The following is a 56,270-nucleotide window of genomic DNA, read 5'->3' as shown; positions in this document are numbered from 1 at the left end:
GCCAGGTAGCTGCCCACCGAGGCGTCGAAGTACTCGCCCTCCAGCGGCACGGTCGACTTGCCCATGAGCGTGCCGTTGGCGTCGTACGAGGGCACGGCCGGCATGGCCAGGTGGTCGAAGAAGCCGTCGTTCTCGTCGAAGGTCACGAACAGCGCGGTCTTGCTCCACACGGCCGGGTTGGACGTGAGCGCGTCCAGCACGTCGGCGATGAAGTCGGCCGCGCCGGCCGTGCCTTCGCTGCTGCCGGGGTGCTCGGCCAGCGCCTGCGTGGGCAGCACCCACGAGACGTCCGGCAATTTGCCCGTCATCACGTCCTGCTTGAGCTGGGCCAGGAAGTTGGTGGCGCCGTCGGCCGTGTCGGGGCCGCCCGTGAGGCCGTGCTCATAGATCGGCGAGCCCGGCTGCGCGGTGCGAAAGCTCTCGAAGGCCAGGCAGCCGTGCATGGCGCCCGTCCAGTTGTTGTTCATGTTCTGGTAGATGTGCCAGCTCACGCCCTTCTTCTGCAGCAGGTCGGGCAGCGTGTCCCACTTGAAGGCGTTGTTGACGTACTTGTAGTTGTAGTCGCCCGTGATCGGGTCTTTCTGGCCGGAGCCGTCGGCCTCCTGCGGGCGGTTCGCCACCCAGTTGGACGGCTTGGGCCAGCAGCGGGAGTTCACGGGTTCGGAGTCGGTGTCGGTGCTGTTGATGCCCTTCTTGCGCAGCTCCGGGTTGAAGTTGGAGCCCGACCAGAACACGATGCGGTTCGGGTCGGTGCCGGTGAGGATGGAGCAGTGGTAGCCGTCGCACACCGTGAAGGCATCGGCCAGCGCGAACTGGAACGGGATGTCTTCGCGCAGGTAGTAGCCCATCGTGGCCTGGTTCTTGAACTGGATCCAGCGGTCCATCTTTCCCTGGTTCCAGGCAGCTTGCTGGTCGGGAAAGTTGTGCGGCGTGCCCGAACCGATCAGCGCGTTGGCAATCGTCGAGTCGCGGCGGAACGGCGGAATCTCCGCGCCGCCCGCGGGGTTCGACTGGAAGTACACCGACTTGCCGTTGGCCAGCGGAATCGGAAAGCGGTCGCCGAAACCGCGCACGCCGCGCAAAGTGCCGAAGTAGTGGTCGAAGCTGCGGTTCTCCTGCATCAGGATCACGACGTGCTTGATGTCCTTGATGGTGCCGGTGTCGACGGCGGCCTCGACGGCGAGCGCCTTGCGGATCGTGGGCGGCAGCAGGGTGAGGGCCGAGGCCGCGCCGACGGCGCCGGCCGACTTGCGGAAGAAATCGCGACGGTTGGAGGGGTTCATGGGGAGTCTTTCAACGCGAGGACAAAAAACAGAAAAAAGGAAGGCGTGTGGATGAAGGCGGCGCGCGGCTCAGGGCGCGCACTTCAGCGCCGGCGTCGGGGCGGGTGGCTCCGGCGTGGTGGTCGGGGGCGTGGGGCCGGTGGGCGGCAGCACCGGCAGGCCGCCGCCACCGCCCCCTCCGCCGCCGCACGCGGCGAGGCTCAGGCACAGGAGAAAGCCCGCCGCAGCGAGGCCATACCGGGAAGAACGTGAGGTCATGAAGGTGTCCTTTTCTGGATCGAAGGGGCGTGGGAAGAAAAGCAGGGCGAAGCCGGGCCGTGCAGGCCTCGAAGGGCTTGCACCGGCACGGGAAGAAACGGGGAGAACTCGGGTGCCCGAAGTGGGCGGATGGGTGGGTGTCAGCGCTCAGGCATAGCGGCTGCGCATCCGGGCTGCGACCCTGTCGAGCACGAGCACCGTGAGGAAGATCGCGATCAGGATCGTTCCGACGTGCGCGTAGTTGTACATGTCGTAGCGGCCCTTCAGCTCCTGGCCGATGCCGCCCGCGCCCACCAGCCCGACCACGGTGGCCATGCGCACGTTGCGGTCGAGGATGTAAAGCGTGTAGGCGATGAACTGCGGCATCACCTGCGGCAGCACCGCGAAGCGCATCACCTTCAACTTGTTCGCGCCGATCGCACGCAGTGCCTCCTGCGGCTTGTCGTCGGCGGTCTCGATGTCTTCGGCGTAGAACTTGCCGAGGAAGCCCGCCGAATGCAGCGCCAATGCGAGCACGCCGGCAATGGGACCGAAGCCATAGGCCAGCACCAGGAACAGCGCACTCACCAGCTCGGGCACCGCGCGGAACATGCCGACCACGCCGCGCGCCAGCGTATAGACGGCGCGGTTCGGCGTGTAGTTCTTCGCGCTGCACCAGGCCAGCGGCGCGCTCAGCACGATGGCCAGCAACGTCGCCCAAATGGCGATCTCGAAGGTCTCCAGCATCTTCACCGCCACGTGCCAGAGGTAGCCGAAGGGCTCGACCAGCACCTCGCGCCGGTCGACCACCTCTTCCATCTGCAACGTCTGCGGATTGAGCTTGGGCTGGCGCGATTCCTCCATCTCGACATGCGAGAACCACGGCAGCCGCTCGCGGTCGAAGCCCTCGATGCGCGACACCTCGGTGCGCTCCGACACCTGCGGCGGAAAGAGCGACCTGGCGATGGTGCCCAGGCCCGACAGCACCTGCGACTGATCGCGCAGGCCGACGGCCGCAAGCACGCCCTCGCCCGTGAGCGACAGCATGCGGCCCATTTCCACGCGCTGGCCGGCGAAGAAGCCGACCACCACCACGAGCAGCAGCACGGCGAGGCTGCGGGCGCCGAAGGGGCGCGGCAGCGCCCAGGCGGATGCGGGGCGGCTCATGGCACCAGCTCCAGCGCGCCGGCATGCAGCGGCAGCGGCGCTTCGGGCGCGGGCCGCGCGGGCGCCGGCGTGCGGCCGTAGACCGCGTCGAACACCTTCGGGTCGAAGGCCGCGGGCGCGCCGTCGAACACCACCGCGCCGTGGCGCAGCGCGACGATGCGATCGGCGAACTCGCTGGCCAGCTCGATCTGGTGCAGGCTGCACAGCACCGTGGTGCCGCGCTCGCGCGCCTGCGTGCGCAGCAGCGACAGCACGTCGTGGCTGGTCTGCGGGTCGAGGCTGGCCACGGGTTCGTCGGCCAGCACCAGCGGCGGCTCCAGCATGAAGGCGCGCGCGATGCCCACGCGCTGCTGCTGGCCGCCCGAGAGCTCGCTCACGCGGCGCAGCAGGTGCTGCTCCTGCAGCCCGACCGATTCGATCAGCGCGCAGGCCTTGGCACGCTGCGCATCGGTGAACAGGCCGAGCAGCGCGCGCCATGTCGGCACCGCGGGCAGCGCGCCGGCCAGCACGTTGTCGGCCACCGTGGAACGCAGCACCAGGTTGAACTGCTGGTGGATCATGCCGATGCGCGGGCGGATGCGGGCCAGCGAGTGGGCGGCAATCTGCACGCCCTCAACCTGCACCGCGCCCTGCGTGGGTTTGACCAGCCCGTTGGCCATGCGCAGCAGCGTCGACTTGCCCGCGCCCGAGGCGCCCAGCACCACGCAGAACTGCCCCGCCGGCACCTGCAGCGACACGCCGTCGAGCGCGCGCGTGCCATCGGCGTAGTGCATGGCGACCGATTCGAAATTCAGCATGGCGACGCTCAACGCTCGGCGGACTTGGCGAGGATGCGGCCCTTGAGCTCGTCGGTCAGCAGGCCGAGCTTTTCGGCGGCGACGTTGAACTCGGCTTCCGAGAACTTGGTGTCGTAGCCGTCGATCTTGCCGCCGCCGTAACCGCGGATCATGTCGGGCGTGACGCCGGGGGCCTTGTTCACGGTCTGGAAGGCGTCTTTCAGCTTCGCCTTCAGCGGCTCGGGCAGCTTCGAGTTGAGTGCCAGCGGCGGGTACGGAATGGGCATGCTGCGTGCCACCACCTTCACCGTCTTCGGGTCGACCACGCCCTGCTTCACGGCCTTCTCGTAGGAGTCGAAAGAGAGCGAAGCCACATCGACCTGGTCTTGCACCAGCGCGGCCAGGCTGCTGGCGTGGCTGCCGGTCATGCGGATGGCGCCGAGGTCCTTGGCCGGGTCCATGCCGGCATCGAGCAGCATCGCGACCTGGAAGGTGAAGCTCGAGGCCGAGTTGACGTCGCCGAAGGCCACGCGCTTGCCCTTGAGGTCCTTGACCGAGGCGATGGGCGCGTTGGCCTTGGCGAACATGCCCGCGTAGTAGACCGAGGCGCCCTTCTCCACGCCCACGGCCAGCAGCTGCGCGCAGCCGCGCTTGTTCGCCTGCACATACGACACGGGGCCGAAGAAGGCGATGTCGGCGAGCTGGTTGCACATGCCCTCGACCACCGCGCCGTACGACTGGCCGACCTTGAGGTCGAAGTTCAGGCCGGTGCTGCGCGTGATGGCGTTGAACACCGGCGCGTAGTCGGCCTTGGTGCCCGACTCGGTGCCGCCGTCGGCCGGGATCAGCAGCACGCGCAGCGGCCGCTCGCGCGAGCCGTCGGCCACCGATTGGGCCTGTGCCGCCAGCGGCAGCGCGGCAGTCAGCGAGAGGGCGGCGGCCGCAAGGGCCAGAAGCTTTTTCATGGTCGGTTCCTTCGTTTGGAAAGCGGTGGGCGTGCGGTTGCAACGCCCCGATGAAGAGAACTTTAGGAGCCGCAGATGACAGGGAAATGAAATAAGCTCATTTCAAAATTCAAATATCACTGAGCAATATTCAATAGAATCCGCCGCCACGGCCGAGCCCCTCAAGACGGCCCCACTCCCGGAGATCCATGAGCACGCATCACACGACAACAGGGACCACGAACGCAGGCGCCGTCCATGCGCTGGCGCAGGCCCGCCACCTGCTGGTCGACCTCGACGGCACGCTGGTGCGCCAGCAGGAAGCCATCGACGGCGCGGCCCGCCTGCTGGCGCACTTCCACGACCGCTACGCCATCGTGTCCAACAACTCCACGCACACGGCGCAGGGCCTGTCGGTGCGGCTGCGCAAGCTGGGCCTGCGCGTGCCGCCCGAACGCATCGTGCTGGCCGGCGAGCTCGCGGTGCGCCAGCTGGCGCAGCAGCATCCGCAGGCGCGCGTGCTGCTGGCCGCCAGCCCTGCCCTGCAGCGCTACGCGCGCGCGCAGGGCTGCCGGCTGGTGTCCGCGGAGGCCGAGGCCGACGTCGTGCTGCTCGCGCTCGACATGCACTTCAGCCACGCGCGCCTGTCGGTCATCGCGAACGCACTGCGCCGCGGCGCCAGGCTGATGGTGACCAACGCCGACGCCACGCACCCGGGCCCGCACGGGCGCGTGGTGCCCGAGACGGGCGCGCTGCTCGCGGCCGTGGTCGCGGCCAGCGGCGTGCAGCCGTGGTGCGTGGTCGGCAAGCCTGCGCCGCTGCTGTTCGAGGAAGGCCTGCGCCGCCTCGGCGCGCACGCCGGGCGCACGGTGGTGGTCGGCGACAACCCATTGACCGACGGCGAAGGCGCCGCGCGGCTCGGCCTGGCCTGCGTGCTGGTGGGTGAATCGCCGGGGGCGGTGGCGCCCACGGTGGCCGGGCTGCTCGTGCCGCCCGTCTCAGAAGCAGTGGAACCCGCGCCTCAGTACCGTTTGAGCGAGAGCACGTCGAAGGTCTGGCGCAGCGTGCGCACCGAGGTGTCGTAGTCCGACAGCGCCAGGCAGGCGATCAGCACGTCGATGATCGCCAGCTGCGCCAGCCGGCTCGTCATCGCCTCGGTGCGGAAGTTGGTTTCGCGCGCCATGGTGAACAGCAGCACGTCGGCAAAGGCCTGGATCGGCGACTTGCCGAAGTTGGTGATGCACACCGTGGCCGCGCCCGCCTCCTTCGCGAGGCGCGTGGCCGTCACCGTCTCGTGCGTGCTGCCCGAATGCGAAATCGTCAGCACCGCCGTCTTCGCATTCGTGAGCGAGGCGCTGATGGCCTGCACGTGCGAATCGACCACCACCTTGGCATTGAGGCCGATGCGCAGCATGCGGTAGTGCGCGTCCTCGGCGATGGTGGCCGAGCTGCCGATGCCGTAGATCTCGATGCGCTCGGCCTTGCGAAACAGCTGCACCGCACGCTCCATCGCTTTCGCGTCGAGCATCGACTGCGTGTCGTGCAGCGTCTGCACGTTGCTCTGGAAGATCTTGCGGATCACCGCGTCGGCCTTGTCCTGCGGGTCGAGGTCTTCGTGGATGAACTGCACCGGCCGCACGATCTCCTGCGCCAGAGCGATCTTGATCTGCTGGAAGCCCGTGGCGCCGAGGTTCTTGCACAGGCCGACGATGCTGCCTTCGCTCGAACCGGTGCGCTCCGCCACCTCGCTCACCGACATGTGGACCACTTCGCGCGGGTTCTTCACGATGAAGTCGGCGATGCGCTGGCCCACGGGCCCCAGCGAGGACCACAGGGTTTCGATGCGCGCCAGCACGGCGGACACCGGAACGTCGGATGCCTCGGCGGCGGGCGCCGCGGCAGCCTTGCCGCCGGTGGACTTGGACGTGCGGGGAGTGCTGTTGCGCTTCATGGGCCGCGAGCTTACCCGCCCTCGATGGCGGTTTCACGCACGCGGCTGGCCAGGCTCATGCGGGGTCTTCTATATTCGGCCGTTCCTCATTCGGAATTGGCTGCCTTGTGGTGACCCCCCGCCCCCTCATCTCTCATGACCACCGCCCTCCCCATCGACCGCCGGCTGCAACTCATCTCCGACACCCAGGTCGAGATCTACTGGTTCGCATCGAACGGATTCCTTCGCGCGGTGCTGGGCACGCACGATGGCCCGCAATGCGCGCCATCGTTTCGCTACCGGGTACTGTCTGGCGACAGCATCGAGCTGATCGGCGCCGACGGCATCATCGACACGTGGACCCGCATCCGCATCGAGGGTGACCTGCTCCATGCCGAATCCGGCGGCAAGCCCAAGGCTTTCCGCATCGCACCCGAAACCGCCGAAGAGAGTTCCAAGCAATGAAAGTCAAACGACTGGTCGCCAACTTCGCGACGCAGGATGTGGCACGCGCACAGGTCTTCTACGCCGACGTGCTCGGCCTCGACCTGCTGATGGACCACGGATGGATACGCACCTACGGTTCACAGGCCGAGATGAGCGTGCAGGTCAGCTTTGCGTCTGAAGGCGGTTCGGGCACACCGGTGCCCGACCTTTCCATCGAAGTCGACGATGTCGACACGGCGCTTGCGCGCATGCGGGCTGCCGGCTTTGCCATCGAATACGGCCCGGTCGACGAACCCTGGGGTGTGCGCCGTTTCTATGTCCGCGATCCGTTCGGGAAGCTCGTCAACGTCCTTGCGCACGCAGCCTGACGCGCGACGTTCCAACGAAAAAACGGGCCCCAAGGGCCCGTTCGTTCTTCAGGCAGCCGATGCAGGCATCGGCTTGCCGCAGCGACCTGGCTTACAGGCCAGCCTGGCGCGTGAACGACACGCTGGGCTTCTTGTAAGCGGCCGGCACTTCGTCGCGGTAGAACGCGCGGCGGTCGAGGCTGGCGAGCGGGTCGTGGGCCTTGGCGACGGCTTCAGCGCGGATCGTCGAGCGGTCGGCGGTCGAGGTGAAGGTCTGTGCGCCGGCGGTGGCGCCGTCGCTGTACTCGTTGCCGGCACGGGCGGCGGCCACGGCTTGCGACGCGACTTCCGAACGCGAGAGGGTCGAGTTCACGGTGTGCACGCCGTCATAGGTTTCGGCGTGGGCACCGGCAACAGCCAGGAGCGAGAGCGCAACGGCGGCGAGGGTCTTCGAGGCATTCATTTCAATCTCCTTCAGGTGGTGTGTCGATGGGATGAAGTTTGAACCTGAAGCGCCCCAAAAAACGGCAGCAAAAGGAATCGCGGCGTTCACGGGATTGAAACAATCGCGCGCCGCCTGCGCATGCGATGCGGCGGCCGGCCCCCTCTCCCCCAGAGGGAACGCACGAAAAAGTTCTCGCTGCCGGCGTTCCTTGCATGCGCCCAACGCATGCAAGGAATGCACGCCGAACCCTCAGTGCGAGATCATCCAGGGCCGCCGCGACGGGGCCGATTTCGCACCGTTCGGCGCGGTCTGCGTGGCACTGCGCCGCGACGATCCCGAGCAGCAACCGCAGCCCGAGGGATGCCGCAGCCGCGCATAGTCGCGCGAGCTCGCGGGCTCATGCCGCGCGCGTTCGTTGGTGGCCATCGCGTGGCGCGTGTCGGCGGCCATCAGCGCCAGGCGCGGCGCGGCCGTGAACACGCGCGGCGAAGCCGTGCCGCAATCGGGGCAGGCGGCGGGCTCGTCGCGCTGGCCCGAAGGCCGCAGCGATTCGAAGCCGCCGCACTGCCCGCAGGCGTAGTCGTAGGTCGGCATGCGTACAGCCTTCTCTTCAGCGCAGGTCGTGCGACAGCGGCATGTCCACGCTGCCGTCGATGAACTTCACCGGCCCCGAGGCGTTCGGGTTGATGTCGAAGTCGAAGATGCCCGTGGGCAGCCACAGCGTGGCGCACGAATTCGGCACGTCGACCACGCCGCTGATGTGGCCCTGCACCGGTGCCGTGCCCAGGATCGAATAGGCCTGCGCGCCCGAGTAGCCGAACTTCTTCAGGTACTCGATGGCGTTCAGGCAGGCCTGGCGGTAGGCCACGTTCACGTCCAGGTAGTGCTGCTTGCCGCTCTCGTCGACCGAGATGCCTTCGAAGATCAGGTAGTCGTTGTACTGCGGCGTGATCGGGCTGGGCTTGAAGATCGGGTTCTTGATGCCGTACTTCGCCATGCCGCCCTTGATGAGCGTGACCTTCATGTGCACCCAGCCGGCCATCTCGATGGCGCCGCAGAAGGTGATCTCGCCGTCGCCCTGGCTGAAGTGCAGGTCGCCCACGCTCAGGCCCGCGCCGTCGACGTACACGGGGAAAAACACCTTCGAGCCGCGCGACAAATCCTTGATGTCGCAGTTGCCGCCGTGCTCGCGCGGCGGCACGGTGCGCGCGCCCTCCGCTGCGGCCTTCGCCCTCGCTTCACCGGTCATCTTGCCCATGTGGGCGGTGCCGGCGAACGGCGGGTTCGCAAGGCCGGGCACGCGGTCCGGGTCGGTGGCGATGAGCTTGCCTTCGCGTTCGTTCCACATGTCGAGCATGGGCTTGTCGGGCAGGCAGCCGATCAGGCCGGGGTGGATGAGGCCCGCGAAGTTCACGCCCGGAATGTGGCGCGAGCTCGTGAACATGCCCTTGAAGTCCCAGATCGATTTCTGCGCCTCGGGAAAGTGATCGGTGAGGAAACCGCCGCCGTTCTTCTTCGAGAAGAAGCCGTTGAAGCCCCACAGGCTGTCCTGCTTGGCGCCGATGTCCAGCAGGTCGACCACCAGCAGGTCGCCGGGCTCGGCGCCCTTCACGCCCACCGGGCCCGAGAGGTAGTGCACCGTGCTCAGGTCGATGTCGCGCACATCGTCGGCGCTGTCGTTGTTCTTGATGAAGCCGCCGGTCCAGTCGAAGGTCTCCAGTATGAAGTCGTCGCCCGGGTTGACCCAGCAGGCCATCGGAATGTCCGGGTGCCAGCGGTTGTGGATGTTCTCGTTCTCGGTGGGCGGCTTGGTCAGGTCGACCTTGATCAGCGTGTCCGTCATGTGCAGTGGCTCCTGGGGTTGTGGTTAGACAGAGAGATAGGCTTTGATGTGTTCCACATCGGTCTTGTCGCGCGCGGTCTCGTGCACGAGCCGGCCGCCTTCGATGACGAACAGCCGGTCGGCCACGTCCATCGCGAAGCTCAGCACCTGCTCGGACACGACGATGGTGATGCCGCGCAGCTTGCGGATCTCGTTGAGCGCCTTGGCGATGTCCTTGATGATCGAAGGCTGGATGCCCTCGGTGGGCTCGTCGAGCAGCAGCACCTTGGGGTCGGTGACGAGCGCGCGCGCAATGGCGAGCTGCTGTTGCTGGCCGCCGGAGAGGTTGCCGCCCTTGCGGCTTTTCATGTCCCACAGCACGGGGAACAGCGCGTAGATTTCCTCGGGGATGCGGCGGGTCTTCGAGTTCTCCAGGCCGGTCTGGATGTTCTCTTCCACCGTCAGCGTCGGGAAGATCATCCGGCCCTGCGGCACGTAGGCGATGCCCTTGGCCACGCGGCGAAAGCTCTCGTCGCGCGACACGTCCTGCCCCGCCACCTCGATGCGCCCGCTCTTGATCGGCAGCACGCCCATGAGGCTCTTGAACAGCGTGGTCTTGCCCATGCCGTTGCGGCCCATGATGGCGATGGTTTCGTTGGCATGGCCCACGAACGAGATGCCGTGCAGCGCCTCGCTCTGGCCGTAGGCGGTGTGCAGGTCGTCGACCTTCAGCATGATGGTGCTCATGGTTCAGTGGCCCAGGTAGACGTCGATGACCTTCGGGTCCGCCTGCACCTTCTCCATCGGCCCTTCGGCGAGGATCTTTCCCTGGTGCATCACGGTGACCTTGTGCGCGATCTGCTTGACGAAAGCCATGTCGTGTTCGATGACGATCACGGCGCGGTTGCGGCAGATGCGCTGCAGCAGGTCGGCCGTGAGCTCGCGCTCGCGCGCACTCATGCCGGCAATGGGCTCGTCGAGCATCAGGAGCTCGGGCTCCTGCATCAACAGCATGCCGATCTCCAGCCACTGCTTCTGGCCGTGGCTCAGGAGGCCGGCTTCTGTGCCGAGCTTGTCGGCCAGGCCGATCTCCGTGGCGATGGCCTGCACCTTGCCCTTGACCTCGTCGTCGCACTGGAAGGCCAGCGCGCCGAACACCGAGCGCCCCTTCGGAAACGACACCTCCAGGTTCTGGAACACGCTGAGGTTCTCGTAGATCGACGGCGTCTGGAACTTGCGGCCGATGCCCAGCCGCACGCGCTTGTGCTCTGCCATCTTCGTGAGTTCGGTGTTCTTGAACTTGATGCTGCCGGCGCTGGCGCGCGTCTTGCCGCAGATCAGATCGAGCAGCGTGGTCTTGCCGGCGCCGTTGGGGCCGATGATCACGCGCAGCTCGTTCTTGTCGATGTACAGCGTCAGGTCGTCGATGGCCTTGAAGCCGTCGAAGGAGACGCTGAGGTCTTCCACGGCGAGGGCGAAGTCGGTGTTGCTCATGGGGTGGGGCTCCGGTGTCGGTCAGGCGCGCTGGCGGCCGATGCCTTCGGGCAGCGCGGGCTCGGCCTGCGGCGCGGCGACAGGTGAAGGGGCCGACACGGCGGCGGGCGGCGGCTTCGTCGCGGCGTCGCGCAGAGCTTGGCGGCGCGAGGCCCACCACGGCTTGATCGTGTCTTCCCACAGGCCGGCCAGGCCCATCGGGAAGGCCATGGTCACGCCGATGAAGAGCGCGGCCATCAGGAACAGCCACAGGTCGGGAAAGCTCTCGGAGAACAGCGTCTTGCCCGCGTTCACCAGCAGCGCGCCGTACACCGCGCCCACCAGGCTCATGCGGCCGCCGACGGCGCAGAAGATCACCATCTCGATCGAGGGCACGATACCCACGAAGCTCGGCGACATGAAGCCCACCTGCAACGCGAACATCGCACCGCCGATGCCCGAGAGCCCGGCCGCCAGGCAGAAGGTGAAGACCTTGAAGTTCGACACGTCGTAGCCCGAGAAGCGCACGCGGTCTTCCTTGTCGCGCATGGCCAGCAGCAGCGTGCCCAGCTTGCTGGTCTGCACCCAGCGGCACAGCACGATGCTGGCCACCAGCAGGCCCACGCAGACGTAGTAGAGGATGTACTTGGCGCTGTCGGTGCGGGTGTCCCAGCCCAGCAGCGTCTTCAGGTCGGTCATGCCGTTCACGCCGCCCGTGTAGCCCTGCTGGCCGATGATGAGCACCGTGCAGATCAGCGCCACCGCCTGCGTGATGATCGCGAAGTACACGCCGCCCACGCGGCGCTTGAACATCGCGAAGCTGATGAGCCAGGCCAGCGCCATCGGCGCCAGCACCACCAGCGCCAGGCTCAGCGGCAGGCTCTTGAACGGCAGCCACAGCGTGGGCAGCTCGGTGATCTGGTTCCAGTCCATGAAGTCCGGGATGCCGGGCGTCGACTGGATCTTGGTGGTGATCGGGTCGGAGGCTTCGAGCTTCAGGAACATCGCCATCGCATAGCCGCCGATGCCGAAGAACACGCCCTGCCCCAGGCTCAACACGCCGCCGTAGCCCCACACCATGACGAGGCCCACGGCCACGAAGGCGTAGCTGAGGTACTTGCCCACGAGGTTGAGGCGGAAGATGTCGAGCGACAGCGGCAGCACCACCGCGAGCAGCAGCACCAGCAGCAGGAGGCTGCCGAGCTGGTAGCGCCGGATCGAGGCCTTGAGGAAATTCATCGGGAGGTTCTCCGGGAAGGAATCGGGTTCAGCGACGGACCTTGACTGCGAACAAGCCCTGGGGGCGCATCATCAGGATCAGGACGATCAGCGACAGCGTCAGCACCTTGGCCATCGAGCCGGTCATGAAGAACTCCGAGATCGACTGCGTCTGCGCAATGCCGAAGGCCGAGACCACCGTGCCCAGCAGGCTGGCCGCGCCGCCGAAGGTGACGACCAGGAAGGCGTCGACGATGTACAGCGACCCCGAGGTCGGCCCGGTCGAGCCGATGGTGGTGAAGGCCGCGCCCGCCACGCCGGCAATGCCGCAGCCGATGGCAAAGGTGAGGCGGTCGGTCTTCTTGGTGTCGATGCCGGTGGCGTTCGCCATGGTGCGGTTGGCCACGGTGGCGCGCACCCGCAGGCCCCAGCGGCTCTTGTGCAAGGCGATGAGCACGCCGCCCGTGACCAGCGCGGTGAGCGCCAGCACGAACAGGCCGTTGATCGGAATGTCCAGGCCTTCATGCGGCGTCCACGAGCCCATGAGCCACTCGGGCAGCGTGGGGCTCACTTCCTTCGGTCCGATGAAGGTGCGGAAGATCTGCTGCAGGCCCAGGCTCACGCCCCAGGTGGCGAGCAGCGTGTCGAGTGGCCGCTTGTACAAGTGGCGGATCAGCGCCCACTCCACGAGCCAGCCTGCGATGAAGGCGAACACGAAGGCCAGCCCGATCGCGATCGGAAAGTAGTACGGCATGAGCGAGGGCGCCATGCGCTCGGTCACCTGCGCGGCCAGGAAGATCGAATAGGCGCCGATGGTCATGAACTCGCCATGCGCCATGTTGATCACGCCCATCTGCCCGAAGATGATCGCGAGCCCGAGGCCCATGAGCAGCAGCACCGCGAAGAGGCTCAGCCCCGCGAAGCCCTGCATCAGGCCGATGTTCATCATGTCCGAGAGGCTCATTGCGCAATATCCGGTAAGGGTCAGGGAACAAGTCGTGAGACACCGCGGAACCGGCTTTGCCGGGCCGCAGGTGTCGCCCCCTTGAGGGGGAGGCGGCTACACGAAGTGAGCCGCTTCGGGGGAGTTACTGATACCCCTTGGGGAACGGATCGGGCTTGATGAGCTCGCCCGATTCGGCAACCACCTTGAAGCTGCCATCCAGCTGCCCCTGCCCGATGCGCGCCTTGCTCCACAAGTGATGGTTCGCATCCAGCTTCACGTAGCCCTCCGGCGCCGTCTTCAGCTCGATGCCCGGCGACGCCGCCACCACCTTGTCGATGTCGAAGCTGCCCGCCTTCTCCACCGCAGCCTTCCACAGCCACGGGCCGAGGTAGCCCGCCTGCGTCACGTCGCCGATCACCGCGTCCTTGCCGTACTTGGCCTTGAAGGCGGCCACGAACTTCTTGTTGTTCTCGTTGTCCAGCGTCTGGAAGTACTTCATCGACGAGTAGAAGCCCGCGAAGTTCTCGCCGCCCACGCCGGTCATCTCGTCTTCGGTCACGGCCAGCGTCAGCAGGAACTGCTTGTCGCCGGTGATGCCCGCGGCCTTGAGCTGCTTGTAGAAGGCCACGTTCGAGCCGCCCACCACCGCCGCGAAGATGCAGTCGGGCTTGGCCACCTTGATCTTGTTGATCAGCGAGTTGAAGTTGGTGTGGCCCAGCGGGTAGTACTCCTCGCCCTTGACCGAACCCTTCTGGAAGTTCTCGATGTGCTTGCGCGCGATCTTCATCGAGGTGCGCGGCCAGATGTAGTCGGAGCCGACCAGGAAGAAGGTCTTGGCCTTCTTCTCCTTCGCGCCCCAGTCCAGGCCCCAGATGATCTGCTGCGTGGCTTCCTGGCCCGTGTAGATCACGTTCTTGCTCTGCTCCAGGCCTTCGTAGAAGGTCGGGTAGTACAAGAGGCCGTTCTCTTTTTCGAACACCGGCAGCACGGCCTTGCGCGAGGCGCTGGTCCAGCAGCCGAACACGGCCGCGACCTTGTCGTTGACCAGCAGCTTCTTCGACTTCTCGGCGAAGGTGGGCCAGTCGGAGGCGCCGTCTTCCTTGATGACCTTGATCTTGCGGCCCAGGATGCCGCCCATCGCGTTGATCTGGTCGATGGCCAGTTGCTCGGCCTGGATGGAACCCGTCTCCGAGATGGCCATCGTGCCGGTGGACGAATGCAGTTGGCCCACCGTGACTTCGGTGTCGGTCACCGCGAGCTTGGTGGTGTTGACCTTGGCCGTGGGGAACTGCCCCTGGCCGAAGCTCAGGCCACTCAGGCCCATCACGGGCAGCGCGGCGGCGCCCTGCAGCAGGCGGCGGCGGCGCAGTGCCATGGCATCGAGGGAAGAAGGATCGGAATCACGCGACATCAGGAACTCCAGGCAGGTTGAAAGAAGAGTGAGCCGCGCACCATCGCAGTGCATCGGACGGTGCTGCGAGCACCATGGCTGGTACTTTAGAAATCACTTGCGTCCTCGCGAATACGTCATTCAACGTAGCGATGCGCCCCTGCCCGGGCCGCAGACTCGCGAGCAGACAAGGCACGAGACAGCAGGGAGCGCTTCTTGCTGTACCTGCCGCATGCCACCGTTGCCGCCGCCGCGAGAACCCGCCATGACATCCGTCTCCGGACAGAAGATCTTTCGCATCCGCCGCGACTACAACGCCTGGGTCGCGAACGAAACGCTGGAGGACTACGCGCTGCGCTACACACCGCGCAGCTTTCGCAAGTGGTCGGAGTTCCGCGTGGCCAACGCGGCCTTCGGCGCCACCTCGTTCCTGGCGCTGGAGGCCATCGGCGGCGCCATCGCGCTGAGCTACGGCTTCTCGAACGCGCTGTGGGCGATCCTGGTGGTGGGGCTCATCACCTTCCTCACGGGCCTGCCCATCTCGTACTACGCCGCGCGCCACGGCGTGGACATGGACCTGCTCACGCGCGGCGCCGGCTTCGGCTACCTGGGCTCCACGCTCACCTCGCTGATCTACGCGAGCTTCACCTTCATCTTCTTCGCGCTCGAGGCGGCCATCCTCGCGCTGGCGCTGCAGATGTACCTCGATTGGCCGCTATGGCTGCTGTACCTCGTGTCGTCGATCGTGATCATTCCGCTGGTGGCGCGCGGCATCACGCTCATCTCGGGGCTGCAGCTGTGGACGCAGCCGATCTGGATCGTGCTGTTCGTCTGCCCCTTCATCGCGGTGATGGTGAAGAAGCCCGAGCTGTATGCCGACTTCACCGGCCTCGTGGGCCGCACCTCGGACAGCAGCGGCTTCGATCCGCTGATGTTCGGCGCGGCGGCCACCGTGGCCTTCTCGCTCGTGGTGCAGATCGGCGAGCAGGTCGACTACCTGCGCTTTTTGCCCGAGAAGACCGCCGCCAACCGCGGCCGCTGGTGGACCGCGGTGCTGGTCGCCGGGCCGGGCTGGATCGTGCCGGGCATGCTGAAGATGATGGGCGGCGCGTTCCTGGCCTTCCTGGCGCTGCAGCACGAGATACCGGCCAACCACGCGATCGAGCCCACGCAGATGTACCTCACGGGCTTCTCGTACGTGCTGCGCGACCCGGCGTGGGTGCTGGGCATCACGGTGCTGTTCGTGGTGGTCTCGCAGATGAAGATCAACCTGACCAACGCCTACGCGGGCTCGCTGGCGTGGTCGAACTTCTTCGCCCGGCTCACGCACAGCCACCCGGGGCGCGTGGTGTGGCTGGTGTTCAACGTGGCCATCGCGATCCTGCTGATGGCGCTGGGCGTGTTCGCCGCGCTGGAGCACGTGCTGGGCTTCTACAGCAACATCGCCATCGCCTGGGTCGGCGCGCTGGTGGCCGACCTGGTCATCAACAAGCCGCTGGGCTGGAGCCCGAAGACCATCGAGTTCAAGCGCGCGCACCTGTACGACATCAACCCCGTGGGCCTGGTCGCGATGCTGGTGGCGGCGGCGCTGGCGATGCTGGCCTACTCGGGCGCGCTGGGCCAGTGGGCGCGGGCCTTCTCGCCCTTCATCGCGCTGGCCACGGCCATGGCCGTGTCGCCGCTGCTGGCGTGGCGAACGCGCGGGCGCTACTACCTGGCGCGCACCGACATCGACCGCTGGACGCCGGGCCAGAGCGTGAAATGCTCGGTGTGCGACAACAGCTTCGAGTCGGAAGACATGGCGCACTGTCCGGCCTACAGCGCACCGATCTGCTCGCTGTGCTGCACGCTCGAATCGCGCTGCCACGACCGCTGCAAGACCGACTCGCGCGCCGCCGAGCAGATGAGCGGCTGGCTGCAGGCGCTGCTGCCGCCCGCGCTGTCGGCGCGGCTCAACTTTCGTGTGGCGCATTACCTGCTGGTCGCCACCTCGCTCATCGCGCTCTTGGCCACGGTGGTGGGCGTGGTCTACGCGCAGGAGGCCATCGCGGGCACCATCGATTCGGCGATGGCGACGGCCTTTCTCAAAGTGTTCGCGCTGCTCTCGGTGATCGCCGCCGTGGCCGCGTGGTGGGTGGTGCTGGGCAGCGAGAGCCGGCAGATGGCGCAGGAAGAGTCGAACCGCCACAACAACCTGCTTGCGCTCGAGATCGAAGCGCACCGCCGCACCGACGCCGCGCTGCAGACCGCCAAGGAAGCCGCCGAAGCCGCCAACCAGGCCAAGACGCGCTACGTGGCGGGCATGACGCACGAGCTGCGCACGCCGCTCAACAGCATCCTGGGGTACTCGCAGATCCTGCTCAAGGGCGGCGACGCGGCCCTGCCGCCGCGCGAGGCGGTGCAGACCATCCACCGCAGCGGCGAGCACATGCTGGGCCTCATCGACGGGCTGCTCGACCTGGCGCGCATCGAGGCCGGCCGGCTGCAGCTGGAGCCCTCGCCGCTGGCGCTGCCGGCCTTTCTCGACCAGGTGGTGCAGATGGTGCGCCCGCAGGCCGAAGCCAAGGGCCTGGCGTTCGTCTACACGCATGCGGGCCGGCTGCCGCCGTGGGTGCATGCCGACGTGAAGTGGCTGCGCCAGATTCTCATCAACCTGCTGACCAACGCCGTGCGCTTCACCGACAGCGGCACCGTCACGCTGCACGTGGACGCGCGGCGCGAGGTGCTGCGCTTCGACGTGGTCGACACCGGCATCGGCGTGGCGCCGCAGGACCGCCAGCGCATCTTTTTGCCCTTCGAGCGCGGCGCCGCGGGCCGCCGGCGCGGCGAGCCGGGGACGGGGCTGGGCCTGACCATCACCGGGCTGCTCACTTCGCTCATGGGCGGCGAGCTCAAGCTGGCGTCGACCTCGTCGGCGGGCAGCACCTTCAGCGTGCGCGTGTACCTGCGTGAGGTCTCCGACCCCGGCCCGCAGGCGGGCTCACGCGAGCCGGTGTCGGGCTACCTTGGCGAGCGCCGCACGCTGCTGGTGGTGGACGACCAGCCGGTGCAGCGCCAGATGCTGGCCGGCATGCTCGCGCCGCTGGGCTTCACAGTGCGCGAGGCGGCCAGCGGCACCGAGTGCCTGGACAGCCTGCGCGAAGAGCTGCCTTCGGCCATCCTGCTGGACCTGACGATGGACGACATGGACGGCTGGCAGACCGCGCGCTCGGTGCGGGCCTCGGGCTTCGCCGAGCTGCCGATCATCATCGTCTCAGCCAACATGTTCGAGAACCAGGCCGACCGGCTGCGCGCCGCGGGCTGCCAGGCCTTCGTGGGCAAGCCGGTGATCGAGTCGGAACTCATCGCCACGCTGGAGCGGCACCTGGGGCTCGAATGGCTGGCCATCGGCGACGCCCTGCCGCCGCCCGCCGACCCCGACCTGGCGCCGCCGCGCCCGCCCCTGCTCGCACTCGGCGAAGACGACCGCGCCGACCTCATGCGCCTGGTGCAGATGGGCCACGTGCGCGGCCTGCACACCGCGCTCGACCGGCTGGCCGCGGCCTCGCCCGCCGCGGCGGCCACCTGCACCTGGCTGCGCGGCATGGTCGCGCGCTTCGAACTCGACAACCTCCGCAACGCACTGGCAGAAGATGCAGACACTCCCCTCGCCCGGTCATGAATCCGAACGCCCCGTCGTGCTGGTGGTGGACGACGCCCCCAGCAGCCTGGGCATGCTGTGCGACACGCTCGAGGCCAGCGGCTACACCGTGCTGGTGGCGGCCGACGGCGAGGCCGCACTGCAGCGGCTCGAGCTGGTGGTGCCCGACGCGATATTGCTCGACGGCCTCATGCCCGGCCTCTCGGGCTTCGAGACCTGCCGGCGCATCAAGGCCAACGCGGCGCTGGCGCACATCCCGGTGCTGTTCATGACGGGCCTGTCGGAAACCGCGCACGTGGTCGAGGGCTTCGAGTGCGGCGGCGTCGACTACGTGGTAAAGCCGATCCGCGCGCAGGAGGTGCTGGCGCGCCTGCACACCCACACGCGCAACGCCCGCATCACGCGCATGGCGCGCGACGCGGTCGACGTGGCGGGCATGGGCGTGGTGTTCGTCGACACGCGCGGGCGCATCGCCTGGCGCTCGCCGCAGGCCGCGCTGTGGTTGCATGCACTCGAAGACCCGGTGGCGCCGGGGCGCCTGCCCGCCTCGGTGGAGCCCGCGCTGGCGCCGGGCGCGTCGATCGCCATCGGCACCGCCACGGGCATGCGCCTGTCGGTGCGCAACCTGGGCGCGGCGGCGCTCGGCGAGACCATGCTGCTGTTCGCCATCCAGCGCGAAGGCCCGGCCGCGCGCCTGGCCGATGCGGCCCTCACGCCGCGCGAGACCGAGGTGCTGTCCTGGCTCGCCAAGGGCAAGACCAACCGCGACATCGGCGAGATCCTGGGCACCAGCCCGCGCACGGTGAACAAGCACCTGGAGCACATCTTCGAGAAGCTGGGGGTGGAGACCCGCGCGGCGGCTGCGGCACTGGCGAGCGGCATGTAAAGCCCCACGGGGTAACCGCCCCCGCGGCGCTAGGCTATCGCCCCCAAAGGCGCCGGTTGCGCTCAGAATGCGAAAGCCACAGGAGAGAGACATGCTTTCAAGCCTGCTGACCTTCCCGCCCCGCGAGAGCGCCTACCGGCGCAAGTTCCTGAACAACACGGACGAGAACCTCTTCATGGGGTCGTTCGAGAGCTTCGAGGCGGCCGAGGCCGGCGCGCCGCCCACCAAGGCCGTCGGCTACGCCAACGCCGACGCGGGCGAGCTCTACAGCCCGCAGATCTATTTCTACGACTATCCCGGCCTCTTCTGGCTGGGCCGCTCCATCGACGCGGGCCTGACGCGCGTGTTCGACCTGGGCGGGCACGTCGGCATCAAGTACTACGCCTTCCGGCGCGTGCTGACCTACCCCGAGACCCTGCGCTGGACGGTGTGCGACGTGCCCGGCGTGGTCGAGAGCGGCCGCGCGATGGCCGTCAAGCGCGAAGCGACCGGGCAGCTCGGCTTCACCACCGACTACCGCGACGCGAGCGGCTGCGACGTGCTGTACGTGTCGGGCAGCCTGCAGTACCTGCCGATGCGCATGGACGCGATTCTTTCCGCGCTCGCCGTGAAGCCCCGGCGCATCGTCATGAACACCACGGCCGTGCACCCCGAGCGCACGATCTACACGCTCAACAGCATCGGCGTGGCCGTGTGCGCCTACCGCATCCAGCACCACGACGAGCTGCTGGCCGACCTGGCACGCGCCGGCTACCGCAAGCGCGACGTGTGGCGCAACGAGGGCAAGCCGATCGAGGTGCCCTTCGTCGATGGCGGGGACAAGCCTTACTACGCGGGCTGTTGTTTCGACCTCATCGCCTGATCACCCGCGGGTGCATCGGCCCGGCCCGGCCGGGCTCGAAAACCGCTTGACGGCCCCCGAAAAGATATTAAAGTGATATCACTTTTAACGGAGGCCCCATGCAAGACACGACGACCCCCACCCCACCGCGCAAGGTCCGCAAGGAGCGCCCCTACCGGTCCGTCAACGGCTACGGCCTCGTGGCCGTGTCGCTGGTGCTGATCGGGCTGGGCGCCTGGGCCCTCGTGCAGCGGATGATGCCGCTGCCCATGAACGTCTTGCTGATCGTCGCGGGCGTGGCGCTGCTGCCGGGGCTGTACATGCTGCAGCCGAACGAGGGCATCATCCTCACGCTGTTCGGCGAATACCAGGGCACCGACCGCACCGAGGGCCTGCGCTGGACCAACCCGTTCCAGGCCGGCCAGAAGATCTCGCTGCGCGCGCGCAACCTGAACACGCCGCCGCTGAAGGTGAACGACAAGCGCGGCAACCCGGTGGAGATCGGCGCGGCCGTGGTCTGGCGCGTGCACGACACGGCGCAGGCCGTGTTCGAGATCGACGACTACAACAAGTTCGTCGCCATCCAGTCCGAAGCCGCCATCCGCCACCTGGCCACGCTCTATGCCTACGACAGCGGCGACGACCTGCAGAGCGACGAGGTCACGCTGCGCGCCGGCCTGGACGTGGTGGCCGATGCCCTCAAGGCCGAGCTGAACCAGCGCTTTGCCAGCGCCGGCGTCGAGGTGCTCGACGCCAAGCTCACCCACCTGGCCTATGCGCCCGAGATCGCCCAGGTGATGCTGCGGCGCCAGCAGGCCGTGGCCATCGTGAGCGCGCGGCACCAGATCGTGGCGGGCGCGGTGGGCATGGTCGAGGCCGCCCTCAAGGGGCTGTCGGAGCGCAACCTCGTCGTGCTCGACGACGAGCGCAAGGCCTCGATGGTGTCGAACCTGCTGGTGGTACTGTGCTCGGACCGCGAAACCCAGCCCGTGGTCAACACGGGCACGCTCTACACCTGATGCATCCACGGCACCTGTTCACCGCCGCCACGTCGTTGTTCCCTGATGGCCAGTCCCGGTAAGAAGTCCTACCCGCTGCGCATCGATCCGGCCCTGTGGGCCGAGATCGAGCGGCTGGCGGCCCAGGAGCTGCGCAGCGCGAACGCGCAGGTCGAGTTCCTGCTGCGCGAAGGGCTCGCGAAACGGGGGCGCCTGCCGGCGGCTGCTGCGCCCGCCAAGGACGCGGACCCGCCCAAGCCCTCGCGCTAGTAGTAACCCCGAATTTCCTGAAGGCCGATTGACAGGCTCGGCCCCTACGATGGGACTGCACCCTTCATCAGGAGACACACGCCGTGACCACCTTCGCCCTCCGTTCCGCCCTGACCCGCCGCGCCGCCCTGGCGCTGGCCGCCTCCTTCGCGCTCGCCGGTTGCGTCAGCACACCACCCGCCGCCACAGGCGACATCCACGTCATGACCTCCGGCGGCTTCACCGCCGCCTACAACGAGCTGCGCCCCGGCTTCGAGCGCAGCACCGGCCGCAGCGTGAAGACGGCCTACGGCGCGTCGATGGGCAACGCCAGCGATTCGATTCCCAGCCGCCTCGGGCGCAACGAGCCGGCCGACGTCGTGATCTTGGCGCGCCCCGCGCTCGATGCGCTGGTGGCACAGGGCAAGGTGGTGGCGGGCAGCCAGGTCGACCTGGTGCGTTCGTCGATCGGTTTCGCGGTGCGCAAGGGCGCGCCCAAGCCGGACATCGGCACGGTCGATGCGCTCAAGCGCACGCTGCTCGCGGCGCCGTCGATCGCCTACTCGGCGAGCGCGAGCGGCACCTACTACGAGACCGAGCTGCTCAAGACGCTGGGCATCGAGGACCAGGTCAAGCCCAAGAGCAAGCGCATCCTGAGCGAGCGCGTGGGCACGGTGGTGGCGCGCGGCGACGCGGCCCTCGGCCTGCAGCAGGTGAGCGAGCTGCTGCCCATCGAGGGCATCGACTACATCGGCCCGCTGCCCGCCGAGGTGCAGCGCGTGACGGTGTTCTCGGCCGGCGTGGCCACGGCCTCGAAGCAGCCCGACGCGGCGCGCCAGCTGATCCGCTACCTCAACGCGCCGGCCGCGGCGCCGACGATCGCGAAGACGGGGCTGGAGCCACTGTCCGCGCGCTGAGCCGGCGCCTCACGGCCCGTAAACTGGCGGCCTTCATCCCCTCCTTCCGCCTTCCCGACGAACGGACGCCATGACCACATCGCCCTCTTCCGCCCTCGTGACCGCCTTCGCGCCCAGCGGCACGCTGCGCGCCTCGATCAACCTCGGCAATCCGATCCTGGCCAACAAGGACGCCACCACGGGCGAGCCGGTCGGCGTGTCGATCGACCTGGCCCGCGAGTTCGCGCGGCGGCTTGGCGTGGGCATCGAGCTGGTGGTGTTCGAGAAGGCTGCGGCCTCGGTGGACGCGGTGAAGAACGAAAAGGCCGACATCGGCTTCTTCGCGGTCGACCCGGCGCGCAGCGAAGGGCTGCGCTTCACGGCGCCGTACGTGCTGATCGAGGGCAGCTACCTCGTGCCCGAATCTTCTGCGCTGACCGACAACGCGCAGGTCGATGCCGAAGGCCACCGCATCTCGGTCGGTTCGGGCAGCGCCTACGACCTGTTCCTCACGCGCGAGATCAAGGCGGCTGAGATCGTGCGCCTGCAGGGCGCAGGGCCTGTGCTCGCAGCATTGCGTGCGGGCCAGGTCGAGGTGGCGGCGGGCATTCGTCAGTTGCTCGAAGGCGAGGCGGCCCGTGCACCTGGGGTGCGTGTGCTGCCGGGGCGCTTCATGGTGATCCAGCAGGCGATGGGGACGCCGGCCAGTCGGGGGGCCGAGGCGCAGGCGCTGCTCTCGTCCTTTGTCGAAGAGATGAAGGCTTCAGGCTTTGTGGCCGATGCGTTGAAGCGCCATCGCATCGAAGGTGCGATCGTTGCGCCGTAACTGAGCGCTCTTGTTCAGGGCGCGTGCACAGGCCACCGGGTACTTCCCTCCGCGAATGTCCCCCGGCCTGCGGCCTCCTCCTTGATTTCGCTGCGGGAAGCACCCAGTGTCCTGTGCCCGCTGGGTGCTGTCGTGGTGGCGGCGGCGGCCGGTCAGAGCTTGTGCGCCTCCACCGGTCCCTGCGAATAGAACAGGAAGTAGCCCGTCTGCGTCTTGAAGCCGTTCTTCTGCCACCCGGGCGGCACCTTGAAGATGCCGAGCTGGTCGCTCGAGATGCCGACGAAGGACGTGTTCTCCGTGTCGGTGGTGATGCGGCTCCAGCGCTCGCGCGTCACCGGCTGCAACTGCATCTTCGGTTCGCTCCACTCGGGTGTGCGCACCTTGTCGCGCATGATGTAGCGGTCGCCGTCGCGCTCGATCTTGACGACCTCCTTGAGCACGCCGTTGCGTTCGACGGCATAGACGCCGACCAGTTCGGTTTCGGGCCCGCCGCGTGCGCCGCAGGCCGAGAGCAGTGACACGCAGGCCACTGCCAGCAAAGAGTTCAGAAGCTTTTTCATGGGTTCGGATGAAGTGGTGACGCATGCGCCGCCGAGCGGCGCATGCGGGGTTCACGAAAGAAGGCTCGGTGCCCTCCGACTCAACGCTTCTGGTTCTCGCGCAGCGGCAGCTTGCCCTGGAAGCGCAGCGCGTGCGGGTACTCTTCCTTGCCGCCCGCTTCCACCGCCGCCATCTTCTGCTGGCTCAGCTGCGTCTTGGCGAGCAGCGGTGCCGGCAGGTTGAGCACGCCCTTGATCTGGTCGTACTGCGCCTGCGTGATGCGCCCCACGCCCAGCAGGCGGAAGGCATCGCGCTCGATGTTCAGCAGCAGCGGCTTGTTGCCCGCGAAGTTCTGCACCTTGGCCAGCAGGTTGCTCCAGGACTGCGCGCTGTAGTTGCTCACGTAGTAGTCCTGCCCCGTCGGCCCGGCCAGCACCGCGGTGCAGCCCGGCAGCTCGACCTGCGTGGCGTTGTTCGACATCACGAAGGTCTCGCGCTTTTCCATCGCGTCGCCATACGCCAGCGTGACGGGAATGGTCCACGTCGAGGCCGGGAACTGGTTCTGGTTGGGGAACGACTCCTGCGTGATGTTCACGTAGGTGCGGTCGCCGGCGCACTGCGCATCGACCGTGAGCAGCGGAATGCCGGTCTGGCGGATGAAGCTGTCGCCGATCTCGCTCACCTTCTTGCCGCCGGCGGCCTTCTCCAGCGAGGTCCACAACCGCGTGGGCGTGACGTTGCCGTACGCATAGTCCTTCAGGTAGATCTGCAGGCCCTTCTGCATCGCCTCTTCGCCGATGTAGTTCTGCACCATCTCCAGCACGTGGCTGCCCTTGTTGTAGACAAAGATCGCCGGGCTGATGAAGCCGAAGGAGCCCGCGTCGTTCAGGTTGCGCTGCACCGGCACGGCGGAGGGCTTCAGGTCGGCCACGATCACGTTGTGCTTGTCCAGCACGTAGTCGGAGAAGCTGTAGTACTCGGGGTGAAACTTGATCGTGGTGCGCCGTTCGAACCAGCGCGCGAACGATTCGTTGAGCCACACGTTGTCCCACCAGTCGAGCGTGACGAGGTCGCCGAACCACTGGTGCGCCACCTCGTGCGTGACCACGGTCACCGAGTACAGCGTGGGCTTGTCGCCGGGCTTGGTGAGCACCGCATCGGCAAACTCGAAGATCGCGCCCCAGTTCTCCATGCCGCCGAAGCCGGTGTTGGGCTTGTTGTCGTAGCTGTCGTTGGCGGCCACGGTGTCGAACTTCTTGAAGGGCAGCGAGATGCCGGTGTACTTGTAGTAGTAGTCCATCGACACCTTGGTCCACTCCATCGCGAACTTGGCCCAGTCGGAGCGGCCCGGCGGCGTGAACCAGCGCAGCGCCATGTCGCTGCCGTCCAGCGGGTTCTTGAAGGTGTCGGCCAGGATGTCGAACTTGCCGCCGCCGAAGAAGGCCAGGTACATCGGCATCGAAGGCGTCTTCTCGAAGGCCACGCGCTGGTAGCCGTCGGGCAGTTTCACGGCCTCGGTCTGCGCGCCGTTGGACACGGTCTTCCAGTCGCCCGGCACCTCGGCCGAGATCTCGAAGGTGTGTCGGAAGGCCGGTTCGTCCCAGCCCGGGAACCACTGGCGTGCGAAGTTGGTTTCGCCCTGCGTCACGATGGCGTCGCTGCTCACGCCCTCGGGCGTGGAAAGGCCCACCTTGAAGATGCCCGACGCGGCCGAGCACAGCGGGTTCTTCGCCATCACTTCCGGCGTGCAGTACTCGGCGTCGGAGAACTGGATCTTGCCGTCCCACTCCATGTGCAGCAGGTACTTGCCCTTGGCGATCTGGCCGTCGTTCAGCCGCAGCTGCACGAAGTCGCCACGCGTCTGCGGCGTGGGAATCAGCGGGATCACCTCGCCGGGCTTGGACACCTTGCGCAGCGTGGTGCGCCCGCGCGCAAAGTTGAGGTCGTGCGCGGCGACGACGATGGCGTCGACCGGCTTGAGCACGTCGATCTCCACGTCGGCGCGGCCCACGAAAGTCTTGAGCGCCGCATCGGGGCGGAACCACAGCTTGTAGTTCACGGGCCAGACCGTGTCGGGCAGTTCCATCGGCCGGGCCGAACGATCGACCGCGGCCACTGCCGATTCGGGTGCGGCGGGCACGCCGTCGTCGGGGGTCTTCTTGGTGGTGTCGCCGCCGTCGGCCGCGGGCGCGTTGGCCAGCGACGGCGCATTCAGGCCGGAGCCGCCGAAGGATGCGCCACCGCCGCTGTCTCCGCCGCCGCCGCAGGCCGTCAGCGCGGCAAGGGTCACGGCCGTGAGGGCCAGGCAATGAACGACAGGTGTATTCAGTGATTTCATGATCGCCTCTGGGTACTCTTGGTAAGGAACATGCGCCGCACCGCAGGCACCGGCGGATAGCCGGTGATGCGCGTGACGCGCGCGGAATGAGTGGAACGACAGATCGACAGGAAATGCGGGCAGCACAGCGCCCTCCCGGCGAACAAACCGTTCGTCAGGAACGCGGGCTCAGGCCGGACCGCACCGCATGTGCTGCGGTGGTCCCAGGATGCGCGGGGCGAGCGGCGCCATTCCCGTCAAGATGCGGGGTGTGGGGGGAGCGTGTGAACGCGGTGGGGTGTCGCGGGCCGGGCTCAGTGCCCGTGCATCGACGCGATGCGTTCACCCGTCAGGTGAACGGCCGGGGCCATGGCAAAAGCGATGGCGACGGCAAGACTGGCTGCGGCTCTTGTGGTTGATTTCACGCGCATTCCCTCGTCCGTTGAAGTGCACGCAGTTGTAGCTGATCGATGCAATGAGCTCAACGATCCGCGGAACTTTTCTCTCTCCAATTGTTCGCGCGCGATAGACCGAATGGCGTCATGACATGCAACGCATGCCATGCACTACGAAGATGGTTCTGCGCCCGCAACACCTGCTCACGCAGATGACAAAAACACGGGGCCTTCACTGTGACGAAGCGGCCACAGTACGAAGGTTCAAGCCGCGGCGAAGGCTACGAAAGCTGTGAACCAGAGACTGCAGCAGCGCGTTGCGCGCGCTCGCGCCACCACAGCAGAAAGCCGCACGCGAACACGACGACCTGCGTGCCGATGAGCAGCGCAAAGCCCGCGAAGAAACCCGCCGCCGACGAGGCAGCGGTGACCGCTGTGTGCGCTGCGCCGCCGCTGTGCGACACCGCGCTGATCACGCCGCCCATCAGCGCCGGCATGAAGCCCGCCACGAGGCTGCCCACGCCGTTGGTCACGCCGAAGGCACTGGCCGTGTGCTCGGGCCGCGAGCAGTGCTGCACGGTGCTTGGAATGGCCGGGCTTTGCAGGCCCCAGAAGAAGTTCGCCGCCACGAGGCAGGTCGCGGCCATGTACGGGTCGCGCGCATTGATGGCCAGCAGCACCGACAGTGCCACGCCCGCGCTCGCGCCCATGAAGATGAAGGGCACGCGGTCGCGCCCCAGCTTGTCGATGAGCACGCCGCCCGTGAACACCGCGAGCACGGTGGCGTACTGCGGCAGCGAAGCGATCCAGCCCATCTCGCGCAGCGAGAAGCCGCGCGCTTCGCGCAGGTAGGTCGGCAGCCAGTTGCTGCTGCCCCAGAGGTAGGCCAGCGCCGCCGAGGTCAGCAGCGTGATGAGGAACAGGTGCCGCGTATGCAGCGCGCCCTTCACGATGCCCGCCACGCGCGCCATCGCATCGCCCAGCGACGAGGGCTTGATGCCGTCGCCGTGCCCCGCGGGCATGCGCACGAAGGCCAGCACCAGCGGAATGCCCAGCACGATGTTGAGCACGCCCAGCACGTGGAACGAGCTGTCCCACTCGAACTGCGTGAGCAAATAGCCCACCAGCGGATAGCCCACCGCCAGGCCCAGGCCCGTGCCCATGTTGACCAGTGCATTCGGCTTGCCGTTCTCGTCGCTCTTGAAGTGCGCCTTGATGTACGACGAAGCCAGCGAGAACAGCGGCCCTTCCGACACGCCCAGCAGCACGCGCGACGCCAGCAGCAGGCCGTAGCTGTTGAACATCGGCGAGGCCCAGGTCACCACGCCCCACAGCACGAGGCCGTAGATCAGGCTGCGCCGCACGCCGAACAGCGCCGAGCAGAACGGCGTGAGCACGAAGGCCGAGATGCCGTAGCCCAGCATGAAGGCCGTGGCCAGCAGGCCCTGGCTCACGCGGTCGGAGGGGTCGAGCCCCACGTGCTTCAGAAAGGCCGCATCGGTGATCAGCACCGCGATGTTGATGCGGTCGACGTAAGAGATCGCCACGATCACGAACAGCGTGATGACGCCGTACCAACGGAAGTTCTTGCTCTGCATGACCGGGGCTCTCTCTTGGGGGTGCGCGCGCTGTGTGGCCGCGCCTAGAACATGTGGCGCATGCCGAACTCGACGCCGCTCGAGGCGCGGTTCGGCCGCGTGATGGCGCCGGCCAAAGCCTGCGTTGCGCCGTTCTTGTTGCTGATGCGGGCAATGGTTCCGTACACCGCCGTGCGCTTGGACAGGTTGTGCACGTAGCCCAGGGCCAGCTTCGACGTCGTGGGCTCGAGCACCGCATTGAGCGGCTCCAGCTTGTAGCGCGCGTACGAGGCCTTGATCTCGCCCGGCCCGATGGGCAGCTGGAAGCCGACCAGCACGCCCTTGGCGTCGGTGCTGCCCTTCGATTCCTTGTACAGCTCGCTCGTGAGCTTGAGGTTCATGAGCGCCGCATCGAAGGTGTAGGACGCACCCAGGTTGGTCACGCGCAGGTCGCCGGCGGCGTAGCGCGTGCGGCCGGTGGCAATGGCCACATTGAGGCCGCCGCTCTGGTAGCCGAAGCGCGCGCCGGTGTGCTGGCCGTCGCGCTTGTTCGACACCTGGGTGCCGGGCAGCACCGAGGTCGAATCGTTCTCGCCCATCGCGTACATCACCTGGCCGTAGAAGCCGCCCAGGTTGGCCGGCAGGAAGTAGCCGATGCTGTTCGAGGCGCGCGTGCCGGTGGGTGCCACCAGGCCGCCCAGGCCCGAGAAGTAGATCTGGTTGGCGCCGATGCCGCCGCCGGTGCCGAAGGGGTCGAAGATCGCGGTGTTCCAGAAGGCGGGCACGTAGTCGCGGCCCAGGCGCACTTCGCCGAAGGGGCCGGCCAGGCTCACGGTCGAGCGGCGGTTGAAGCTCAGCACGCCGGGCGTGCCGTTGCCGCTGGCCTGGTTGTTGGAGTTCGAAGGAAAGCCCGTGCCGCTGTCGTTCTGCAGGCCCATCTCGAGCCAGAAGTTGGCCGAGTAGCCCCCGCCGAGGTCTTCCGTGCCGCGAAAACCGAGGCGGCTGAACATGTTGCCGCTGTTGCCCAGCTGCGTCTTGTGGGCCGATCCGTTGCCGCTGCCACGCGTGTAGACCACGGAGGCATCGACGACGCCGAACAGCGTCACGGAAGATTGGGCCAGCGCTCCGCCAGCCGCGGTGGCCGCAGCCATCGCGATCAAGTACTTTTTCATTGAATGTCTCGGTTGGTTTTTCTCTCGGCCGTCTTTTCGGTTGTGGCCTTCTCGTTCAGATGTCCAGCACCAAGCGCTCGCCCTTGCAGCGAGAGACGCAGATCATCATGGTCTTGTTGGACGCACGTTCGATCTTGGTGAGGATGCCGTCGTGGTGATCGACTTCGCCCTCGAGCACCGCCGTTTCGCAGGCGCCGCAGACGCCTTCCTTGCAGCTGTGGTCGGGGTTGAGGCCAGCGTCGATCAGGCTGTCGAGAATCGACTTGCCCGGAGGCACTTCGACACTCTTGCCGCTCTTGGCGCACTGCACCACGCAGGTCTGGGTGGCGCTGGGCGCCTCCACATGCACGGCGGCGAAGCGTTCGATGTGGGCGTTGGCATAGCCCAGTTGCTCGCAGCTCTTTTCGAAGGCGTCGAGCATCGGCGTGGGGCCGCAGCAGTAGTAGTGGCTGGTGGCGCCCTTGCCGGCCAGCAGCGAGGCGAGGTCGGGCGGCGCGCCCTTCTCGTCGTCGAAGTGCCAGGTGAGCTGCACCGATTTTTCGGTGGCCAGCGCCTCGATGGCGTCGCAGAAGGCGGCTTCCTTGCGGGTGCGCGCGCAGTACACGAACTCCACCGGCTTGCCGATGGCGATGAGCCGCTGCAGCATGCACCAGATGGGCGTCACGCCGATGCCGCCGGCCACGAGCACCGAGCGCTCGGCGCCCTCTTCCAGCTTGAAGTTGTTGCGCGGTGCCGAGATGGGCAGCGTCATGCCCACGCGCAGTTGCTGGTGCACGTAGCGCGAGCCGCCGCGGCTCTTGCGGTCGTTGAGCACGCCCACCACGTAGCGCTGGTGGTCGCTCGAGGGGTTGCACAGCGAGTAGCTGCGCACCAGCCCGTTGGGCAGGTGCAGGTCGATGTGGGAGCCGGCCTCGAAGGCGGGAAAGTCCACCGCCGGCGTGGCCGGCCGGAACTCGACGCTGACGATGCCGTCGGCCTCGTAGCGCATGGTGTGCACGAGGGCGTTCAGCGTAGGGGAAGACATGGCGATGCTCGCTTGCTTGCAGTTCAGGCCGTGGCGGCCTCGGCTTCGGCCAGTTGCGCCTGCGCGAGGTTGCGCATGTGGCGACGCAGGCGGACGATGCCCAGGTCGTGCTGGTACAGGTTCTCGTGCTGGTTGGCGTCGGCTTCCATCTCTTCGAGCATCACGCGGTCTTGTTCCAGCACGTGCCAGTGGCGCGCCTCGAGGCGGTTCTTGTAGAGGAAGCGCCAGGTGTCGCGCTCCCAGCCCGGCGACAGCTTGCGTGCGCGCCAGAAGAAGGTGGCGGTCATGCCGTTGGCCATGGGCGAGAAGGCGCCGATGATGATGAAGTTGCCGCCGGGGCCGCCGGTCTTCGGGTACGGAATCTCCAGGCGCATCCAGTGGATGCCGGTGTCGGCCCACTCGGTCCAGTCGAAGTTGACGTTGCGCTGGCCTTCCTTCTCGAACACGAAGCCGATGTCGGTCGGGCGCACGCCGAACTTGGCGCTCGAGTCGCCCTCGGCCATCGAGTGCGACTGCTTGTGCAGGTAGGTGCCGTGCATCGGGTCCATCACGTTGTCCAGCACGTAGCGGTAGTCGCCCTTCCATTCCGTGTAGCACAGGAAGTTGGAGTACTCGGCCTCGTCGGTCAGCTGCTCGGGCAGCACCAGCGGCGGCGGCACGTCGACCGGCTCCTTCGAGTTGTAGAGGAACACGGCGCCCGCGCGCTCCTGCACATGGAAGTGGCGCGTGGCGCGCGAGCCTTCGAGCTTGCAGCCCGGGCTGCCGGGCACGCGCGTGACCACGCCGTCGTGGCGCACTTCGACGCCGTGGTATGGGCACGAGAGGCGGTCACCCAGCACCACGCCCTGCGACAGCGGCGCACCGCGGTGCGGGCAGCGGTCTTCGAGTGCGTGCAGCACGCCTTCGCCGTCGCGCCACAGCGCGATCTTGCGGCCGAGGCGGCGCAGGGAGATCGGGTTCTCCTTGATGAAGTGCGAGGGGCAGATCGGGTACCAGAGGTCCTTCAGGCCGATCTCGAGCAGGTGGTCGACCGGGTCGGCAGGGGCCGGTGCGACGGGATGGATGGCGATGGTCATGGTGTTTCTCCTCAGGCGGCCAGCGTGGCCATTTCCTTGCGGTACAGCGCCTCGGTCCATGCGAGGCCGCCCGGCGTGGCCAGGCCGCTGTCGTTCAGGCGCTGCACCAGGCCCGGCAGGTCATGGATGCCGTCGGCGTAGGCGCGTTCGATCACGTCGCCCAGCAGGTCTTCGTAGGTGGTCGCGGGGCGCTGGCGCGCCTGGTGCGGTTGGAGAAAGCGGTCTTGTTGCATCGTGAGCCTCCGTAAGCGAGGGGAAAAATTTCAGGCGGTGGCAGCGACGGCGCCCTGCGCCGGCACGCCCAGCGGCACGGCCCAGGCGTCGTAGGCGTACACCCAGTCGGCGTTGCCGCCTTCGCGCAGCCAGTTGTTGCCGCGCGAGCCGAGCTGCACCTGGCTGGCGCGCTCGATACGCGCGGTCTGGTAGGCCTGCAGCGCGGCGGGAATGCCGGCCATGGCCACGCCATCGAGGTGGCGCGACAGCACCACGGCGTCTTCGATCGCCATGCCAGCGCCCTGTGCCATGAAGGGCAGCATCGGATGCGCGGCATCGCCCAGCAGCGCCATGCGGCCCTGCGCCCAGGCGGGCATGGGGTCGCGCTCGTACAGCGCGGTCTTCAGCACCGTGTCGCAGGCGTCGAGCAGCGCGCGCGCCTCGGGGTGGTAGGCCACGTACTGCTCGCGCAACTCGTCGACGCTGCCCGGCGCGGTCCACGACTCGAGGTGCCAGGTGTCCTGCGGTGTGGTCGCGAAGATGAAGATGTCCTTGCCGCGGTTCAGCGGGAAGGTGACGATCTGGCTCTGCGGGTTCGGGCCCCACCACTTGGTGAAGGCGCCCAGGTTGGGCACGCCGGCCACGCGCTCGGCGGGCACCACGGCGCGGTAGGCGACGATGCCCGTGAAGCGCGGGCTCTCGGCGCCGAACATCGCGGTGCGCACACCCGAGTGGATGCCGTCGGCACCGATGAGCGCGCCCACGCGAGCGCTGGTGCCGTCGCTGAACGACAGGGTCACGCCGTTGTCGTCGGCCGCGATGGTCTCGGCACGCTTGCCCAGCGCCACGCGCTCGGCGGGGAACATGTCGGCCAGCGCGGCCAGCAGGTCGGCGCGGTGGATGGTGAGCTGCGGCGCGCCGTAGCGCTGCTCGGCCGAGTCGGCCATCTCGAGGCGCGAGGTTTCTTCGCCGCTGTCGTAGGTGCGGCTGATGCGGTGCGACGGGCGGGCCGCCGTCACGCGGGCGGCGTCGCCCACGCCCAGGCCGTCGAGTGCGCGCACGGCGTTCGGCGTGAGGTTGATGTCGGCGCCGACGCGGGCGAACTGCTTGGCCTGCTCGAACACGACCACGTCGTGCCCTGCGCGGCGCAGTGCGATGGCGGCGACCAGGCCGCCGATGCCGGCACCGACGATGCCAATGGTGGATTCGCTTGTCTGCATGGTCTCTGTCTCTCTTTGTTCTTGTGCGTGGCTCACTCGGCCACGATGTTGCGGGCCTTGATGATCCGGGCCCAGACGGCCGTCTCATCGCGGATGTGGGCAGCAAACTCGGCGGGCTTCATGGCCGCGTCGGTCATGCCCTGTGCCTTCAGGCGTTCGCGCACGTCGGGCTGGGCCAGCATCTCGGCCGCGTCCTTGGCGAGCTGCTCGACCACGGCCGGCGGCGTGCCCTTGGGGGCCAGCAGGCCATACCACGAGGTCACGGCGACGCCCTGGATGCCCTGCTCCGCCAGCGTGGGAATGTCGGGTGCGGCGGCGCTGCGCTTGGCCTCGGTCACGCCCAGCGCAATGAGCTTGCCGTTCTTGATGAACGGCATGGTCGCGGGCAGGTTGCTGAACATCAGCGGCACCGAGCCGCCGAGCACGTCGTTGAGCGCGGGCGCCGTGCCCTTGTAGGGCACGTGCAGCAGGTCGATGCCGGCCTGCTGCTTGAACAGCTCGCCCGCCAGGTGCAGGCCGCTGCCCACGCCGGGCGAGGCATACGACAGCGTGTTGGGCTTGGCCTTGGCCATCGCCACCAGTTCCTTCGCGCTCTTGATGCCCGAGGCCGGCGATGCCACCAGCACGTTGGGTGCCTTGGCGAGCATGGTGACGGGCACGAAGTCCTTCTCGATGTTGAACGGGAAGTTCGGCATCAGCGTCGGGTTGATCGTGAGGTTACCGGCCGGCACCACGAGCAGCGTGTGGCCGTCGCCCTTGGCGCGCTTGACCTTGTCGATGCCGATGTTGCCGGCCGCGCCCACCATGTTCTCGACCACGGCCGCCTGGCCGTAGCGCTTGGTCAGGCCGTCGGACAGGATGCGGGCCAGCGTGTCGACCGGGCCGCCGGGCGGGAACGGCGAGACGATGGTGAAGCGGTCGCTCGACAGCTGCTTGTGCGCGTCGCTCTGTGCGTGCGCGGGCAAGGCGATGGCCAGCGCCGCGGCAGCCAGCAGGGAGAAAGAAAAACGTCGTTGCATGAGGGTCACCGGGTTCACTTCTTCTCGGTCAGGAAAGCACCTTTCGGGCCTTCCGCGTTCTTCTGGCGGCGGGTGTTGCCATCGAGGCCGCCATCGACCGCCCATTCGGCGAACACGGTCGGGCCGGGTTCGAACTCGCGCGGCTGCCAGTCGGCGGTGAGCTGGTCTTCGTCGGCGTAGTACTCGATGAGGCCGCCGGCCGGGTTCTTGAAGTACCAGAAGTACGCGGACGACACGGGGTGGCGGCCCGGGCCCAGCTGGGTGTCCCAGCCGCAGCGCGAAAAATGCAGGCCGCCGCCGAACACCTCGTGGATGTCGCGCACGGTGAAGGCCACGTGGTTGAGCCCGCGCTTGCCCGACGGGATCTGCAGCAGGAACAGGTCGTGGTGGCCACCTTCGGGCGCACAGCGCATGAAGGCGCCGCGGTTCGGATAGCCGTCGGACGACACGAAGCCGAAGCGCTGCGCATAGAACGCGCTCGTGCCCTTCACGTCGCTCACGAAGAACACGACGTGGCCGACCTCGATCGGCGTGGCGCGTTCGTAGATCGGTGCGGGCTGGTTCACGCGCGGCTTGGCGTTCCAGGTGTTCATGGCGCCGCAGTCGACCTCGACCGCGCGCTTGCGGCTGACCTGCAGGCGCACGGCCAGGCCGTTGGGGTCGGTGCAGCCGATGCGGCGCGCGCCGTCGACCGTGGTGTCCACGAAGGCCGGGTCTTGCGCGATGGCGGCGGCGTAGCGGTCCAGGTCGGCGTCGCTTTCCACGCCCCACACCACTTCGCGCAGCGTCGGGCCCTCTTCCATCGCAGGCGGCAGGCCGGGCTTGTCCCACGCCGCAACGACCACCTTGCAGCCGTTGAGGCACTCGAAGACGAGTTCGTCGGCGGCTTCGGACACGAGTGAAAGGCCCCAGTCCTGGAAGAACTGGCGGCAGGCGGGCAGGTCGTCCGCGCCGTAGGTGATCTGGTCGATGCCAAGTACGCTCATGATCTTTTCGCTCTCGTTCAGTTCGCCCAAGGCAGGGGCTGTTCGTTCGTGCCCCAGTACATGCTCTTCTGTTCCATGTACTGGAAGATGCCTTCGCGGCCCTTCTCGCGGCCCAGGCCGCTGTCGCGCCAGCCGCCGAACGGCGTCGAGACCGAGAACTGCTTGTAGGTGTTGACCCAGACCGTGCCGGCCTGCACCGCGCGGCCCAGCTTCCAGGCGCGCTTGAAGTCGCGGCTCCACACGCCTGCGGCCAGCGCGTAGACGCTGTCGTTGGCCTGCGCGATCAGTTCTTCCTCGTTGTCGAAGGGCATCGCGACCAGCACCGGGCCGAAGATTTCTTCCTGGCTGATGCGGGCGTTGTTGGTCAGGCCTTCGAGGATGGTCGGCTGGTAGAAGTAGCCCTTGTCGTAGTCGGCGCCGTGCGGGCGCACGCCGCCCGTGCGGATGCGCCCGCCCTCGGACACGCCCAGGTCCACGTAACGCTCAATGCCTTCGCGGTGCTTGGCCGTGATGAGCGGGCCCATCTGCGTGCGCTCCGAGGCCGGGTCGCCCACGCGCAGCGCATTGGCGCCTTCGGCCAGCCGCGTCAGGAACTCGTCGTAGATGCCGCGCGCCACGAACAGGCGCGAGCCCGCGATGCACGACTCGCCCGACGAACTGAAGATGCCGTAGAGCACGCCGTTCACCGCATGGTCGAGGTCGGCGTCGTCGAGCACCATGGTGGGCGACTTGCCGCCGAGCTCGAGCGACACCGGCATCATCTTGTCGGCCGCGATGTGGGCGATGTGCTTGCCGGTGGTGGTGCCGCCGGTGAACGACACGCGCTTGACCAGCGGGTGCTTGGTGATCGCGTCGCCAATCACCGAGCCCTTGCCCGGCAGCACGCTCACGATGCCCTTGGGCACGCCGGCCGCTTCGCAGATACGCGCGAGTTCCAGCGCCATGAGCGGCGTGACTTCGGCGGGCTTCACGACCACCGCGTTGCCGGCCGCCAGCGCGGGCGCCAACTTCTGGGCTTCGCTCGCGATGGGCGAGTTCCACGGCGTGATGGCCGCGACCACGCCCATGGGCTCGTGCACGCTCATCGTGACGAAGGCGCCGCGCGAGGGGGTGATGGTTTCTTCGAGCGTCTCCAATGCGGCGGCGAAGAACTGGAAGGTGCCCGCGGCGCTGGCCACGAGGTTGCGCGTTTCGCTGATCGGCTTGCCGTTGTCCAGGCGCTGCTTCTGCGCCAGCGACTCGCCCTCTTCGCGGATCAGCTGTGCCACGCGGTGCAGCACGGCGGCGCGCTCGTGCGGCAGGCGCTGGGCCCAGCCGCTGGTGCGAAAGGCGTGGTCGGCGCGCGCGATGGCTTCTTCGACATCGGCCAGGCTCGCGGCCTTCAGGCGCGCGATGGGCTCGCCGGTGGCCGGGTACAAGCTTTCGTAGACGTCGCCGCCGCCCAGGCGCCATTCGCCGGCGATGCAGATCGGAAGGAGTTCGGTGGAGATCATGGGGTGGCTCAGATGGCAAGGGCCGCGACGCGGTTGCGCAGCGCGCGCACGGCGCTGTACACGGTCAGGGCCGAGGTCTTGGGGTTGGCCGCGAGCGGCTTGTTGCGCATGGTCAGCGCGAAGCTGCCGAAGGCGCCTTCGGCTTCGACGGTGTGCACGTTCTCGGTGGTGGCCGGGTCGGCAATGAGGCGCACCAGCGTCTGGTCCAGGCCCAGGCCCGCGAGCGACACGGTGGCCGCCACGTTGGCGTTCTTCGGATAGAGCAAGGCGGCTTCGCGCGCGCTGCCTTCGAAGATCACGGTTTCGTGCGCCAGCGTGTCCAGGTTGCGGCCCTGCTCGGCCGGCGTGCCCTTCCAGGCCTGCGGCGGCTTGCGGCCGGTGTAGCGCACGCTGTCCAGGCCGCCGATGCGGGCCGCGGCCAGCGCGTCGATGCCGCCGATGGCGCCGGGAATCAGCTGCACCTGCGTGCGGCCGGCAACGGCGGCGGCTTCGAGCTTCTCGGCGAAGCCCGTGGCCGACAGCGCGCCCACCGACGCCACCACGCAGGGCGTGCCGCGTGCCAGCGCGGGCAGCACGTGTTCCTCGATGGCGGCATGGCCGGCGGTCTCGACCACGAGGTCGATGCCGTCGGCGGGCACGGCGCTGCCCACCTGCGCGTCGGGGGCGACCTTCCGCGCGGCGGCAATGCCTTCGGCCGGCACGACGATGGCCACCACCTTCAGGGCGGGATCGCCGCGCAGCAGTTCGAGCACCGAGGTGCCGATGGCTCCGCAGCCGACGAGGGCGATGCGCGTGATGGCAGTGGTCATGCGTGGGGCTCCGCGTTCGCTCACTTGGCCGCGCCGAGCGCGGGAATCTGCGTGACCGTGTTGGTCGGCGGGCCGGCGAAGCTGGTCTTGAAGCCGCCGATCGACAGCATGTCGATCTCCAGCAGGAACGGACCGTCGGCGGCCAGCGCCTGGTCCAGCTGCGCCGGCAGGTCGGCCAGGTCTTTCACGCGGGCATGCGGCAGCGCGATCGACTTGCACAGCAGATCGTAGTCGGGCGTGTGCAGCTCGGCGTAGCACTGGCGGCCGCCGTACTGCGCGTCCTGGATGTTCTTGATTACGCCGTAGCTCTTGTCGTTCATGAGCACGATGACCATGGGCGCCTTCTCCTGCACCATGCAGGCCAGCTCGCCCAGGTTCAGGATGAAACCGCCGTCGCCGGCCAGGCAGAAGGTCTTGCGGCCCGAGCCCGTCACCGCCGCGCCGATGGCCGCGCCGATGGCCATGGGCATGCCCTGGCCGATGCCACCGCCCGTGGCGTGCACGCCGGCGCTGGGTTCGAACACGCGCAGCTCGCGGTTGCCCCAGGTGCTGTTGGACACCGTGACGTCGCGCACCCAGTTGAACTTGCGGCCGGCCACCGACTGCAGCTGGCGCACGAGTTCGGCGTACGGGCCGAGGCCGTCGCGCAGCGTGGCAACCGCTTGGTCGTGCGCCGCGCGCAGGTCGACCAGCAGCTGCGGGTCGGCCTGGTACTTCGCGGCTTCGAGGCGGTCGGCCAGGCCGTCGAGGGCCAGCGCGGAATCGCCGCAGACAAAGGCTTCGGACGCATAGCAGCGGCCTTCGGCGGCGGCATCGGCGTCGATGCGGTACAGCGGGCGCGGCAGCTTCAGTTCGTACTTGAGCGTCTCGTTGCCGCGCAGGCGCGAGCCGACCACGAGCATCGCGTCGCAGGTCTGATAGAAGGCCTCGACCGGCTTCTGGATGTTGTAGGCGCCGAGCGAGCCGGCATCGTCCTCGGGCACCGTGCCGCGGCCCTGCGTGGTCGTGACCACGCCGAAGCCCAGCTTCTGCAGGCGCTGGATCGCACTGCGCGCATGGCGGGCACCGCCACCGACCCACAGCAGCGGACGCTTGGCGGTGGACAGGCGCGCGGCCAATGCATCGAGGCCGGCGGCCGAAGGCACGGGGCGCTCGATGGGCAGCGGCGACAGGTCGGCCGGCATGGTCGTGAGCGCCGACTGGATGTCGATCGGGATCTCCACGCTCACCGGGCCGGTCGGCGCCGTCATCGCGAGCTGCACCGCGCGCTTGAGCGTGCCGAGCACCGTCTCGACGCTGCGCACGCGCAGCGCGGCCTTCGACACGGCCTTGAGCATGGTGAGCTGGTCGGGCGCTTCGTGGATGTACGACATGCCCTTGTCCAGGTACGGCGTCTCGATCTGGCCGGTGATGTGCAACAGCGGTGCGCCGGCCGTCAGTGCCTCGACCATGCTGCCGGCGATGTTGCCCGCGGCCGGGCCGGTGCTGGTGATGCACACGCCCAGGCTGGCGGTGGAGCGCGCATAGGCATCGGCCATGTTGCCCGCGCCGGCTTCGCCGCGTGCCGAGATGAAGCGCACCGTGCCGCGCTGCGCGAAGGCATCGAGGATCGGCATGTTGTGGATCGAGATCACGCCGAAGGCTGCCTTGACGCCGCACTGCTCGAGAAACGCGGCGACGACGGCGCCGACCGTGACGGTGTTGTTGGGGTTATGCATGGCGGGAATGGCCTCCGGAGATGTCGATGTGGCTGCCGGTCGTGTACGACGCGAGCGGTGAAGCAAGGAAAAGGATCGCGCGCGCGGCTTCGGTCGGAAGCCCCAGGCGACCCAGCGGGATGTGTTTGGTGGTGGCGAGCTGGCGGCTCCAGGCGGCCCAGTCCTGCGACTTGTCTTCGCGCGCCTCGAAGCGGCGGCGCCACTGGCCCGACTCGACCAGGCCGATCAGGATGCCGTTGACGCGCACGCCCTGCGGCGCGAACTCGGTGGCCATGGAGCGCACGAGGTTCAACAGGCCCGCGCGCGCGGCCGAGGTGGCGACCATGTGCGGCTCGGGCTGGCGTGCCAGCAGCGAGTTGGCGCAGACGATGGCGGCATCGCCGAGCACCGCGCGCTGCGCCGTGAGCTGCGGCAGGAAGGCGCGCGTCGGGTGGATGACCGAGAAGAACTTCAGGTGCAGCTCTTGCATCCAGGCCGCGTCGTCGGTGTCGGCGAAGGTGGAGACACGCCCCTGCCCTGCGTTGTTGACCAGCATCGAGGCCGGGCCGAGCGCGGCCTCGCTGGCGGCGGCGAAGGCGCGCACCGAGGCGGCGTCGAGCACGTCGCAGGTCTGCGCGAACAGCTTGGCGTCCGGGTACGTGGCACGCAGGCCGGCCACGGCGGCATCGAGCCGTTCGGCGTTGCGCCCGCACAGCGCCACGGCGGCGCCGCAACCGAGCAGCAGCTCGACGGTGGCCAGGCCGATGCCCGACGACCCGCCCGTGACCACGGCCACGCGGCCGGCCAGTGCGTCGGCGGCGAAGAAGGAGGAGGAAGGGGCAAGGGTCGTCATGGTCGATCGCAAATCAGTCGTCAGGCGCTGCGCAGCGGAACCACCTTGCTGGTGCGCGCGGGCGAGTAATTGAGCAGGCCCGAGATCTCGTCGGCGGTGCCGCGCACGCGCTGCACCATCTCGTCCATGCGGTTCTCGTCGATGTGGCCCGAGGTGATGGTGGCGCCCAGCGCCGCCACGATGTGGCCGCTGTGGTCGCGCACCGGCGCGGCGATGGTGGAGATGTTCGATTCGAAGAAGCCCTCGCCCAGCACATAGCCGCGCTGGCGGTCGGCCTGCACCATGTCGAACAGTTCGTTCACGGTCTTGGGCGTGCTCGGCGAGAAGGTCTCGAGCTTGTCTTCGGGGTACAGCGCGCGCAGCTGCGGCAGCGTGAGGTCTTCGAGCAGGATGCGGCCCAGCACCGTGGCGTGGGCCGGCAGGCGCGTGCCCACCGTGACCGAGCTGGCGAAGGGCGTGGCCGGCGCCACCTTGGCGACGTAGACGATCGAGCGGCCGTCGCGCACCACCAGGTTGCAGGGCGTGCGCAGCTCGTCGCACAGGCGGTTGAGCAGCGGCGTGCCCAGCTGCGTGAGCTCCAGCGAGGCCAGGTATTCGAAGCCCAGGCGCAGCACGGCCAGGCCCAGGCGGTAGTCGCGACCGCCCTCGGCGCGCTCGAGGAAGCCCATGTTCTCCAGCGTGGTGAGCAGGCGGAAGACGGTCGACCGTGGCAGGTCGAAGCGGCGCGCCAGCTCGGGCGCGGAGAGCGTGCGGCTCTCGCGGCTGAACTCGCACAGCACGCGCAGGCCGCGCTCCAGCGCGGGCACGTTGTAGCGGTCTGCGCCCTCTTCCATCACTTCGTTGTCGGTGGCCATCTTGGAATTCCTCTCGGTTGTCTTGTTCGTGTCGGGTCAGCCGGCGAGCGATTCGCGCAGCAAGGCGGCGACGGCCTGCGGTTGTTCCACATAGCCGGCGTGACCCGCATCGTCCACCAATTCGAGGGGCACGCCGCAGCGGCGCGCGACTTCTTCGCAGGCAGCCGGCGGCGTGACGACGTCGAGCGCACCGCAGGCCACGCGCACGGGCATCGGCGGCGGCAGGTCGGCCAGCAGGTCGGCGTTGCACAGCAGCTCGACGGCCTGGCAGTAGCCGTGGTCGTTCAGGCGCGCCATGTTCCAGCGCACCCACTGGCGGGCGTGTTCGCTGGCACCGTCGGACACGAGCCGGCCCGCGCGCTTGGCGGCCATGCCGGCAATGCCGAGGTCGTCGAGCGTGGCCAGGCGTTCGGCGCGCACCTTGGCGCGGGCGTCGATGCGCGCGGCGGCGCCGTAGCCGATGGCGGGGCTCACGAGCACGAGGCGGCGGATGCGGGCACTGGCGCTCGCATCGCTGCGCGCAGCCGACGCGGCGACGATGGCGCCCAGCGAATGGCCGACCAGCACGCAGGAGCGGATCGAGAGCGCATCGAGCATTTCTTCAAGGCGTGCGGCGTAGTCGGCGGCGGTCGGCGCGGCCGAGGCCAGCGGCGTCGAGCGGCCATAGCCCGGTGCGTCCCACGCGATGAGGCAGGCCTGCGGCGCCAGCAGCGCCGCGGTGTCGAGCCACGAGGCCGCGCCCGAGCCGATGCCGTGCAGGCACACGATCACCGGGCCCTGTCCGCATTCGCGCACCGACACCACCGCGCCGCCGCCCACCGCGACGTCGCGGGCCGGAAAGCGCGCGTCGAGCCGCGCCAGCTCGGAAGCCGGCAGGGTCTGCGCGGGGATGTCGACGGTGCTCATGGCCTGTTCGCTCGCTGGCTCGCTCGCTCAGCGCTTGATCTTGGCCAGCGGGTGGTCGGCGGGGTACGTCGGCGTGACCGGCTTCTTGGCACCGAGCATCACGCACATCAGCGCGTCTTCGTCGCCGATGTTGATCTCTTCGCGGTACACGCCGGGCGGCACCGAGATCAGGTCGCGGTCGGTCATGATGGTTTCGAAGCGCTCGCCGTCCTTCTCGATCACGACCTTGAGCTTGCCGCGGATCAGGAAGAACACCTCTTCCACGTCGGTGTGGATGTGCGGCGGGCCTTCGTGGCCGGCCGGGATCACCATGGTCGAGAAGGTGAAGTGCTCCGAGGGCACGGTGTTGGTGTCGGCCGCGACACCGGTGCCGCCGGTGCCCACATAGCGCATCTGCGCGCGGCGGAACTTGGGGTCGAAGTCGGCCTGGAACTTCAGCGCGTCCCAGTCGTACTTGCGGGTTTCGTAGCGGGCGATGCGGGTGTTCATCCACTCGGCCAGGCTGCTGCCCTCGGGCTGCGCCAGGGTGTTGTTGATCTTCTGCTGTTCGGACAAATCGCTCATGGGTGTACTCCTTGGTCGGGAAATTCGGTCGGTGGTGACGGGTTCAGTGCATCGCGAAGCCGCCGTTGACGGCGAGCAGCTGGCCGGTGACGAAGCGCGCCAGGCCGGACAGCAGGAACACGGTCGCGCCGCAGACGTCGGCCGCCTGCTGCTCGCGCGGGATGGCGCGGCCTTCGAGGTACTTCTGGTGGCGCGCCATCGGCACGTACTCGGTGGCCTCGACCAGCGTGAGGCCGGGCGCCACGGCGTTCACCGTGATGTTGTCGCCGCCCCATTCGCGCGCCAGCGAGCGCGTCATGGAAATGACGGCGCCCTTGCTCGACGCATAGGCCAGCAGGTTGGGCGCGCCCCACAGCGCCGTGTCCGACGCGAGGTTGACGATGGCGCCACGGCCGCTGGCCGCCAGCGCGGGACGGCAGGCGCGGCCCATGAGCCAGCTGCCGCGCACGTTGACGTTCATCACACGGTCCCACATGTCGATCTCGAGCTGGTGCGCGTCGCGCCCGCCCGAGTTGGTGATGGCGGCGTTGTTGACGAGACCATCGAGCCCGCCCAGCAGGCGCACCGCCTCGGCGGCGCCCGCCTCGATGGAAGCCGGGTCCGACAGATCGATGGCCAGCGCGTGCGCCGTGTGGCCGGCATCGCGCAGCGCCTGGGCTTCGGTTTCGGCCAGTTCGCCGAGGATGTCGGCCAGCACCACGCTCGCGCCCGCCGCGGCCACGCACTGCGCGAACGCCAGGCCCAGGCCGCGCGCACCGCCGGTCACGAGCACGCGGCGGCCGGCCAGCAGGTTGGCGGGCATCTCGGCCAGCAGCGACTGCAGGCTGGAGGGATCGGCGATGGCTTTGAGGTCGGTCATGGCGGGCGTCTCCGTGAGGTTCAGTCGGCCTGGATGCCGAGTTCCTTGATGACCTTGCCGAAGCGCGCGAAGTCGGCGGCGTTGGTCTTGGCCAGCACGTCGGCGTCGCCGCCCACGGGCGTGGTGCCCAGCACGGCCATGCGCGCGACGATCTCGGGCATCTTCAGGATCTCGTTGAAGTGGCCGTTGAGCGTCTTCACGATCTCGGGCGGCAGGTTGCGCGGGCCCCACAGGCCGTTCCAGGCGGTGAGCTCGACGTCCTTGTAGCCCAGCTCGGCGAAGGTCGGCACCTTGGGCGCGAGCGGCGAGCGCTCGCGCGAGGCCACGGCCAGCGGGACCATCTTGCCGTTGGGCATGTAGGGCGCCACCGGGCCCAGCGTGATGAAGGTCACCGGCACATGGCCGCCGAGCACGTCGTTGACGGCGGGCGCCACGCCCTTGTACGGCACGTGCGCCAGGCTGGTGCCCGAGGCGCGGGCGAACATTTCGCCCAGGATGTGCATCGGCGAACCGCTGCCCGGGCTGGCGTAGCTCAGCGACTTGCCGCCCTTGGCCGCGGCCACCGCGTCCTTCAGGCCGGTGTAGCCCTTGGCGCCGCTGGCCACGAGGAACAGCGGCAGGCTGCCGGTCTGCACGATCGGCGTGAAGCCGTTGAGCACGTCGTAGCCCGAGGTGCTGCCGGTCTTGAGCACCAGCTGCGCGATCGAGAAGGTGCTGGGCGCGAGCAGCAACGTGTAGCCGTCGGGCGCGGCCTTCGACACGAAAGCGCTGCCGATGATGCCGCTGGCGCCGGGGCGGTTGTCGACCACCACGGGCTGGCCGACGCGGGCCGAGAGCTTCTCGGCGTACAGGCGCGCCAAGGCGTCGGTGTCGCCACCCGCCGGATAGGCAACGACCAGCGTGATCGGCTTGCTGGGGTAGGTGTCTGCCCAGGCGAATCCGGAAGCGCAAGCGGCGGCCAGGGAGACGGCAGCGGCGATGGCGAGGCGGCGAGTGTGTGTCATCGAGGGTCCGTGGAATCGGTGGCTTGTTTCGCTAAAGAAACAACGATTTATTAATGGAACACCGCGAGAATACCGACGAAGACAACTTCATGACTAGGTAAAAACCCTAGTTGAGGTGAAGCCAGGCTGCACGGCCCACGAAAAAGGGCGGCCGTTTCGGGCCGCCCTTCGAGGGTGGAAGCGGGGTTGGGCTACCCGCCGTAGCGCGCCACGGTCAGGCCTTCCATGTCGATTTCGGGCGCCCTGCCCGCGACCAGGTCGGCCATCACGCGGCCGGTGCCGGCCGCCATGGTCCAGCCGAGCGTGCCGTGGCCGGTGCTCAGCAGCAGCTTGGGCACGCGGGTGGCGCCGATCACCGGCGTGCCGTCGGGCGTCATGGGGCGCAGGCCGGTCCAGAAGGACGCGTCGCGCACCGGGCCGCCGCGCGGGAACAGGTCGGTCACGACGTGCTCGAGCGTGTCGCGCCGCCGCGCATCGAGCGCGAGGTCAAAGCCCGAGAGCTGCGCCGTGCCGCCCACGCGGATGCGATCGCCCAGGCGCGTGACGGCGACCTTGAAGGTCTCGTCCATCACGGTGGATTCGGGCGCGCCGCTCGCGTCGGTGATGGGCACCGTGATCGAGAAGCCCTTGACCGGGTACACCGGCAGGTCGATGCCCAGCGGCCGCACCAGCGCGGGCGAGTAGCTGCCGAGCGCGACCACGTAGCGGTCGGCGGTGAACACGCCCTGGTCGGTGCGCACCCCGGTCACGCCCTTCCCCGCTTCGTGTTCGAGGGCCTGGATGTTCACGCCGAATCTGAATTGCACGCCCTCGGCTTCGGCCAGCTTGGCCAGCGCCTGCGTGAACTTGAAGCAGTCGCCGGTCTCGTCGCCCGGCAGTCGCAGGCCGCCGACGAACTTGTCCTTCACGGCGCCGAGCGCGGGCTCATGCAGCACGCAGCCGTCGCGGTCGAGCACCTGGTAAGGCACGCCCGACGCCTTCAGCACTTCCACGTCCTTCGCGGTGCCGTCGAGCTGTGCCTGCGTGCGAAAGAGCTGCAACGTGCCCTGCATGCGCTCGTCGTAGCGGATGCCGGTGTCGGCGCGCAGCGCCTTCAGGCAGTCGCGGCTGTATTCGGCCAGCCGCACCATGCGGCCCTTGTTGAGTTCGTAGCGCGCCTGCGTGCAGTTGCGCAGCATCGACAGACCCCAGCGCCACATCGCCGGATCGAGCATTGGCTTGATGACCAGCGGGCTGTGCTGCATGAGCATCCACTTGATCGCCTTGACCGGCACGCCGGGCCCGGCCCACGGCGCCGAGTAGCCGGGCGACACCTCGCCCGCGTTGCCGAAGCTGGTTTCGAGCGCGGGCGCCGGCTGGCGCTCCAGCACCGTCACCGTGTGCCCGGCGCGCGCCAGGTAGTACGCCACCGAGGTGCCGATGACACCGCTGCCGAGAATCAGGACCTGCATGACAACCCCTCCCTCTTGAAAGCCGCCATGGGCCTGAGAGTACAGGGTCGGCGCTTACAGGCCCAGCGAGTCCTGCAGTTCGCGCGCCGTCCAGCGCTTCGGCTGTTGCGGCCAGGCCTCGAGCAGCGCGACCATGCGCGCGTTGCGCGGTGCGCTCAGGCCGTGCTCCTGCGCGAGCCGCACCACCTCGCCACTCAGTGCGTCGATCTCGGTGCGACGGCCCAACGCGAGGTCGTCGGCCATGCTGGAGCGCGCCTTGGCGTCGATGCGCAGCATGCGTGCCGCGACGATGCGAAACAGCCAGTCGGGCAACCGCAGCAGGCCCGGCAAGCGCCGCGCCGGCACGGCCGCCACCTGCGCGGGCACGATGCCGCCCGTGCGCAGCACGCCCAGCGTTTCATCGATGAGCGCCGCGAAGCAGCGGCGGTAGCCGCGCTGCATGAGCTCGTCGCGCAGCGGCAGGCCCGACAGCGCATTGACCGGGTTGTTGAGGTTGAGCAGCAGCTTGCCCCACTGCACTGGCAGCAGGTCGGCATGCAGGTCGAGCGGCACGCCGGCGCGCTCGAACACGGGCAGCCAGTCGCGCAGCGCGGGGTCGTCTTCCGCGGCCAGCCGTCCGGGCGTGCCCCGGTGGAAGGCGCCGTCGTCGATCTCGGCCACGTTGTACGGCACCATGCCGGCGCGGATGTTGAGCGAGGGGCCGGCCTGCCCCGCGGCGGCGCAGTTCGAGATGCCGTTCTGCAGCGAAACCACCGTGGTGCCGGCCGGCAGCGCAAAGGCCAGTTCGCGCGCCGCCTCGGCCGTGGCGCCGCTCTTCACGCACAGCAGCACCAGCGCGGGCCGCGCGCCCACCGGCACCTGTTCGCACAGGCGCAGCGTGGGCGCCGCCAGCTTGTGCCGGGCGCCGTCGAGGTCGGTGAGCGTGAGGCCGTGGCGTGCGAGCTTGTCGAGCACGCGCGGACGGCCGACGAAGGTGACGGGCACGCCCGCCGCCGCCAGGCTGCCGCCGATGAAACAGCCGATGGTGCCCGCCCCCATCACGAGCACTTCACCGGGGATCGCGTCGGACATGAAGTGCTGTGTGGGTAGTGGGCGGAAAGGACCTCAGGTCCGTTGGGCGACCCAGGCCTGCACCGATTGCAGCGCGGCCGGCAGGCCCGCGGCGTCGGTGCCGCCGGCCATGGCCATGTCGGGCTTGCCGCCACCCTTGCCGCCGACCTGCTGGGCCACGAAGTTGACCAGCTCGCCGGCCTTGACCTTGGCGATGCTGTCGGCCGTGACACCGGCGGCGATCTGCACCTTGTCGCCGTCCACGGCGGCCAGCACGATGGCGGCGGTCTTCAGCTTGTCCTTGAGCTTGTCCATGGTGTCGCGCAGCGTCTTGGCGTCGGCGCCGTCGAGCTTGGCCGCGAGCACCTTGATGCCGTTGACGTCCACCGCCTGCGCGATGAGCTCGTCGCCCTTGGACGACGCGAGCTTGCCCTTGAGCGCGCCCACTTCGCGTTCGAGCGTCTTGACCTGCTCCAGCACCTGCGAGAGGCGACCCTGCAGCTCGGCAGCCGGCGACTTGAGCGTGGCGGCCACGCTGTGCACGGTCGATTCGAGGTCCTGCAGGTACGACAGCGCGTTGGCGCCCGTGACGGCCTCGATGCGGCGCACGCCGGCGGCCACGCCGCCTTCGCTGACGATCTTGAACAGGCCGATGTCGCCCGTGCGGCCCACGTGGGTGCCGCCGCACAGTTCGCGGCTGGTGCCGATGTCGAGCACGCGCACGGTCTCGCCGTACTTCTCGCCGAACAGCATCATGGCGCCGGTCTTCTGGGCCGACTCGAGGTCCATCACGCGCGCTTGCGTGGGCGCGTTGTCCAGGATCTCGGCGTTGACGCGCTTTTCGATCTCGAGGATCTGCTCGCGCGTGACCGGGGCGTTGTGCGCGAAGTCGAAGCGCGTCTTGTCGGCGTCGACCAGCGAGCCCTTCTGCTGCACGTGATCGCCCAGCACTTCGCGCAGGGCCTTGTGCATCAGGTGGGTGACCGAGTGGTTGCGCATGGTGGCGGCGCGGCGCGCGGTGTCGACGGCGGCCTTGACCGTGTCGCCGACCTTCAGCGTGCCTTGCGTCTGCGTGCCGTGGTGGCCGAACACGTCGGCCTTGATCTTCTGCGTGTCGTCGACGCCGAACTGCACGCCTTCGGCCACGAGCACACCCTGGTCGCCGACCTGGCCGCCGCTCTCCGAATAGAACGGCGTGGTGTCGAGCACCACGATGCCGCTCTGGCCTTCCTTCAGCTCGTTGACGGCCACGCCTTCGAGGTACAGCGCGACGACCTTGGCGTTTTCTTCCAGGTGGTCGTAGCCGGTGAAGGTGTTGCCCGCGCCGGCGTACTCAACCTTGCGCCTCTGCTGGAAATTACTTCCGCCCCGACCCTTCTCCTTCTGCGCCTCCATTTCCGCCCAGAAGCCGGCCTCGTCGACCGCTACTCCGCGTTCACGGCACACGTCCTGCGTCAAATCGAGCGGGAAACCGAAGGTGTCGTGCAGAGTAAAGGCGATCTTTCCTGCAAGAACAGTCACTCCGTTCTCGAGTTCGCCTTCGAGGATAGACATCCCGTTGGCAATGGTTCGGAAGAAACCTTCTTCCTCGACCTTCAAGGTTTCGATGATCTTCTTCTCGTCAGCCACCAGCTTGGGGTACGCGTCGCCCATGAGCTTCACGAGGTCGGGCACCAGCTTGTGGAAGAAGGGCTTCTTCTGGCCCAGCTTGTAGCCGTGGCGGATGGCGCGGCGCACGATGCGCCGCTGCACGTAGCCGCGGCCTTCGTTCGAGGGAATGACGCCGTCGGCTACCAGGAAGGAGGTGGCGCGGATGTGGTCGGCGATCACGCGCAGCGAGTTGTTCGACAGGTCCTGCGTGCCGGTCTCGCGGCCTGCGGCCTTGATGAGCGCGTCGAAGATGTCGATTTCGTAGTTGCTGTGCACGTGCTGCAGGATCGCGGCCAGGCGCTCCAGGCCCATGCCGGTGTCGACGCAGGGCGCGGGCAGCTTCTTGACCGAGCCGTCGGGCTGCATGTCGAACTGCATGAACACGTTGTTCCAGATCTCGATGTAGCGGTCGCCGTCTTCATCGGGCGAGCCGGGCGGGCCGCCGGGGATCTCGGGGCCGTGGTCGTAGAAGATTTCGGAGCACGGGCCGCACGGGCCTGTGTCGGCCATCATCCAGAAGTTGTCGGACATGTAGCGGCCGCCCTTGTTGTCGCCGATGCGCACGACGCGCTCGGGCGGCAGGCCGATTTCCTTGGTCCAGATGTCGTAGGCCTCGTCGTCCTCGATGTAGACGGTGGCCCAGAGTTTTTCGGCCGGCAGCTTGTAGACCTGGGTCAGCAGCTCGAAGGCCCATTTCAGCGAGTCGCGCTTGAAGTAGTCGCCGAAGCTCCAGTTGCCCAGCATCTCGAAGAAGGTGTGGTGGCGCGCGGTGTAGCCCACGTTCTCGAGGTCGTTGTGCTTGCCGCCGGCACGCAGGCAGGCCTGCACCGAGGCGGCGCGCACGTAGGGGCGCTTGTCTTCGCCGAGGAACACGTCCTTGAACTGGACCATGCCCGAGTTCGTGAACATGAGCGTCGGGTCGTTGCCCGGCACCAGCGAGCTCGAAGGCACCACCGTGTGGCCCTTGGAGGCGAAGAAATCGAGAAAGGTCTTGCGGATGTCCGCGACCGTGAATGTGGGCTGGCTCATCTTTGGATTTCGTCTGCTGTCGGGGGCGGCCTGGCGATGGCGACCCTGCGTCGAAACCACTGCGTTGAACCGGCCTAACTGCTTGATTTGCTTGAACAATCGATTATAGGTTTGCGCATGGTGCCCGGGCCGCCCGCGGGCCTTGCGCACGCGCGATCCGGGAGCCGGGGCTAATATGGACGGCTGAAGCGGTGCGCGCCCTCCCCGGCTGCAGCCTGTTTCTTCCCTGTTTTCATCGGCAACATGAATCAAGGAGCACGCATGGCGGGTCAGGCGTCGGAACACTGGAAGATCGAAGACCTCGATTTCTCCCGCATCGCACGCGAACAGGTGCGCACGGACGAGAACCTCTTCTACCTGGTGGCGTCGGCCTCCTTCATCGAGAGCGGCTCCGACCTGTACACGCAGAACCTGGTCGATTTCTTCCGGGGCGACGACGAGGTCACCGAGTGGCTGTCGAACCACTGGGAGCAGGAAGAGCTGCAGCACGGCCGGGCCCTGCGCGCCTACGTGGACCACGTCTGGCCCGAATTTCCCTGGGAAACCGCCTACCGCGGCTTCCTCGACGAGTACGCCACCTACTGCAAGGTCGAGCTGCTGGCCCCGACCCGCGCCCTGGAAATGACGGCCCGCTGCGTGGTCGAGACCGGCACCGCCACCTACTACCGGGCCATGGCCCGCAGCACCACCGAGCCGGTGCTGCGCGACCTGGCGACGCGCATCGCGACCGACGAGGTCAACCACTACAAGCACTTCTACCGGTTCTTTCGCCGCTACCGCGCGCAGGAGCGGCTGAACCGTTTCCGCGTGATGGGCACCATCGGCCGGCGCACGCTGGAGCTGAAAAGCGAGGACGCCGACTGCGCCGTCCGCCACGTGCTGCAGGCTCGCGCTCCGCACCGCGCCGGCGACGCGGCCTACGTGCAGCAGCTGAGCGCGCACATGAACCGCACCATCCGCACCCACCTGAGCCCCGCCGCCACGCTGAAGATGCTGATGCGCCCGCTGGAGCTGCCGGCCCGGGTACAGACGGTGATCCAGTACCCGATCCGGCAGTTCATGGAGCATGTCTTCCTGCGCTGACGGGCCCCAAACCCCAGAAAACGCCGGAAAACGCGCAAAAAAAACCCAGCACGATGCTGGGCTGAATCTCTGGATTGCTGTCACGCACAGAGAACCCGCACTTGAAGCGAGTCCGCAAAATTTAGGGCCCAGGCCGCCCCCGGCTTGTCGGACAACACCGACAGTTCTGCACGATCGTTCGGACCGAGGGTATCCCCCGAAGCTCGAAAAAGTGCCAAATTCTTCACACTTTTTAACTTGTCCTACGGTTACGACATTTTTCAGCTGACATGCTGGGCGCGCGTCCTCGCCGAGGATGCACTTGCTGTCACGCAACAGGGCCGCAAAAGAAGAGCTCTCTGTTTGCCTTAGAGCGCGCCCCTTCGGGGGCCCCTCGAGATACCCGCTCCGGCGGGTATTTTTTTGCCCGCCGCCGGGCCACCCGTCGCCCTACCACATCGCCATGACGGGTTTTCCCAATCCGGTGGGGACAATGCTGTGGAAAACCGTGTGTGCAGCGCGCAAAACCCTTGCCTGGCGGGGCCTGCAACGCGGTGCCTGCGAAAGAGGCAGCGGAGGTAAAAAACCCGGAAAAATATTTTTCCCGCCCGTTTCCCCCCCAAGACCGGTCCGCCGCCGCCCCGAACGGCGCTGAAAGAATTCATCAGACTCCCACCCCGAAGCCCCCGCTAGCATCGAACGACCCGGGCGGCCAGCCTGCGCCGCGCCGGGGACCCAAGGGAGCAAAACATCGTGAAGTGGATCGTGGCTGGCTTTGTGGCGCTGGTTTTCTCAGTGCTGTCGTTCAACGCATTCATCGCCAACGACCTGAGCCGCCAGACCAGCGGCAACCGGCTCATCGCCATGCTGACCGACCTGTACGGCTGGCTGATGGGCACCCTGGGCGCCGTGCCGACGGGCCTCCTGTTCGCGGCGTGCGCCGTGGGCATCGTGGTGCTGGCGGTCCGGGACGGCAAGAAGGCGTCCTGAGCCATGCCGGTGACCGCGCGCGTGGCCCTGCTCGACCCGCAAGGCACCACCGGACCCCAGCTGCTGCACAGCCTGCCCCGCCTGGGCTACGACACCCTGCGGTTCTCGAGTGCGGGCGACTTCTTTGCGTTGCTGGACAGCGGCCAGCCGATCGACCTGCTGCTGCTGGTGGTCGAGAACGAGCTGGCTTCGCGCAGCCTCTTCGCCGCCTGCCGGGCGCTGAACATTCCGACGCTGCTCATCGTGCGCGACAGGCGCTGGGAGCAGCTCATGCCCTGGCGCGACGCGCCGGGCTGGGACGACTTCATCGAGCTGCACGGCGCCGGCATCGACGACGCCATCAACGAACTGGCCTGGCGCATGCGCACCCTGCTGCTGCGCGCCCGGCAGGCCGCGCAGACCGCCAGCCTCGGCGCGGCGAGCTGGGGCCCCTACCGTTTTCTCGACATGGCCCACACGGTGCTGCTGCACGAGCGGCGCATCCGCCTGCAGCCGCGCCAGTACGCCTTCGCCGTCACGCTGTTCCGCAACGCCGGGCAGGTGATCACGCGCGAGTGGCTGTGGCAATCGATCTGGGACAAGACCACGCCCTACGAAGGCACGCGCGTGCTCGACGTGTGCGCGGCCAACATCCGCAAGCGCCTGGACCTGTGCGCCGAGAACGGCTACGAGCTGCGCGCGGTCTACAAGCAGGGCTACCGGCTGGTGTCGGTGTTGCCCGGGCGCGAACCCGTCAAGGAGAGGGAGTTCACGCGAAGAGGCCGGCCACGCCATGCCGCCCTTGCCGTGAATTGCTGACAGGCCCGGCCCCGCAGCGGGCCGGGCCCCGGGCGCGCGTCAGGCGTCCGCCCCCACGCGAATCAGCCGCGCCGGCTTCAGCCGGCCGTCCAGCGACGCCAGCCAGGCGCCCAGGTCCTCGTTCGACACTGGCGTCAGCAGCAGCTCGAAGGAACGCTGCGCGCGCACCGCGACGGGCACCGACTCCACGCTCTCCAGCTCCGAGCGGTGCGTGAGGTACAGCAGCGGCAGCATCCAGTCGGCCGCCTGGTGCATCGCGGGCACGCGCGCCACCGTCTTCTGCGCATCGGCGTGCAGCCCCACGATCACCCCGTCGAAGCGCTGGCCCACCTCCAGCGCCTGGATCAGGTCGGCGATGCGCACGAACGGGATGAAGTCGGCCCCCAGCGCCGTCAGCGAGTTGCCGGTGCAGGCGCGCTGCAAGGCGTCGGAATCGACCAGCGCGATCCGGTAGCCCGAGGGAGCAGGCGCGTTCATCGTCACTGCTCCCCTGCGATGTCCAGCTCGACGCGCCGGTTGGGCTGCAGGCACTGCAGCAGCGCCGGCGTGCTGCGGCTGCCTTCGCAGTCGGACACCACCGGCTGGCGCTTGCCCATGCCCGCGGTGCGGATCAGCTTGCGGTCCAGCCCCTGCTGCACCAGCAGGTCGCGCACGGTGTTGGCGCGCTCCAGCGACAGCGCCTCGTTGTAGGCGTCGCCGCCCAGCCGGTCGGTGTGGCCCGTCACCACGATGTAGTGCAGCGAGCGGAAGTTGTTGCGCAGCTCGACGGCCAGGTGCTCCAGCCGCGTGCGGCCCGCGGGCAGCAGGTCGGTGAGCGAGGCGCCGTCGAAGCGGAACAGGCCGTCTGCATTGAGCGTGACCTTCTGCGGCGGCGCCAGCTTGGTGCTGGCCGGGATCGGCGTGGCCGCCGGCGGCTGCGCGAGCAAGGCGCAGTCGGGGTTCTTCCACCAGCCGCCGGTCATCAGCTCGCTGCCGTTGAAACGCACCATGTACTGGCAGGTGACGTGCTCGCTGCCCTTGCCCGTGTAGAAGTGGAAGATGTAGTTCCACTCGCGCACGCCCCACAGGCCTTCGCTGAAGTGCGGCCAGCCCAGCAGCTCGCGCAGCTGGTCCTTGCCCATGCCGGGGCGCACGCGCTGGAACTTCTCGGTGCCCGGAAAGGCGCCCTGCTTCCACTTGGCGCTGTCCAGCGCCGGAAACTCCTCGGGCCTGGGCGCCGCGGGCTTCTCGGCCGCGGCGCGCGCCTGCGCGTCCTTGTCGATGGCGGCGCCGGGCGAGGCGCAGCCCTGCAGGGCCGCGAGCAAGGCCGCCAGTGCGACGGCGGACAGGGTTCGGTTCATCTGCTTCATTCTTTTTCTCTCCCGCTTCAATTGAAGACCCACTCGGCGCCGACCGTGGCCGCGGCCCCGGCGCGGCTCATACCCACGCCGCCGGTCACGCTCCAGCCGTTGTTCTCGGCCGTGCGGCGGAAGCTGATGCCCACCGCGCTCTCGCCCTTGAACGTGCCGTAGCCCACGCGCATCACCGTCTTGCCCGGCACGGAGGTGCCCGGCATCTGCACGGCCATGGCGGCGGCCACGCCGGCATAGGCGTTCTTGGCGGTGTTGCGCAGCTCGTTGCCCAGCGCGTTGGTGCGCGCGTCGGTGTAGGCCACGCCGGCGGCACCGGCCTGGTTCAGCTGCTGCACGTTGACCGCGTCGGTGGGCGCCACGCCCGGCGCCACGTTCTGCACCGTGACCGGGCCGGTGGAGGCCCCGTTGCCCATGGTCACGCTGTTGTAGTTGACGCTGCCGTCCACGTTCGTGTCGTAGCGCACCGCGCTTTGCTGCACGGCCTGCAGCTGGCGCACGTTCACCGCGTCGGTGGCCTGCGTGCCGCCGGCCACGTTGGTGATCTGGCGTTCGTTGCCGGCCGAGCCGACCGACACTGCACCCTGCGCCGACTGCACCACCGTGTTCGAGAACATCTCGCGCTGCCCGTTCATGCCCGCGCGGTTGGCCACCGCGCCATCGCCCAGCGCCACGCTGTTGGCCGTGCTGGCCGTGCTGTTGGCACCCAGCGCGATGCTGCCGGCCGCCTTGGCCTGCGCGTTGTTGCCGGTGGCGATGGCGTTGTTGCCCAGCGCGACCGCGTTCGGGCCGATGGCCACGCTCTCGGCGCCGGCGGCGTTCGAGTCGGCCGCCTTCGAGTTGGCGTGGAAGTACTTGATGCCGCCGCCACCGGTGGTCATGTTGTTGATCGCCTGGTTCGTCGCGTACAGCTGGCTGCCGTTCACCGCGTCGGTGCTGGTGGCGCTGATCTCGCCGGCCGCGACGTTGGTGAGCTGGCGCTCGGCATCCTTCGAACCGACGCTGACCACGCCCACCGGCTTGGTGCCGGCGAACTGGTAGGTCGTGCCCTGGAGCGTGACCTCCTTGGTGGGCTTGGCCTCCGCCGTGGTGGCGTCGTTGCCCAGCGCGACGCTGTTCTTCGTGGTGACCACGGCACCGGTGCCGATGGCCACGCCCTGGTCGGCCTTGACGGCCGCGCCCGAGCCCACCGCCGTGCTGTCGGTGCCCGTGGACGTGGGCGCCACGTAGGTCGTCGGCGAACCGGTGATCCACTTGCTGCCCGCCGCCGCGGCCTGGCTGGCCACCGCCTGCAGCTGCGCCACGTTCACGGCGTCGCTCGGCGCGGAGCCGGCGGCCACGCCAGTGATCTGGCGGAACACGCCGTGGGCCGCGTCGCCCACGCCGACCGCACCCACGGTGCTGGTGGTGGCGGCGATGGCGTCCGCCTGCGCGGTGGTCGCCTCCGGCGGCACATAGCCCTTCACGCCGGCCGCGCGGTCGGCCACCGAGCCTGCGCCCAATGCCGCACCACCCGTCGCTGTGGCTGTGCTGCCTGCACCTACTGCCACGCTCACATCGCCGACAGCGGCGCTCGCCGCGCCCATCGCGACGCTTGCCACGCCCGAGGCGTTCGAGGCCGCGCCCGCGGCCACGCTGCCGTTGCCTGCAGCCCGCGCCCAGGCGCCGAAGGCCGCGCTGTCGATGCCGTCCGCGGTCGAGAAGTAACCCACCGCCGTGCTGCGGTCGCCCATCGCCCAGGCGGCATTGCCGATCGACGTGGCGCTGACGCCCGCGGCCTGCGCCGCCGTGCCCATCGCCACCGCGTTGACGGCCGTCGCCTGCGCGTCCTTGCCCGCGGCGATCGCGTCGGCGCCCGTGGCACCGTCGTTGTTCTCGTTGCCGCCGCCGGTCGAGTTCACGCTGTAGTACTTGGTCTTGCTCTCGGCGACCGTGTCCTTGAGCTGGCTGACGTTCACCGCGTCGGTGCCGGCCACGCCGGGCGCCACGTTGGTGATCACCTTGCCGCCCGCATCGACCCCCGCCGTGGTCACGCTCGGACCGCCGACGATGGTCAGGCCGGTGGCGCCGAGGGTGACGTTCGGGCCCACGGTCACGCCGGCGTTGTTCATCACGGTGTCGCCGGTCGTCACGCTGTCGAACTTCACATCCTTGGCCGTGGCCACGGTCAGCGTGTTGCCGTTGCGCGTGACCACCATGTTGTCGCCATTGGCGAAGTTAGCCGTGCCACCGGGTGCGATGTTCTGCGGCGTCGCCTCGCCGTTCGCGCTCAGGTTCCAGCCCTTGCTGGCCGTGGCGTCGACCAGCTTGAGCTGCTCTTCGGTGGCCGCGCGGCCCACGGTCGCGAAGCTCGGGTCGGTCAGCGTCTTGTTGCTCAGGCCCTGGATGTCGTTGCTGACGCCGCTGAGCTTGACGGAGCCGCTGGTGACGCCACCCGCCGCGACGGCCGTGGTGGTCGTGCCGTTGTTCACCGTCAGGCCCGTGGTGTTGAGCACGCTCTGGCCGACCGTGACGCTGTTGTTGACCTTGACGTCGTCAGCGAGCTTGAAGTCGAGGTTCGTGCCGGTGCGGGTGATTGCGATGTTGCTGTCCGAGTTGCTGAAGTCGACCTTGCCGCCCGGCGCGACGTTGCCGCCGGTAGCTTCGCCGTTGGCCGCGACATTCCAGCCTGCGCTGGCGGTGTCGTTGACCTGCTTCAGTTGCTCTTCCGTCGCAGCACGGCCCACAGTCGCGAAGCTCGGGTCGGTCAGCGTCTTGTTGCTCAGGCCCTGGATGTCATTGCTGACGCCGCTGAGCTTGACGGTGCCGCTGGTGACGCCACCCGCCGCGACGGCCGTGGTGGTCGTGCCGTCGTTCACGGTCAGGCCCGTGGTGTTGAGCACGCTCTGGCCCACGGACACGCTGTTGTTGACCTTCACGTCATCGGCCAGCTTGAAGTCGAGATTCGTGCCCGTGCGCGTGATCGCAATGTTGCTGTCCGAGTTGCTGAAGTCGACCTTGCCACCCGGTGCGACGTTGCCGCCCGTGGCTTCGCCGTTGGCTGCGACATTCCAACCCGCGCTGGCCGTGTCGTTGACGATCTTGAGCTGTTCTTCCGTGGCCCCGCGGCCCACGGTCGCGAAGCTCGGGTCGGTCAGTGTCTTGTTGCTCAGGCCTTGGATGTCATTGCTGACACCGCTGAGGTTCACGCTGCCGCTGGTCACGCCGCCGGCTGCAACAGCCGTGGTGGTCGTGCCATCGTTCACCGCCAGACTCGTGGTGTTGAGCACGCTCTGCCCCACCGTCACGCTGTTGTTGACCTTCACGTCGTCAGCGAGCTTGAAGTCGAGGTTCGTGCCGCTGCGCGTGATCGTGACGTTGCTGTCGGAGTTGCTGAAGTCGACCTTGCCGCCAGGAGCGACATTGCCGCCCGTGGCTTCGCCGTTGGCCGCGACATTCCAGCCTGCGCTGGCGGTGTCGTTGACCTTCTTCAGTTGCTCTTCGGTCGCTGCACGTCCCGCCGTCGCGAAGCTCGGATCGGTCAGCGTCGTGTTGCTGAGACCCTTGATGTCG

At 68.2% G+C, this 56,270-nt stretch carries 52 protein-coding genes (1 of these 52 only partly in view); 13 read left to right on the top strand and 39 right to left on the bottom strand.

From position 1 onward, the window contains the following. The 5 genes from AC07O4_RS12430 to AC07O4_RS12410 all read right to left on the bottom strand — a co-directional run. On the bottom strand, positions 1-1,283 hold the 5' portion of the coding sequence (locus AC07O4_RS12430) for a phosphocholine-specific phospholipase C (protein ID WP_095947864.1). 970 nt of this gene lie to the left of the window's left edge; the window shows 1,283 of its 2,253 coding nt (coding positions 1-1,283); the start codon lies at positions 1,281-1,283; its stop codon lies beyond the left edge, outside the window. Between the two features lie 69 nt (positions 1,284-1,352). Then, positions 1,353-1,541 carry a hypothetical protein gene (locus AC07O4_RS12425; RefSeq protein ID WP_083259093.1) on the bottom strand — a complete coding sequence of 63 codons (189 nt, stop codon included), beginning with the start codon at positions 1,539-1,541 and terminating at the stop codon, positions 1,353-1,355. A gap of 147 nt (positions 1,542-1,688) precedes the next feature. After that, the gene (phnE, locus tag AC07O4_RS12420) at positions 1,689-2,687 is read right to left on the bottom strand and encodes a phosphonate ABC transporter, permease protein PhnE (RefSeq protein ID WP_495304692.1); all 999 of its coding nucleotides are present in this window, start codon (positions 2,685-2,687) and stop codon (positions 1,689-1,691) included. Then, positions 2,684-3,484, bottom strand: a complete 801-nt coding sequence (gene phnC / locus AC07O4_RS12415; RefSeq protein WP_495304691.1) for a phosphonate ABC transporter ATP-binding protein — start codon at positions 3,482-3,484, stop codon at positions 2,684-2,686. The genes phnE and phnC overlap by 4 nt, the downstream gene beginning before the upstream one ends. Before the next feature lie 8 nt (positions 3,485-3,492). Further along, entirely contained in the window at positions 3,493-4,428 is a 936-nt protein-coding gene (locus AC07O4_RS12410) for a phosphate/phosphite/phosphonate ABC transporter substrate-binding protein (RefSeq protein ID WP_070060360.1), read from the bottom strand. Positions 4,429-4,616: 188 nt separating this feature from the next. On the opposite strand from AC07O4_RS12410, the gene AC07O4_RS12405 reads away from it, so the two are divergent. After that, positions 4,617-5,492 carry an HAD-IIA family hydrolase gene (locus tag AC07O4_RS12405; RefSeq protein WP_495304690.1) on the top strand — a complete coding sequence of 292 codons (876 nt, stop codon included), beginning with the start codon at positions 4,617-4,619 and terminating at the stop codon, positions 5,490-5,492. Here the strand turns inward: AC07O4_RS12405 and AC07O4_RS12400 are convergent. Next, a complete protein-coding gene (locus AC07O4_RS12400; RefSeq protein WP_223301301.1) occupies positions 5,429-6,358 on the bottom strand; it encodes a MurR/RpiR family transcriptional regulator in 930 nt (309 codons plus the stop codon). The two genes, AC07O4_RS12405 and AC07O4_RS12400, sit on opposite strands and share 64 nt — an antisense overlap. Positions 6,359-6,493: 135 nt before the next feature. On the opposite strand from AC07O4_RS12400, the gene AC07O4_RS12395 reads away from it, so the two are divergent. Continuing rightward, complete coding sequence (locus AC07O4_RS12395) at positions 6,494-6,802, top strand: hypothetical protein (protein WP_495304689.1); 309 nt, start codon at positions 6,494-6,496, stop codon at positions 6,800-6,802. After that, complete coding sequence (locus AC07O4_RS12390) at positions 6,799-7,152, top strand: VOC family protein (RefSeq protein WP_070060357.1); 354 nt, start codon at positions 6,799-6,801, stop codon at positions 7,150-7,152. The genes AC07O4_RS12395 and AC07O4_RS12390 overlap by 4 nt, the downstream gene beginning before the upstream one ends. Positions 7,153-7,243: 91 nt before the next feature. Here the strand turns inward: AC07O4_RS12390 and AC07O4_RS12385 are convergent, their stop codons facing one another. The 8 genes from AC07O4_RS12385 to urtA all read right to left on the bottom strand — a co-directional run bounded on the left by AC07O4_RS12385 (position 7,244) and on the right by urtA (position 14,446). Further along, positions 7,244-7,594, bottom strand: coding sequence for a hypothetical protein (locus tag AC07O4_RS12385; RefSeq protein ID WP_056582144.1), 351 nt, complete (start codon positions 7,592-7,594; stop codon positions 7,244-7,246). A 231-nt stretch (positions 7,595-7,825) separates the two neighbouring features. Next, complete coding sequence (locus AC07O4_RS12380; protein ID WP_139701700.1) at positions 7,826-8,170, bottom strand: zinc ribbon domain-containing protein; 345 nt, start codon at positions 8,168-8,170, stop codon at positions 7,826-7,828. 16 nt (positions 8,171-8,186) lie between these two features. After that, positions 8,187-9,419 carry a formamidase gene (gene fmdA, locus AC07O4_RS12375; RefSeq protein WP_487847153.1) on the bottom strand — a complete coding sequence of 411 codons (1,233 nt, stop codon included), beginning with the start codon at positions 9,417-9,419 and terminating at the stop codon, positions 8,187-8,189. A 24-nt stretch (positions 9,420-9,443) separates the two neighbouring features. Beyond that, positions 9,444-10,133, bottom strand: a complete 690-nt coding sequence (urtE, locus tag AC07O4_RS12370; protein WP_062478384.1) for an urea ABC transporter ATP-binding subunit UrtE — start codon at positions 10,131-10,133, stop codon at positions 9,444-9,446. Between the two features lie 15 nt (positions 10,134-10,148). Next, complete coding sequence (gene urtD / locus AC07O4_RS12365) at positions 10,149-10,892, bottom strand: urea ABC transporter ATP-binding protein UrtD (RefSeq protein ID WP_062478314.1); 744 nt, start codon at positions 10,890-10,892, stop codon at positions 10,149-10,151. 21 nt (positions 10,893-10,913) lie between these two features. Further along, entirely contained in the window at positions 10,914-12,110 is a 1,197-nt protein-coding gene (urtC, locus tag AC07O4_RS12360) for an urea ABC transporter permease subunit UrtC (protein WP_495304688.1), read from the bottom strand. A gap of 28 nt (positions 12,111-12,138) precedes the next feature. After that, positions 12,139-13,053, bottom strand: a complete 915-nt coding sequence (urtB, locus tag AC07O4_RS12355) for an urea ABC transporter permease subunit UrtB (protein WP_139701702.1) — start codon at positions 13,051-13,053, stop codon at positions 12,139-12,141. Positions 13,054-13,177: 124 nt separating this feature from the next. After that, the gene (gene urtA / locus AC07O4_RS12350) at positions 13,178-14,446 is read right to left on the bottom strand and encodes an urea ABC transporter substrate-binding protein (RefSeq protein ID WP_062478305.1); all 1,269 of its coding nucleotides are present in this window, start codon (positions 14,444-14,446) and stop codon (positions 13,178-13,180) included. 244 nt (positions 14,447-14,690) lie between these two features. Here urtA and AC07O4_RS12345 point away from each other — a divergent pair, with 244 nt between their 5' ends. The 7 genes from AC07O4_RS12345 (at position 14,691) to AC07O4_RS12315 (ending at position 22,761) form a co-directional block, all read left to right on the top strand. Continuing rightward, a complete protein-coding gene (locus AC07O4_RS12345) occupies positions 14,691-18,086 on the top strand; it encodes a hybrid sensor histidine kinase/response regulator (protein WP_495304687.1) in 3,396 nt (1,131 codons plus the stop codon). Then, positions 18,058-18,951 (top strand): response regulator transcription factor, encoded by an 894-nt coding sequence (locus AC07O4_RS12340; protein WP_062474629.1) that lies wholly within the window; start codon positions 18,058-18,060, stop codon positions 18,949-18,951. Before AC07O4_RS12345 ends, AC07O4_RS12340 begins: the two co-directional genes overlap by 29 nt. Positions 18,952-19,042: 91 nt before the next feature. Next, positions 19,043-19,813 (top strand): TIGR04325 family methyltransferase, encoded by a 771-nt coding sequence (locus tag AC07O4_RS12335; protein WP_495304686.1) that lies wholly within the window; start codon positions 19,043-19,045, stop codon positions 19,811-19,813. A 98-nt stretch (positions 19,814-19,911) separates the two neighbouring features. After that, a complete protein-coding gene (locus AC07O4_RS12330) occupies positions 19,912-20,811 on the top strand; it encodes an SPFH domain-containing protein (protein ID WP_495304685.1) in 900 nt (299 codons plus the stop codon). Between the two features lie 45 nt (positions 20,812-20,856). Next, on the top strand, positions 20,857-21,060 hold the full coding sequence (locus AC07O4_RS12325) for a type II toxin-antitoxin system antitoxin (RefSeq protein ID WP_062474617.1): 204 nt from the start codon (positions 20,857-20,859) through the stop codon (positions 21,058-21,060). An 83-nt stretch (positions 21,061-21,143) separates the two neighbouring features. Beyond that, a complete protein-coding gene (locus tag AC07O4_RS12320; RefSeq protein ID WP_495304684.1) occupies positions 21,144-21,956 on the top strand; it encodes a substrate-binding domain-containing protein in 813 nt (270 codons plus the stop codon). Positions 21,957-22,026: 70 nt separating this feature from the next. Next, a complete protein-coding gene (locus AC07O4_RS12315; RefSeq protein WP_495304683.1) occupies positions 22,027-22,761 on the top strand; it encodes a transporter substrate-binding domain-containing protein in 735 nt (244 codons plus the stop codon). Positions 22,762-22,913: 152 nt separating this feature from the next. Here AC07O4_RS12315 and AC07O4_RS12310 read toward each other — a convergent pair whose 3' ends face one another. From AC07O4_RS12310 to alaS, 22 genes are all read right to left on the bottom strand, one after another. Continuing rightward, on the bottom strand, positions 22,914-23,321 hold the full coding sequence (locus tag AC07O4_RS12310) for an LptM family lipoprotein (protein ID WP_495263864.1): 408 nt from the start codon (positions 23,319-23,321) through the stop codon (positions 22,914-22,916). A gap of 80 nt (positions 23,322-23,401) precedes the next feature. After that, on the bottom strand, positions 23,402-25,639 hold the full coding sequence (locus AC07O4_RS12305) for a M1 family metallopeptidase (RefSeq protein WP_495304682.1): 2,238 nt from the start codon (positions 25,637-25,639) through the stop codon (positions 23,402-23,404). Positions 25,640-26,294: 655 nt separating this feature from the next. Further along, on the bottom strand, positions 26,295-27,611 hold the full coding sequence (locus AC07O4_RS12300) for an MFS transporter (RefSeq protein WP_495304681.1): 1,317 nt from the start codon (positions 27,609-27,611) through the stop codon (positions 26,295-26,297). A gap of 44 nt (positions 27,612-27,655) precedes the next feature. Next, positions 27,656-28,762, bottom strand: coding sequence for a porin (locus AC07O4_RS12295; RefSeq protein ID WP_492695790.1), 1,107 nt, complete (start codon positions 28,760-28,762; stop codon positions 27,656-27,658). A gap of 55 nt (positions 28,763-28,817) precedes the next feature. Continuing rightward, entirely contained in the window at positions 28,818-29,786 is a 969-nt protein-coding gene (locus AC07O4_RS12290) for a PDR/VanB family oxidoreductase (protein WP_492695788.1), read from the bottom strand. Positions 29,787-29,809: 23 nt separating this feature from the next. Then, positions 29,810-30,862 carry a Rieske 2Fe-2S domain-containing protein gene (locus AC07O4_RS12285; RefSeq protein WP_447775838.1) on the bottom strand — a complete coding sequence of 351 codons (1,053 nt, stop codon included), beginning with the start codon at positions 30,860-30,862 and terminating at the stop codon, positions 29,810-29,812. An 11-nt stretch (positions 30,863-30,873) separates the two neighbouring features. Continuing rightward, positions 30,874-31,095, bottom strand: coding sequence for a recombinase-like helix-turn-helix domain-containing protein (locus tag AC07O4_RS12280; protein ID WP_062474598.1), 222 nt, complete (start codon positions 31,093-31,095; stop codon positions 30,874-30,876). Positions 31,096-31,125: 30 nt separating this feature from the next. After that, positions 31,126-32,295, bottom strand: coding sequence for an FAD-dependent monooxygenase (locus tag AC07O4_RS12275; RefSeq protein WP_495304680.1), 1,170 nt, complete (start codon positions 32,293-32,295; stop codon positions 31,126-31,128). Positions 32,296-32,327: 32 nt separating this feature from the next. Continuing rightward, positions 32,328-33,314, bottom strand: a complete 987-nt coding sequence (locus AC07O4_RS12270) for a Bug family tripartite tricarboxylate transporter substrate binding protein (protein WP_495304679.1) — start codon at positions 33,312-33,314, stop codon at positions 32,328-32,330. A gap of 14 nt (positions 33,315-33,328) precedes the next feature. After that, positions 33,329-34,300: a VOC family protein gene (locus AC07O4_RS12265; RefSeq protein WP_495304678.1), complete on the bottom strand. Its 972-nt coding sequence runs from the start codon at positions 34,298-34,300 to the stop codon at positions 33,329-33,331. 17 nt (positions 34,301-34,317) lie between these two features. Next, positions 34,318-35,793, bottom strand: coding sequence for an aldehyde dehydrogenase (locus AC07O4_RS12260; RefSeq protein WP_495304677.1), 1,476 nt, complete (start codon positions 35,791-35,793; stop codon positions 34,318-34,320). Positions 35,794-35,801: 8 nt separating this feature from the next. Next, the gene (locus tag AC07O4_RS12255) at positions 35,802-36,602 is read right to left on the bottom strand and encodes an aspartate dehydrogenase (protein WP_495304676.1); all 801 of its coding nucleotides are present in this window, start codon (positions 36,600-36,602) and stop codon (positions 35,802-35,804) included. A gap of 20 nt (positions 36,603-36,622) precedes the next feature. Next, the gene (locus tag AC07O4_RS12250; protein ID WP_495304675.1) at positions 36,623-38,320 is read right to left on the bottom strand and encodes a thiamine pyrophosphate-binding protein; all 1,698 of its coding nucleotides are present in this window, start codon (positions 38,318-38,320) and stop codon (positions 36,623-36,625) included. Further along, positions 38,313-39,152 carry an SDR family oxidoreductase gene (locus AC07O4_RS12245; RefSeq protein WP_495304674.1) on the bottom strand — a complete coding sequence of 280 codons (840 nt, stop codon included), beginning with the start codon at positions 39,150-39,152 and terminating at the stop codon, positions 38,313-38,315. Before AC07O4_RS12245 ends, AC07O4_RS12250 begins: the two co-directional genes overlap by 8 nt. A gap of 20 nt (positions 39,153-39,172) precedes the next feature. After that, positions 39,173-40,006 (bottom strand): IclR family transcriptional regulator, encoded by an 834-nt coding sequence (locus tag AC07O4_RS12240; RefSeq protein WP_070060330.1) that lies wholly within the window; start codon positions 40,004-40,006, stop codon positions 39,173-39,175. 36 nt (positions 40,007-40,042) lie between these two features. Then, positions 40,043-40,912: an alpha/beta fold hydrolase gene (locus AC07O4_RS12235; RefSeq protein WP_495304673.1), complete on the bottom strand. Its 870-nt coding sequence runs from the start codon at positions 40,910-40,912 to the stop codon at positions 40,043-40,045. A 27-nt stretch (positions 40,913-40,939) separates the two neighbouring features. Continuing rightward, the gene (locus tag AC07O4_RS12230) at positions 40,940-41,476 is read right to left on the bottom strand and encodes a cupin domain-containing protein (protein WP_062474577.1); all 537 of its coding nucleotides are present in this window, start codon (positions 41,474-41,476) and stop codon (positions 40,940-40,942) included. A 43-nt stretch (positions 41,477-41,519) separates the two neighbouring features. Further along, positions 41,520-42,278, bottom strand: a complete 759-nt coding sequence (locus AC07O4_RS12225) for an SDR family oxidoreductase (RefSeq protein ID WP_495304899.1) — start codon at positions 42,276-42,278, stop codon at positions 41,520-41,522. 77 nt (positions 42,279-42,355) lie between these two features. Beyond that, positions 42,356-43,339, bottom strand: coding sequence for a Bug family tripartite tricarboxylate transporter substrate binding protein (locus tag AC07O4_RS12220; RefSeq protein WP_495304672.1), 984 nt, complete (start codon positions 43,337-43,339; stop codon positions 42,356-42,358). A gap of 191 nt (positions 43,340-43,530) precedes the next feature. Further along, complete coding sequence (locus AC07O4_RS12215; protein WP_495304671.1) at positions 43,531-44,790, bottom strand: D-amino acid dehydrogenase; 1,260 nt, start codon at positions 44,788-44,790, stop codon at positions 43,531-43,533. Positions 44,791-44,844: 54 nt separating this feature from the next. After that, positions 44,845-45,861 (bottom strand): 2-dehydropantoate 2-reductase, encoded by a 1,017-nt coding sequence (locus tag AC07O4_RS12210; protein WP_070060324.1) that lies wholly within the window; start codon positions 45,859-45,861, stop codon positions 44,845-44,847. Between the two features lie 33 nt (positions 45,862-45,894). After that, the gene (gene alaS / locus AC07O4_RS12205) at positions 45,895-48,519 is read right to left on the bottom strand and encodes an alanine--tRNA ligase (protein ID WP_495304670.1); all 2,625 of its coding nucleotides are present in this window, start codon (positions 48,517-48,519) and stop codon (positions 45,895-45,897) included. Positions 48,520-48,780: 261 nt separating this feature from the next. On the opposite strand from alaS, the gene AC07O4_RS12200 reads away from it, so the two are divergent. The 3 genes from AC07O4_RS12200 to AC07O4_RS12190 all read left to right on the top strand — a co-directional run bounded on the left by AC07O4_RS12200 (position 48,781) and on the right by AC07O4_RS12190 (position 51,369). Continuing rightward, positions 48,781-49,602 carry a ferritin-like domain-containing protein gene (locus AC07O4_RS12200; RefSeq protein ID WP_070060322.1) on the top strand — a complete coding sequence of 274 codons (822 nt, stop codon included), beginning with the start codon at positions 48,781-48,783 and terminating at the stop codon, positions 49,600-49,602. 732 nt (positions 49,603-50,334) lie between these two features. Beyond that, positions 50,335-50,571, top strand: a complete 237-nt coding sequence (locus tag AC07O4_RS12195; protein ID WP_070060321.1) for a hypothetical protein — start codon at positions 50,335-50,337, stop codon at positions 50,569-50,571. Between the two features lie 3 nt (positions 50,572-50,574). Then, a complete protein-coding gene (locus AC07O4_RS12190) occupies positions 50,575-51,369 on the top strand; it encodes a winged helix-turn-helix domain-containing protein (RefSeq protein WP_495304669.1) in 795 nt (264 codons plus the stop codon). A gap of 39 nt (positions 51,370-51,408) precedes the next feature. Here the strand turns inward: AC07O4_RS12190 and AC07O4_RS12185 are convergent, their stop codons facing one another. From AC07O4_RS12185 to AC07O4_RS12175, 3 genes are all read right to left on the bottom strand, one after another. Beyond that, positions 51,409-51,846, bottom strand: coding sequence for a hypothetical protein (locus AC07O4_RS12185; protein ID WP_095744971.1), 438 nt, complete (start codon positions 51,844-51,846; stop codon positions 51,409-51,411). Between the two features lie 2 nt (positions 51,847-51,848). Next, positions 51,849-52,709 carry an OmpA family protein gene (locus tag AC07O4_RS12180; protein WP_495304668.1) on the bottom strand — a complete coding sequence of 287 codons (861 nt, stop codon included), beginning with the start codon at positions 52,707-52,709 and terminating at the stop codon, positions 51,849-51,851. Between the two features lie 26 nt (positions 52,710-52,735). After that, positions 52,736-56,270: YadA-like family protein (locus AC07O4_RS12175; RefSeq protein WP_495304667.1), on the bottom strand; the 3,535-nt coding region annotated here is incomplete at its 5' end.

Source organism: Variovorax sp. GW821-FHT09D04, from assembly GCF_059416405.1.
Note: the sequence above shows the minus strand (reverse complement) of the source record. Positions and strands in the feature narration are given on the sequence as shown.

Bases quoted from the DNA above. Each gene is read 5' to 3' on its own strand.
- AC07O4_RS12425 (WP_083259093.1), bottom strand. From the start codon at position 1,541: ATGACCTCACGTTCTTCCCGGTATGGCCTCGCTGCGGCGGGCTTTCTC.
- phnE (WP_495304692.1), bottom strand. From the start codon at position 2,687: ATGAGCCGCCCCGCATCCGCCTGGGCGCTGCCGCGCCCCTTCGGCGCC.
- phnC (WP_495304691.1), bottom strand. From the start codon at position 3,484: ATGCTGAATTTCGAATCGGTCGCCATGCACTACGCCGATGGCACGCGC.
- AC07O4_RS12410 (WP_070060360.1), bottom strand. From the start codon at position 4,428: ATGAAAAAGCTTCTGGCCCTTGCGGCCGCCGCCCTCTCGCTGACTGCC.
- AC07O4_RS12405 (WP_495304690.1), top strand. From the start codon at position 4,617: ATGAGCACGCATCACACGACAACAGGGACCACGAACGCAGGCGCCGTC.
- AC07O4_RS12400 (WP_223301301.1), bottom strand. From the start codon at position 6,358: ATGAAGCGCAACAGCACTCCCCGCACGTCCAAGTCCACCGGCGGCAAG.
- AC07O4_RS12395 (WP_495304689.1), top strand. From the start codon at position 6,494: ATGACCACCGCCCTCCCCATCGACCGCCGGCTGCAACTCATCTCCGAC.
- AC07O4_RS12390 (WP_070060357.1), top strand. From the start codon at position 6,799: ATGAAAGTCAAACGACTGGTCGCCAACTTCGCGACGCAGGATGTGGCA.
- AC07O4_RS12385 (WP_056582144.1), bottom strand. From the start codon at position 7,594: ATGAATGCCTCGAAGACCCTCGCCGCCGTTGCGCTCTCGCTCCTGGCT.
- AC07O4_RS12380 (WP_139701700.1), bottom strand. From the start codon at position 8,170: ATGCCGACCTACGACTACGCCTGCGGGCAGTGCGGCGGCTTCGAATCG.
- fmdA (WP_487847153.1), bottom strand. From the start codon at position 9,419: ATGACGGACACGCTGATCAAGGTCGACCTGACCAAGCCGCCCACCGAG.
- urtE (WP_062478384.1), bottom strand. From the start codon at position 10,133: ATGCTGAAGGTCGACGACCTGCACACCGCCTACGGCCAGAGCGAGGCG.
- urtD (WP_062478314.1), bottom strand. From the start codon at position 10,892: ATGAGCAACACCGACTTCGCCCTCGCCGTGGAAGACCTCAGCGTCTCC.
- urtC (WP_495304688.1), bottom strand. From the start codon at position 12,110: ATGAATTTCCTCAAGGCCTCGATCCGGCGCTACCAGCTCGGCAGCCTC.
- urtB (WP_139701702.1), bottom strand. From the start codon at position 13,053: ATGAGCCTCTCGGACATGATGAACATCGGCCTGATGCAGGGCTTCGCG.
- urtA (WP_062478305.1), bottom strand. From the start codon at position 14,446: ATGTCGCGTGATTCCGATCCTTCTTCCCTCGATGCCATGGCACTGCGC.
- AC07O4_RS12345 (WP_495304687.1), top strand. From the start codon at position 14,691: ATGACATCCGTCTCCGGACAGAAGATCTTTCGCATCCGCCGCGACTAC.
- AC07O4_RS12340 (WP_062474629.1), top strand. From the start codon at position 18,058: ATGCAGACACTCCCCTCGCCCGGTCATGAATCCGAACGCCCCGTCGTG.
- AC07O4_RS12335 (WP_495304686.1), top strand. From the start codon at position 19,043: ATGCTTTCAAGCCTGCTGACCTTCCCGCCCCGCGAGAGCGCCTACCGG.
- AC07O4_RS12330 (WP_495304685.1), top strand. From the start codon at position 19,912: ATGCAAGACACGACGACCCCCACCCCACCGCGCAAGGTCCGCAAGGAG.
- AC07O4_RS12325 (WP_062474617.1), top strand. From the start codon at position 20,857: ATGGCCAGTCCCGGTAAGAAGTCCTACCCGCTGCGCATCGATCCGGCC.
- AC07O4_RS12315 (WP_495304683.1), top strand. From the start codon at position 22,027: ATGACCACATCGCCCTCTTCCGCCCTCGTGACCGCCTTCGCGCCCAGC.
- AC07O4_RS12310 (WP_495263864.1), bottom strand. From the start codon at position 23,321: ATGAAAAAGCTTCTGAACTCTTTGCTGGCAGTGGCCTGCGTGTCACTG.
- AC07O4_RS12305 (WP_495304682.1), bottom strand. From the start codon at position 25,639: ATGAAATCACTGAATACACCTGTCGTTCATTGCCTGGCCCTCACGGCC.
- AC07O4_RS12300 (WP_495304681.1), bottom strand. From the start codon at position 27,611: ATGCAGAGCAAGAACTTCCGTTGGTACGGCGTCATCACGCTGTTCGTG.
- AC07O4_RS12295 (WP_492695790.1), bottom strand. From the start codon at position 28,762: ATGAAAAAGTACTTGATCGCGATGGCTGCGGCCACCGCGGCTGGCGGA.
- AC07O4_RS12290 (WP_492695788.1), bottom strand. From the start codon at position 29,786: ATGTCTTCCCCTACGCTGAACGCCCTCGTGCACACCATGCGCTACGAG.
- AC07O4_RS12285 (WP_447775838.1), bottom strand. From the start codon at position 30,862: ATGACCATCGCCATCCATCCCGTCGCACCGGCCCCTGCCGACCCGGTC.
- AC07O4_RS12280 (WP_062474598.1), bottom strand. From the start codon at position 31,095: ATGCAACAAGACCGCTTTCTCCAACCGCACCAGGCGCGCCAGCGCCCC.
- AC07O4_RS12275 (WP_495304680.1), bottom strand. From the start codon at position 32,295: ATGCAGACAAGCGAATCCACCATTGGCATCGTCGGTGCCGGCATCGGC.
- AC07O4_RS12270 (WP_495304679.1), bottom strand. From the start codon at position 33,314: ATGCAACGACGTTTTTCTTTCTCCCTGCTGGCTGCCGCGGCGCTGGCC.
- AC07O4_RS12265 (WP_495304678.1), bottom strand. From the start codon at position 34,300: ATGAGCGTACTTGGCATCGACCAGATCACCTACGGCGCGGACGACCTG.
- AC07O4_RS12260 (WP_495304677.1), bottom strand. From the start codon at position 35,793: ATGATCTCCACCGAACTCCTTCCGATCTGCATCGCCGGCGAATGGCGC.
- AC07O4_RS12255 (WP_495304676.1), bottom strand. From the start codon at position 36,602: ATGACCACTGCCATCACGCGCATCGCCCTCGTCGGCTGCGGAGCCATC.
- AC07O4_RS12250 (WP_495304675.1), bottom strand. From the start codon at position 38,320: ATGCATAACCCCAACAACACCGTCACGGTCGGCGCCGTCGTCGCCGCG.
- AC07O4_RS12245 (WP_495304674.1), bottom strand. From the start codon at position 39,152: ATGACGACCCTTGCCCCTTCCTCCTCCTTCTTCGCCGCCGACGCACTG.
- AC07O4_RS12240 (WP_070060330.1), bottom strand. From the start codon at position 40,006: ATGGCCACCGACAACGAAGTGATGGAAGAGGGCGCAGACCGCTACAAC.
- AC07O4_RS12235 (WP_495304673.1), bottom strand. From the start codon at position 40,912: ATGAGCACCGTCGACATCCCCGCGCAGACCCTGCCGGCTTCCGAGCTG.
- AC07O4_RS12230 (WP_062474577.1), bottom strand. From the start codon at position 41,476: ATGAGCGATTTGTCCGAACAGCAGAAGATCAACAACACCCTGGCGCAG.
- AC07O4_RS12225 (WP_495304899.1), bottom strand. From the start codon at position 42,278: ATGCCCGCCAACCTGCTGGCCGGCCGCCGCGTGCTCGTGACCGGCGGT.
- AC07O4_RS12220 (WP_495304672.1), bottom strand. From the start codon at position 43,339: ATGACACACACTCGCCGCCTCGCCATCGCCGCTGCCGTCTCCCTGGCC.
- AC07O4_RS12215 (WP_495304671.1), bottom strand. From the start codon at position 44,790: ATGCAGGTCCTGATTCTCGGCAGCGGTGTCATCGGCACCTCGGTGGCG.
- AC07O4_RS12210 (WP_070060324.1), bottom strand. From the start codon at position 45,861: ATGTCCGACGCGATCCCCGGTGAAGTGCTCGTGATGGGGGCGGGCACC.
- alaS (WP_495304670.1), bottom strand. From the start codon at position 48,519: ATGAGCCAGCCCACATTCACGGTCGCGGACATCCGCAAGACCTTTCTC.
- AC07O4_RS12200 (WP_070060322.1), top strand. From the start codon at position 48,781: ATGGCGGGTCAGGCGTCGGAACACTGGAAGATCGAAGACCTCGATTTC.
- AC07O4_RS12190 (WP_495304669.1), top strand. From the start codon at position 50,575: ATGCCGGTGACCGCGCGCGTGGCCCTGCTCGACCCGCAAGGCACCACC.
- AC07O4_RS12185 (WP_095744971.1), bottom strand. From the start codon at position 51,846: ATGAACGCGCCTGCTCCCTCGGGCTACCGGATCGCGCTGGTCGATTCC.
- AC07O4_RS12180 (WP_495304668.1), bottom strand. From the start codon at position 52,709: ATGAACCGAACCCTGTCCGCCGTCGCACTGGCGGCCTTGCTCGCGGCC.